Origin of the sequence: Streptomyces sp. NPDC017095, from assembly GCF_044332325.1 — a bacterium.
In the GTDB taxonomy this organism is placed as follows: domain Bacteria; phylum Actinomycetota; class Actinomycetes; order Streptomycetales; family Streptomycetaceae; genus Streptomyces.
Window position 1 is genome coordinate 21,319 of the sequence record NZ_JBIROU010000021.1, and the last position, 56,237, is coordinate 77,555.

Below are 56,237 nucleotides of genomic sequence, written 5' to 3' on the forward strand. Positions count from 1 at the left end.
GTGCCCCGGGGGGGGGGGGGGGGGGGGGGGCCCCCCCCCCCCCCCGCCCGCCGTCGTTCCCGCGGATGCTCACAGTGCCGTGAGGTGGCCCGGCTGATCCGGCTGCCGGGGCACCAGCGCCGGTTCCGCCGTGGCCGTCCCCGGCTCCAGCGCCAGGACGGCCGCCACCGGATGCTCGTCGTCCTCCTGCGGGGCAGCGGCCCCGGGCGCGGCCCGGGTGAGCAGCAGCACGCCCCATGCGGCCAGCGCCGCGCCGGCCAGGGCCAGCAGCATCCCGCCGGCCCCGCCGTGCAGGCCCTGCCCCAGCAAGGACAGGCCGATCACCGCGGCGGCCACCGGATTGGCCAGGGTGACCACGGCCAGCGGGGCGCCCAGGCCGCCGCGGTAGGCCGTCTGGGACAGCAGCAGCCCGCCGACGGCGAACGCGGCGACGAGCACGGCCACCACGACCACCTCGGTGCTCAGCACCGGTCCGGAGCGGTCCGTGGCCGCCACCGTCACCGTCTGGGTGAGCGCCGAGGCGACACCGGAGGCCACGCCGGACGCGGTCGCGTGCCGCAGGCCCGGCCGCGCGCCGGGCCAGGACAGCAGGCCGATCGCGGCGGCCGTCGTCCCCGCGACCACCAGCGACTCGGTCAGCGACAGCACGCGGTCCGGCGCCGGACCGGAGGCGGCGGCCAGCAGCGCGGCCAGCCCCAGCAGCGTGAGCGCCGTACCGCGCCACTCCACCGCGCTGACCCGCCGCCCGGCCGCCCGCGCGCCCAGCGGCACGGCCGCGACCAGGGTGAGCGCGCCCAGCGGCTGGACGACCGTCAGGGGGCCGTACTTCAGGGCGACGACGTGCAGCAGCGCGGCGGCGGCGTTCAGCCCGACCGCCGACCACCAGGCGCCGGTCGCCAGCAGCCGCAGCAGACCGGTGCCGGAGCTGCGCGCGGCGAGGCGTTCCTGGGCGACGGCGGCCAGCGCGTAGGCGACGGCCGACACCAGCGACAGGCCGAGGGCGGCCAGGGCGGCGGCGCTCATCGGCCCGCTCCCGCCAGGACGGGTTCCCGGGTGACCGGGCGGCCGGTGCCGGTGCCGGTGCCGGTGCCGCGTCCGGCCGTGGTGAGCGTGCGCCGCGGTGGATGGAGGGCGGCGAGGGCGCACCCGAGCATGGCCGTCGCCACCACCGAGTCCAGCCAGTAGTGGTTGGCCGTGCCCACGATCACCAGCAGGGTGACCAGCGGATGCAGCAGCCACAGCCAGCGCCACCGGGACCGGGTGGCCGCGATCAGGCCGATCGCCACCATCAGCGCCCAGCCGAAGTGCAGCGAGGGCATCGCCGCGAACTGGTTGGAGAGGTGGTCGCTGGCGGGCGGGCCGTACACGGACGGGCCGTAGAGCCGGCCGGTGTCCAGCAGGCCCGTCCCGGTCAGCATGCGCGGCGGGGCCAGCGGGAAGGTGAACGGCAGCACCAGGGCGGCGGTGGTGACCACCGCGAGCACCCGGCGGGCCCACACGTAGTGCGCGGGCCGGCGCAGGTACAGCCAGACCAGGAAGGCGAGCGTGGCCGGGAAGTGCACCGTCGCGTAGTAGGTGTTCGCCAGGTGGACGAGGGTGTCGCCGTGCAGCAGCGCGGACTGCACGGCGTTCTCGTGGGGCAGGTGCGCGGTCCGCTCCAGGTCCCACACGCGGCGGGCGTTGTGGAAGGCGTTCCCGGTGTGCCCGACGGCCAGCCGGCGGCCGAGTTTGTAGACCAGGAAGAGCCCGGCGACCAGCACGAACTCACGGATCAGAGGCGGACGTGCCGAGGTCTTCGGCACTGGTTCCGCCTCCGCAGGCTCGGTTCGGGCGTTCATCCCCCGGCCCCTTCGCTGACAGTGGTGATACATCGATACGCTTCCGTACCGATACGTAAGTGTACCGATACGACTGAGTACCGGTACACTGACGTATCGATTGATGTGCGCCACACTGGAGACAGCACGAGTGAGGGGAAGCACCGCCATGACGTCGCAGGCCGCGGACGGACCGGACACGGTCGTCGCCTCGCGCCGCTCCAAGATCACGCCGGAGCGTGAGCGGGAGTTCTTCGACGCCGTGCTGGAACAGATCCGGGAGTGCGGCTACGACTCCGTCACCATGGAGGGCGTCGCCGCCACCACCCGGTGCAGCAAGTCCACGCTCTACCGGCAGTGGAAGACCAAGCCGCAGTTCGTCGCCGCGGCGCTGCGCGCCAGCCGGCGGGTGCGGTTCGCCGGCATCGACACCGGATCGCTCGCCGAGGACCTGCGCCAGGCCGCGCGGGCCGCGGGCGACTGGTCCGGCAAGGACACCCGGCTGCTCCAGGCGCTGGGGCACGCGGTGACCTCGGACCAGGAGCTGGCCCAGGCGCTGCGCGAGGCGCTGGTCCACCCGGAGATCGCCGCGCTGGAGGAGATGCTGGGCCGGGGCGTGGCGCGCGGCGAGGTCCGCGCCGACCACCCCGCCCTGGAGTACGTCCCCGCCATGATGTTCGGCGTCCTGCGTGTACGGCCCGTGCTCAACGGGCAGTACGCCGACGCCGGCTACCTGGTCCGCTTCGTGGAGGCCGTCGTGCTGCCCGCGCTCGGACTGGGAGGAGAACCAGGCCGCCGTTCACGGGATGACTGAACGGTGACCTGCTCGCGCCGCACCGTGGGGACGGGGGCGGCGCGCACCCCCCGGCCGGGTGGGATTTCCCTTGAGCGGAGGGGAATCCCGCCCGGCCGATCCGTGTCCCGGCCGCTGCCCGGAGACCTTCCTCAGACGTCCTGGCCGTTCCCGCCGCCGGGCGAGACCTTGATGCCCTTCAGGATGTCGTCGATCACGGACACCTCCTGCCCCACGTCCACGCCGAACCGGATCACCACGAGCCGGCGCGGGTCGTCGGGCGAGGGGAAGGCGACGGACTCGACATAGCCGTCGGCGCCCTTGCTGGTGACCGCCTTCCAGCGCACCAGATAGCCCTTCTGGCCGGCCACCGTCACCGCCTGCGAGGCCAGCACCACGTGCGAGGTGATGCTGCCGTAACTCGCGCCGCCGTAGGACTCCTTGGCGTTGCCCGCGATGTCCGCCTTCGCGACCTTCTCGGCGGTGTCCTGGGCGAGGCCCAGCACCGCGGCGGGAGCCGTGTAGGCGCCGCCCGCGGTGCACGTCTGGGCCGTGTCGCCCGGGCACGGGTAGGAGTGGGCGGAGGTCACCCGCGCCCCGGCGCTGATCGTCTGCCCGGTCCAGCCCTGCGGCACCGGCAGGCTGATCCCGTTCACCGGGTCCGGCACCGTGCCGCCGCCCTGGACCTCCGGCGCCTCGGACGGCCCCGGCGACGGCGAGGACCCACCGGACCCGCCCGGGCCCTCGGACCCACCGGAGCCGCCGGTCCCGCCCGGGCCGCCGCCGGTCCCGCCAAACGCACCGCCCCGGCCGCCGTCACCGCCCGGACCCTGCCGGGAACCCGCGCGGTCACCGCCGCCGCCGTCGTCCTTGGAGAGGGCGTACACACCTACCCCGATGCTCGCCAGGACCGCGGCCGTCACCGCGACGGCTATGCCCGTGCGCAGCCCCCGCCGCGGCCGGGCCGGCGGCTGGGCCGGATACGCCGGATATCCCGGGTGGCCGCCGAACCCCGCGGGCGGCACGGCCGCCGGGCCGGCCGCCGGGGGACCCCACGGGGCGGCCTGGCCGGCGGGCCGGGTCCGGTCCGTCCAGGCACCGCCGTCCCACCAGCGCTCGGTGGGCGGAGCGTCATTCGTCTGCCCGGGGTCGGGATACCACCCGGGAGGAGTCACCTGCGTCATGCCCCCACCGTATGAGGCGACGGTGAAAGCGCGATGAGAGGATCCGCCGGCCGATGCCACCGCCCGGCGGGCGCACCAGGACATACCGCCCGACAGTGCCCGGGCCCGCCCGCCCGGACCGCCGGCCGCCTGCCCGGACGGACTCCGGCGCGGCCTGGACCTCGCCGTCGCCTGGGCGCCGAGGGGCCGGCCGCCCGGGCGTGGGAGGCACTCGGGACGGCACGGCAGCCGCGCTGACCCGGGCCCGGGTGCGCGGTCAGTCCGTCTCCTCCTCGGCGAGCACCCGCTGGGCCGTGGCGAACGCCGAGTTGGCGGCCGGCACCCCGCAGTACACGGCGGTCTGGAGCAGCACCGCGCCGATCTCCTCGGGCGTCAGCCCGTTCCGCCGCGCCGCCCGCACATGCATCGCCAGCTCGTCGTAGTGGCCGTGCGCGACCAGCGCCGTCAGCGTGATCATGCTCCGTTCGCGGCGCGACAGCGTCGGATCGGTCCAGATCTCACCCCAGGCGTAACGGGAGATGAAGTCCTGGAACCGCGCGGTGAACGGGGTCTGCCGGGCCTGCGCGCGGTCCACGTGGGCGTCGCCCAGCACCTCCCGGCGCACCGCCAGCCCGCTCGCCGGCGGCCCGTCGAAGTGGGCGGCGAGCGCCCCGAGCACGGCCCGCGGAACCTGCGCCGGCGCCAGATGCGAGGCGCCCGGCAGCTCCACCAGCGTCGCCCCCGGCACCGCGTCCGCGATCTCCCGCAGATGTGCCGGCGGTGTCGCGGGATCCTCCCGGCCGGCCACCAGGAGCGTCGGTACGGTGATCTCGGCGAGCCGGTCGTGCAGGTCGAACGCGGCGAGCGCGTCGCAGCAGGCGGCGTACGCCTCCGGGTCGGCCGTCCGGTGGTCCCGCACGAGCTCCGGCACGCTGAACCCGGGCGTGAACCAGCGCGCGTCGGCGGTCTCGGCCAGCCACCCGAGGCCCTCCCGGCGCACCCGCTCCGCCCGCTCCCGCCAGGGCGCCGCACCGCCGAAGTGGGCGGAGGAGCACAGCACGGCCAGCGAGGACAGCCGCTCGGGGTGGTGCACCGCCAGGTGCAGGCCGACCGCGCCGCCCAGGGACACACCCGCGTAGGCGAACCGGTCGGCGCCGAGCGCGTCGGCGAGCGCCAGCACCAGCCCGGCCAGGTCGCCGACGGTCGCGCCCGCCGCGATCAGATCCGCCGCCGAACCGCCGTGCCCGGGCAGATCCCAGCGGATCACCCGGTGGCCGGCGGACAGCTCGGGCGCGACCCCGTCCCACAGGGCGAGCGAGGTGCCGAGCGACGGCCCGAGCAGCAGCGGCGGCGCGGAAGCCGGGCCTTCCGCAAGGTGGTTGAGGAGGGTCACGGTCAACGTCGCTCCAGAGCACGGTCGGTGAGATCGCCGGCGAAGCCGGTGTAGTGGGCGGGGTCGGTCAGGTCGTCCAGGTCGACGTCCCGCAACTCCTGCCGCTCGGCGAGGAGTTCGCGCAGCGGACGGTCCTCGGCGTGGGCGCGGCGGGCCAGTTCGGTCAGCAGCTCCTTGGCGCGGGCCCGGCCGAGGACGGGCGCGAGGGCGGCGGACAGCCGCTCGGAGACGATCAGTCCCCGGGTCAGGCCGAGATTGCGGCGCATCGCGTCCGGGTGCACCCGCAGACCCTCGGCCAGCCCGGCCGCGTGCCAGGCGGCGCCGCCCGTCAGCCGCAGCAGGTCCCGCAGCGGCTCCCACTCGGCGTGCCAGGCACCGGCCGGCCGCTCGTCCTCGGCGGCGAGCGCGCCGTACAGCGTGGCCGCGAGCTGGGGAGCCCGCCGCGCGGCGGAGGCGAGGAGGGTGGCGCGCACCGGGTTCGCCTTGTGCGGCATCGCGGACGAGCCGCCGCCGCTGCCCTCGCCCACCTCGCCGATCTCGGTGCGCGACAACGTCAGCACGTCCACGGCGAGTTTGCCCAGCGCGCCCGCCGTGAACGCCAGGCACCCGGCGAGGTCCGCGACCGGTGTGCGCAGCGTGTGCCAGGGCAGCTCCGGTGCGGCGAGCCCGGTTTCGCGGGCGTACGCCCGCAGCAGGGCGGCCGCGTCCGTGGCGCCGTACTCCCGGAACGCCGCCAGGGTGCCGGCTGCCCCGCCGAGCTGGACGGGCAGCGTCTTGCGCACCCGGGCGACCCGGTCGCGGGCGTCCAGCACCAGCGCCCGCCAGCCGGCCGCCTTCAGCCCGAACGTGGTCGGTACGGCGTGCTGGGTGAGCGTCCGGCCCGGCAGCACCGTGTCCCGGTGCCCGGCGGCGAGATCCGCCAGCGCCCGCTCGGTACGGCCGAGGTCGGCCAGGACCGGCCCGAGGGCGCGCACGGCGACCAGCATCGTCGCCGTGTCCATGATGTCCTGGCTGGTGGCGCCCCGGTGCACGTACGGGCCGTACTCCGGGCCGGCCGCCGTGGTCAGGTCGGCGACCAGCGGGATGACCGGGTTGCCGCCGTCCGCGGTCCGGGCCGCCAGGGAGCGGATGGCGAACCGGGCCGGGTCGGCCGCCTCGGTCACCGCCGCCGCGGCCGCCGCCGGAGCGAGCCCCAGCGCGGCCTGCGCCCGGGTCAGCGCGGCCTCCGCGTCGAGCAGTGCCCGCAGATAGGCGTGGTCGCCGGTCTCGGCCGCGGCGGGCGACGGCCCCCACTCGGGGGAGAGCAGACCGGTGTCGGCGTACGGCGGGGATGCGAACGTCACTGGTACTCCAGGAAGACCGTCTCGCCTTCGCCCTGAAGGCGGATGTCGAAACGGTAGGTGCCGCCGCCCTCGTCGCCAGCGATCAGCGTGCCGCGCCGGTCGCCCACCCGGGCGAGCAGCGGGTCGGCGGCCAGCGCGGCCGCGTTCCCCGGCAGGTAGATACGGGTGAACAGATGGACGAGCAGACCGCGCGCGAAGACGCACACACTGAGGTACGGCGCGCTCTGCCCGCGCGCGCCGGGGCGCAGGGTGCGCGCGTACCAGTGGCCGTTCGCGTCGGTCTGGATCCGCCCCCAGCCGGTGAACTCCACGCCGTTGCGGCCCAGGAAGCCGCCCGTGGCCGGGTCGCGGCGCAGGGAGCCGTCCACCCGGGGCACCGTGCCGTCGGGACCCGGACCCCACACCTCGACCAGCGCGTCGGGCAGCGGGTCACCGTGGCCGTCGAGGACGTACCCGTGCACGGTGACCGTGTCCGGGTGGCCGAGCGGGGCGATCTCCTCGCCGCCGGGGAACGGCAGCGCGTAGCCGTAGAACGGGCCCACCGTGTGGGACGGGGTGGGCAGCACCTGCTCCGGGCTGCCCGGGTCGATGATCGTCATGGTGCTCAGCGTCCTTCTTCCGTCCAGGTGGCGGCCGGGCCGTCCAGCACGATGTCCCAGCGGTAGCCGAGGGAGAACTCCGGCACCGACAGACCGTGGTCGTAGGTGGCCACCAGCCGCTGCCGGGCGGCGTCGTCCGTCACCGACTGCAGGATCGGGTCGTACGGGAAGAGCGGGTCGTTCGGGAAGTACATCTGGGTCACCAGCCGCTGGGTGAACGCCGTGCCGAACACCGAGAAGTGGATGTGGGCCGGGCGCCAGGCGTTGACGTGGTTGCGCCACGGGTAGGGGCCCGGCTGGATGGTGGTGAAGTGGTAGCGGCCGTCGGCGTCGGTGAGGGTGCGGCCGAAGCCGGTGAAGTTCGCGTCCAGCGGCGCGTCGTGCTGCTCGCGCTGGTGGGCGTAGCGGCCGGCCGAGTTGGCCTGCCAGATCTCGATCAACTGACCGCGGACCGGGCGCCCGTCGCGGTCCAGCAGCCGCCCGGAGACCGTGATGCGCTCGCCGATCGGCTCCCCGGCGTGCTGCCGGGTCAGGTCGTTGTCGATGCCGGTGAGGTCGCGCTCGCCGAAGGCGGGGGAGCGCAGCTCCACCAGTTCCGGGTCCCGGTGCGTGTCGATCGGGACCAGGGGCTGCTTCGGGTGGCGCAGCACGGAGGACCGGTACGGCGCGTAGTCGCGGCGCGGGTGGTGCTCGGCCGGGGCGCCGTCGGCGACGCGCTTGCCGTACGCGGCGTGCGCGGCGGCCATCTCCTGGTCGATGTCGTACTGGGTGAGGGTCATGGCAGTACCTGACGTTTCCTTAGCGTTCGAGGACGAGGGCGAGGCCCTGGCCCACGCCGATGCAGAGGGTCGCCACGCCGGTCCCGGAACCCCGGCGGGCGAGCTGGTGGGCGACGGTTCCGGCGAGCCGGGCACCGGAGGCGCCGAGCGGGTGGCCGAGCGCGAGGGCGCCGCCCTGCGGATTGAGGACCGCCGGGTCGAACCGCGGCCACTCCGCGAGACAGCCGAGCACCTGCGCGGCGAACGCCTCGTTCAGCTCCAGCACCGACAGGTCGGCGAAGTCCCTGCCCGCCTTGGCCAGGGCCCGGCCGACCGCCTCCACGGGGGCCAGACCGAAGTACCGCGGGTCGGTCGCGGAGACACCGGTCGCGCTGATCCGGGCCAGCGGCTCCCGGCCGGTGGCCCTCAGCCCCTCCTCGTCGGTGAGCAGCAGGGCCGCCGCGCCGTCGTTGAGCGGCGAGGAGTTGCCCGCGGTGACCGTGCCGCCCTCGGCGCGGAAGGCGGGCCGCAGCTTCGCCATCGCGGCGAGGGAGGCGTCCGGCCGCACGCACTCGTCGGCGGCGAAACCGACCGGCTCGCCCTTGCGCCGCGGCACCGGAACGGACGTCAGCTCGGCGTCGAAGAGGCCCTGTTCCTGCGCGGCGGCGGCCTTGCGGTGGGAGTCCAGGGCGAAGGCGTCCTGCTGCTCGCGGGTGATCTGGTGCTTGTCGGCGATCAGCTCGGCGCTCTCGCCCAGCGGGATGGTCCACTGCGGGTCCATGCGCGGGTTGACCATGCGCCAGCCGAGCGTGGTCGAGTACAGCTCGGTGTGCGCGGCCGGGAACGGCTGGTCCGCCTTGGGCAGGACGTACGGCGCGCGCGTCATGGACTCCACCCCGCCCGCCACGGCGATGGAGGCGTCGCCCGTCGCGATGGCGCGGGCGGCCTGGATCACCGCTTCCAGACCGGAGGCGCACAGCCGGTTCACGGTCACGCCGGGCACGGAGGTGGGCAGTCCGGCGAGCAGGGCGGCCATGCGGGCGACGTTGCGGTTCTCCTCGCCGGCGCCGTTGGCGTTGCCGAAGTACACGTCCTCGATGCGGGCCGGGTCCAGGTCCGGGGTGCGGGCGAGGAGGGCGCGCAGGGTGTGGGCGGCCAGGTCGTCGGGGCGGACGGCGGCCAGGCCGCCGTTGTAACGGCCGAACGGCGTGCGGACGGCGTCCACGATGTACACGGGCTTGCCGGCGTACAGGGGCTTGCCAGGGTTCACAGGCTTGCTCCGGTTCACAGGCTTGCTCGGGTTCACCGGGCTGCCGGGGTTCACAGGCTTGCTCGGGTGCACAGGCTCGCCGGGGTTCACAGCCTTGTCGGCGTGCGCGGGCTCGTTGGTGTGAGCGGGGTTCACAGCAGATCCTCCGCAACGGTGAGTTCCGCGTCGGTCCGGGCGACGACCTCGTCCACGCTCACACCCGGCGCGGTCTCCGTCAGCCGGAGTCCACCGTCCGTGACGTCCAGCACCGCCAGATCGGTGATGACCCGGTTCACACACGCCTTGCCCGTGAGCGGCAGCGTGCACTCCTTGAGGATCTTCGCCGAACCGTCCTTGGCGGTGTGCGTCATCACCACGATCACCTGACGGGCACCGTGCACCAGATCCATCGCGCCGCCGATCCCGGTGACCAGCTTCCCGGGCACCGCCCAGTTGGCCAGGTCACCGCCGGCGGACACCTGCATCGCGCCCAGCACGGCCACATCGATGTGCCCGCCCCGGATCATCGCGAAGGACAGCGCCGAGTCGAAGAAGGACGCGCCCGGCAGGACCGTCACCGTCTCCTTGCCCGCGTTGATCAGATCCGGGTCGACCCGGTCCTCGGCGGGGTACGGGCCCGTGCCCAGGATGCCGTTCTCCGACTCCAGCACCACCTCGACGCCCTCGGGCAGGTGGTTCGGGATCAGGGTCGGCAGTCCGATCCCGAGGTTCACGTACTGGCCGTCCCGCAGTTCGCGGGCCGCGCGGGCCGCCATCTGCTCACGTGTCCAGGCCATCAGCCGCTCACCGTCCGGAACTCGATCCGCTTGTCCGCCGCCTGCTCCGGGGTGAGCGGCACCACCCGCTGCACGAAGACGCCCGGCACGTGCACCGCGTCCGGATCGATCGCGCCGGGCTCGACCAGCTCCTCCACCTCGGCGATCGTGATCCGCCCGGCCATCGCGGCCAGCGGGTTGAAGTTCCGGGCCGACCTGCGGAACACCAGATTGCCGTGCCGGTCCCCGCGCGCGGCCCTGACCAGCGCGAAGTCGGTGCGGATCCCGCGCTCCAGCACGTACTCCACGCCGTCGAACTCCCGCACCTCCTTCGGCGGCGAGGCCAGCGCGACCCCGCCCGAGCCGTCGTAGCGCCAGGGCAGCCCGCCCTCGGCGACCTGGGTGCCGACGCCGGCCGGAGTGTAGAAGGCCGGGATGCCGGCGCCGCCCGCGCGCAGCCGCTCGGCGAGCGTGCCCTGTGGGATCAGCTCCAGCTCCAGTTCACCGCCCAGGTACTGGCGGGCGAACTCCTTGTTGCCGCCGATGTACGAGCCGGTCACCCGGGTGATCCGGCCCGCGGCCAGCAGCACCGCGAGCCCGGAGTCCAGCGCGCCGCAGTTGTTCGACACCACGCTCAGCCCGCCGACGCCGCGCTCGTACAGCGCCTGGATCAGCACGTTCGGCACACCGCTGAGCCCGAACCCGCCGACGGCGAGGGACGCGCCGTCCGGCACATCGGCCACCGCCGCGTCAGCCGTGGCCACCACCTTGTCCATCCCGAAAGCTCCGTCTCTCCGTCCGTCAGCGCGTCGATAGTCAGCGCACTGAGTATTTCGCCGAGGTGCCGCTCACGCTGCCACCGCGGGCGAGGACCGTCAAGACCTGGATCTCCCCCGGCCACGTGGTGAGGCGGCCGGTTCCGGAGCCGGGTATCGTTCAGTGCACCTACGAACCGATCAGGGAGCGCACATGGCCGCGGTGGACCTCGCCACCCATCCCGGGCACCTGGCCCGGCGGCTCCAGCAGGCGCACCACCTGCTGTGGAACACGATGGTCTCGGAGGAGATCACCTCACCGCAGTTCGCCGTCCTGAACACGCTCGTCGCCGAGCCGGGACTCGACCAGCGGACGGTGGGGGAGCGGGTCGGCCTGGACCGGTCGACGATCGCCGAGGTGATCAGCCGGCTCGACCGCCGCGCACTGCTGCACAAGGTCCGCGACCCGCAAGACGGCCGGCGCTTCCTGCTCCGCGTCACCGACGAGGGGCTGCGCACCCACCGGAGGCTGAGCGTGCGCACCGCCCGGATGAACCAGGTGTTCCTGGGCCCGCTCTCCGCCGCGGAGCAGACCGTCTTCTTCGACCTGATCCGCCGGGTCGCCGACGCGGCGGAGGAGCTGCGCAACCCGGCCGAACCGGCGGCCGCCCCGGGCTGACCGCGCCGCCCGGGTTCGGCGGCGGCGGGTCCGGGTACCCGGCCGCCCTCAGACACGGGACGCAGTCGTACGCGACCAAGGGAGCGCGGCTCATGAAGGCAGTCACCTGGCAGGGCAAGCGGGACGTCCGGGTCGAGGACGTGCCCGATCCGCGGATCGAGGAACCCACGGACGCCGTCATCCGTGTCACGTCCACCGGACTGTGCGGCTCCGACCTGCATCTGTACGAGGTGCTCACCCCGTTCATGACCCCCGGTGACATCCTCGGGCACGAACCCATGGGCATCGTGGAGGAGGTCGGCCCCGAGGTGCCGAACCTGCGTCCCGGCGACCGGGTCGTGGTGCCGTTCCAGATCGCCTGCGGGCACTGCTTCATGTGCGACACCGGACTGCCCACCCAGTGCGAGACCACGCAGGTCACCGGCGAGGGCATGGGCGCCCCGCTGTTCGGCTACACCCGGCTGTACGGCGCCGTGCCCGGCGGCCAGGCCGAGTACCTGCGCGTCCCGCAGGCGCAGTTCGGGCCGGTCAAGGTGCCCGAGGGCCCGGCGGACGACCGGTTCGTCTACCTCTCGGATGTGCTGCCCACCGCCTGGCAGGCCGTCGAGTACGCCGCCGTCCCGCCCGGCGGCACCCTCGCGGTCCTCGGCCTCGGCCCGATCGGTGACATGGCCTGCCGGATCGCCCGGGCCCGCGGCGCCGAACGGGTCATCGGCGTCGACCTGGTGCCCGAGCGGCTGGCCCGGGCGCAGCGGCGCGGGATCGAGACGTACGACCTGCGGGCCTTCGACGACGAGAAGGCGCTGGTGCACGCGATCCGGGACGTGACCGGCGGCCGGGGCCCGGACGCGGTGATCGACGCCGTCGGCACCGAGGCGCACGGCAGCGCCGCCGCCAAGCTGGCCCAGACCGCCACCTCGCTGATGCCCCGCAAGCTCAGCGCGCCCCTGGCCGAACGCTTCAGCATCGACCGGCTCGGCGCCCTGTACATGGCGATCGACCTGGTCCGCCGGGGCGGCACGATCTCGCTCAGCGGTGTCTACGGCGGTATGGCCGACCCGATGCCGATGCTGACCCTCTTCGACAAGCAGATCCAGCTCCGCATGGGCCAGGCCAACGTCCGCCGCTGGACCGACCAGATCATCCCCTACCTCACGGACGAGGACCCGCTCGGCGTCGACGACTTCGCCACACACCGGCTGCCGCTGGCGGAGGCGCCGCACGCGTACGAGATGTTCCAGCGCAAGCAGGACGGCGCCGTCAAGATCCTCATGCAGCCGTAGCCGTAGCCGTAGCCGTGGCCGCGCGTGCCGGAGTTATTTCTCGCCCAGGATCTCCGTCAGGTCGTAGCGCACCGGCTCCTCCAGCTGGGCGTAGGTGCAGCTGTCCGGTGTGCGGTCCGGGCGCCAGCGGCGGAAGCGGGCGGTGTGCCGGAACCGCTGCCCGTTCTCCATGTGGTCGTAGGCCACCTCGGCCACCCGCTCCGGCCGCAGCGGCACCCAGGACAGGTCCTTCTTGCCGGACCAGCGGCTCGGCGCGCCCGGCAGCCGGGCCGTCTCGTGCGCGGCCTCGTCGGTCCAGGCGGCCCACGGGTGCCCGGCGGCGTCGTCCATGCGCAGCGGCGCCAGCTCCTCGACCAGTTCGGCGCGCTTCTTCATGGAGAACGCGGCCGACACGCCCACGTGCTGGAGCCGGCCCTGCTCGTCGTACAGGCCCAGCAGCAGCGAGCCCACCACCGGGCCGCTCTTGTGGAGGCGGTACCCGGCGACGACGACGTCCGCCGTCCGCTCGTGCTTGATCTTGAACATGGCCCGTTCGTCCTGGAGGTAGCGCAGGCCGGGCGGTTTGGCCACGACCCCGTCCAGACCGGCGCCCTCGAACTGCTCGAACCACCGCCGGGCCACCTCGATGTCGGCCGTGGAGGGCGCCAGGTGCACCGGCGGGGCCGCCCCGGCGAGGGCCCGGTCCAGCAGGGCGTGCCGGTCGGTCAGGGGCACGTCGAGCAGGGCGTGGTCGTCCAGCGCCAGCAGGTCGAAGGCGACGAAGGAGGCCGGCGTCTTCTCGGCCAGCATCCGCACCCGGGAGGCCGCCGGGTGGATCCGCTCGGTCAGCGCGTCGAAGTCCAGCCGGCCGTCGCGCGCGATCACGATCTCCCCGTCCAGCACGCACCGCTCGGGCACCCGCTCCCGCAGCGCCGCGACCAGCTCGGGGAAGTACCTGGTCAGCGGCTTGCCGGTGCGGCTGCCCAGCTCGACCTCGGCTCCGTCGCGGAACACGATCGACCGGAAGCCGTCCCACTTCGCCTCGTAGTGCATCCCCGGCGGGATCGTCGCCACCGACTTGGCGAGCATCGGCTTCACGGGCGGCATGACGGGCAGATCCATGGCACCGATTCTGCTCGCATACGTACGGCTCCGCCCGGTATGCGAGGTGTGCGGGGTGCGCCTACCGTGGCCGCATGGGTGACGCGGTGGAACTGGAGGTGGGCGGCCGGACGGTACGGCTGTCCAGCCCGGACAAGGTGTTCTTTCCCGAGCGCGGTTTCACCAAGCTGGACCTCGCCCGGTACTACGCCTCCGTCGCGCCCGGCATCCTGCGCGCCCTGCGCGACCGCCCCACCACCCTGGAGCGCTACCCGGACGGGGTCGGCGGCGAGTGGTTCTACCAGAAGCGGGCCCCCAAGGGCATGCCCGACTGGATCCCGACCGCCCACATCACCTTCCCCAGCGGACGCAGCGCCGACGAGATGTGCCCCACCGAGGAGGCCGCCGTGGTGTGGGCCGCCCAGTACGGCACCCTCACCTTCCACCCCTGGCCGGTCCGCGCCACGGACGTCGACCACCCCGACGAACTCCGCATCGACCTCGACCCGCAGCCCGGCACCGACTACGCGGACGCGGCCCGCGCCGCCGGTGAACTGCGCGCCGTGCTGGACGAGTTCGGCGGGCTGCGCGGCTGGCCGAAGACCTCCGGCGGCCGGGGCCTGCACGTGTTCGTGCCCATCGCGCCGCGCTGGACCTTCACCCAGGTGCGCCGCGCGGCGATCGCGGTCGGCCGGGAGATGGAACGCCGGATGCCCGGGGAGGTGACCATCAAGTGGTGGAAGGAGGAACGCGGGCGCCGTATCTTCCTCGACTACAACCAGACGGCGCGGGACCGCACCATCGCCTCCGCCTACTCCGTCCGTCCCCGCCCGCACGCCCCCGTCTCGGCGCCCCTGCGCTGGGAGGAGGTCGGTGTCGCCGAGCCGCGCGACTTCGACCTCGCCACCATGCCGGCCCGGTTCGCCGAACTCGGCGACGTGCACGCCGACATGGACGACCACGCCTACTCCCTGGACGTGCTCCTGGAGCTGGCCCGCCGGGACGAACACGACCACGGCCTGGGCGACCTGCCGTACCCGCCGGAGTACCCGAAGATGCCCGGCGAGCCGAAACGGGTCCAGCCGAGCCGCGCCCGCGACGACCCCTCGCCCTGAGGGGCCACCGCTGTCGTGCCCCTGCCGGCCACCCACTGCCCGCCGGGCCGCCCACGGACCCGCCTGTGCGCCCCCTCGTGATCGGTCCGGGCAGCGGACCGGCCGGTGTCGCGCGGCTATCCTGATCGTCAGCCGCCGATGAGGAGTGCCGAAGTGACCGACGCAGTGTCGCGCCCCACCCTGGAGGCCGTGGCCGCGCGGGCCGGCGTGTCGCGGGCCACCGTGTCCCGGGTGGTCAACGGCGGCGACGGAGTACGCGAGTCCCTGGCCGAGCGGGTCCGGCAGGCCGTGGAGGAGCTGGGCTACGTCCCCAACCAGGCGGCGCGCAGCCTCGTCACCCGGCGCCACGACGCCGTCGCGGTCGTCATCGCCGAGCCCGAGGCGCGGGTCTTCGCCGACCCCTTCTTCGCCCACCAACTGCGCGGCATCAGCAAGGAGCTGACCGCGCACGACAACCAGCTGGTGCTGCTGCTCACCGAGGGCCGGGCCGACCACGCGCGTGTGGCCCGGTACCTCGCCGGCGGCCACGTCGACGGCGCGCTCGTCTTCTCCCTGCACCTGGACGACCCGCTGCCCGGCCTCATCCGGGACGCCGGCGTGCCCACCGTGTTCGGCGGCCGTCCGCACTGGGACACCGGCGGCGCGGCCGAGGACCCCGGGGTGGTGTACGTCGACTGCGACAACCGGGGCGGGGCGCGCGCCGCGGTACGGCATCTGCTGGACCTCGGCCGCCGGCGCGTCGCGCACCTCACCGGCGCGCTGGACCAGACGTCGGCCGCGGACCGGCTCGACGGCTACCGGGACGCCGTCACCGAGGCCCTGGGCGCCTGCGACCCCCGGCTGGTCGCGGAGAGCGACTTCACCCCGGCCGGCGGCGAACGCGCCATGCGTGAACTGCTCGGCCGCTGCCCGGACGTCGACGCCGTCTTCGCCGCCAGCGACCTCACCGCGCTCGGTGCGCTGCGGGTGCTGCGCGAGCACGGCCGGCGCGTGCCCGAGGACGTGGCCGTGGTCGGCTTCGACGACATGCTGCCGGTCGCCGAGCAGACCGATCCGCCGCTGACGACGGTCCGGCAGGACATCGAGGAGATGGGCCGGCTCATGGCCCGGCTGCTGCTGCGCGGCCTGTCCGGCGACCGGGACCGGCGGCTCGCGCCGGCCGGCACCCCGGACACCCCGGCGGCGGGCGTGATCCTGCCGACCACCCTCATACGCCGCGTCTCCGCCTGAGTTCCGTCCGGCCGCTGCCGGAGGGCTCAGCCCTGCGGCGGCTCGGCCGTGAGCACCGCGAAGCGGGCCCCGTACGGGTCGGCGAGGTGGGCCATGCGGCCCACGCCCGCCACGGTCGTCGGGGGCAGGCGCACCCTCCCGCCGAGGTCCCGCGCCCGAGCCGCCACGGCGTCGGTGTCGGCCACGTCGAAGTACGGAAGCCAGTACGGCCCGTCCGCCGCCTCGGCGGGCACGTCCGCCAGCGGCACCATGCCGCCGAACATCGCATCGTCCTCGCCGCCCTCGGGGCCGACACACGTGTACGTCCCGCCCGGGAAGGGCACTCCGGCCGTCTCCAGGCCGAGCACCCGGCGGTAGAACGCGGCGGCCGCCGCGATGTCGGGTGTGCGCAGTTCCACCCAGCTCAGCGCGCCGGGCTCGCCCGTCGTGTCCACGCCCTCGGTCCGGCCCGGCTGCCAGATCCCGAACGCCACGCCCGCCGGGTCGGCGAGGACCGCCAGGCGGCCGTGGTCCGGCACGTCCGCCGGGCGGACCAGCACCGTGCCGTGGGCGCGTTCCGCCGCCTCGGCGGTGGCCTCGGCGTCCTCGCTGCGGAAGTACACCGTCCAGGCCGCCGGCTCCTGTCCGGGCCCGGCCCGTCGCCCGCCGCCCGCCACGGTCCTGCCGTCCAGCTCGAAGAAGCCGTAACCGCCGGTATCAGGCGCCGCCGGCCGGTACCGCCAGCCGAACAGGGCGCCGTAGAAACCGGTGGCGGCGTCGGGGTCGGGGCCGCCGACGTCGATCCAGCAGGGCGCGCCGGTGACGAAACGGGTGGTGAGCATCTCGGCCCTCCTCGCCAGGGTGCCGTCCGCGTGCACTGCCGAGTCTGGCACCGCCCGCCGGTGCCCGCCGCCGGGAGCGGCGACGGGCCGGGCCGCCCGGCACTCACCCGGCGTGAGCGCGCGGGTTCTCCCGGTTTCCGCGATGCTCCGCGCGCCGCCGTGCGCCTGCCGGGCCGAGGGGAGCATGATCGGGGCGGCCGGCGGCCTCGGGCCCGTCGTTGAGCGGGCGTTGATCGAACGTTTTTCGGCCTCGGGCAGGCTCCTGCCCATGCACATCGAAACCATCACCCCGGCCGACGACACCTGGCGGGCACAGGCCCTGTGCGCGCAGACCGGTCCGGACTTCTTCTTCCCGGAGCCCGGCAGCTCGGTGCGCGACGCGAAGCGCATCTGTGCCATGTGCGAGCTGCGCCCGGCCTGTCTGGAGTACGCGCTCACCCACGACGAGCGGTTCGGCGTCTGGGGCGGCCTGTCGGAGAAGGAGCGCCTGGCGCTGCGCCGCACCGCCCGCTGAGCACACCGGCGCACCGCTCCCCGGGAACGCACCGCACCGCCCGCTGAGAACGCCGGCCCACCGCCCCCTGGGATCGCGGGGAGCCTCAGCTCGCGGCGCGTGCCGCCATCCGGGCCTTGCGTGCGGCCAGCTTCTCGTCGAAGCGCGCGGCCTCCGCGTCCAGCCCGCCCAGGAACAGGCCGAGCTCCTCCTGCGCCTTGAGCCCCTCGGGCCCGAGGCCGTCGATCTCCATGACCCTCAGGAAGCGGAGCACCGGCTGGAGCACGTCGTCGTGGTGGATGCGCAGGTTGTAGACCTCGCCGATCGCCATCTGCGCGGCGGCCCGCTCGAAGCCGGGGAGGCTGTGTCCGGGCATGCGGAAGTTCACCACGACGTCCCGGACCGCCTGCATGGTCAGGTCGGGGGCCAGCTCGAAGGCGGACTTGAGCAGGTTGCGGTAGAAGACCATGTGCAGGTTCTCGTCGGTCGCGATCCGGGCCAGCATGCGGTCGCAGACCGGGTCGCCGGACTGGTGGCCGGTGTTGCGGTGCGAGATCCGCGTGGCCAGTTCCTGGAAGGCGACGTAGGCGATCGAGTGCAGCATCGAGTGGCTGTTGTCGGACTCGAAGCCCTCGCTCATGTGCGCCATGCGGAACCGCTCCAGCTGGTCCGGGTCCACCGCGCGCGAGGCCAGCAGATAGTCGCGCATCACGATGCCGTGCCGGCCCTCCTCGGCCGTCCAGCGGTGCACCCAGGTGCCCCAGGCGCCGTTGCGGCCGAAGAGCGTGGCGATCTCGTGGTGGTAGCTCGGCAGGTTGTCCTCGGTCAGCAGGTTGACCACGAGGGCGATCCGGCCGATCTCCGTCACCTTCGACTGGTCCTTGGCCCAGGCTTCGCCGTCCTCGAACAGACCGGGGAAGTTGCGGCCGTCGCTCCACGGCACGTACTCGTGCGGCATCCAGTCCTTGGCGACCTTCAGATGCCGGTTCAGTTCCTTCTCGACCACTTCCTCCAGGGCATACAGCAGCCGCTCGTCGGTCCAGACGGACGGGGCGGCGAGGCGAGGGGAAGTGATCGTCACGGAGAACTCCAGGGGGACGGCGACAGGGGGAGGGTGGGTGACCCGGCGAGCGGCGCACGGGTCCCTACGTGATCGTAGGCTACGAACCCGTAGGTTACGTAACCGTAGGTTAAGAAGGCCGTAAAGAACCGCTGATCAGCTACCCCGACACGCCGCCCCCAGACCTGCCAGTGGTCCCGGACCCGCAGGTCCCGGTGCCGTCGGCGGGAACGATCACCCGGTCAGGCGTACAGCTCCCGCAGCCGTACCGAGAGACAGGTCACACAGCCTTCCAGCTTCTCGAACTCGCTGATGTCGACCGTCACCACCTCGTGTCCGAGGTCCGTCAGCAGTTCCGCCGTGCGCGGGGCGCTCGCCGCCATCAGCAGTGTGCCGCCGCCGAGCACCACCACGTGCGCGCCGGACTCCTCCGGCACCGACAGGAAACCCGGGAACAGCGACGGCCGGTCCACCTTCGGGATGTGCCCGATCACCGTGCCGTCCGGCAGCGCGGTGACCGCCGACTTCAGGTGCAGCACCTTGCTCACCGGCACGGCCACCACACGGGCGCCCAGCGGCTCGAAGGCCGCCCGGACCTGCCGCACGCCGGCCGCGTTGGTGCGCCCGCCCCGGCCGACGTACACGGTGTCGCCGACCTTGAGGACGTCACCGCCGTCCAGCGTGCCCGGCTCCCAGATCCAGTTCACCGAGCAGCCGAGGCTCGCCACGGCCTCCTCGACGCCGGCGGTCTCCGCGCGCCGGGACTCGGCGCCCGGCCGGGTGATCAGCGCCACGTTCCGGAACATGACGACGGTGTCCTCGACGAACACCGCGTCCGGGCAGTCGTCGGCCGGTTCGACCTCGATCGTCTCCCAGCCGTGCGCGCGCAGGGCCGCCACATAGGCCTCCCACTGCTCGCCGGCCAGCTCGGTGTCGACCTTCTCCCGCGCGATGTGCGTGACCAGGCCGTCGGCGAGGCGGGGACCGGGACGGCGGACGAGGGCCTTCTTGCTGGGCACGAGGGACCTTTCGAATCGATCGGTGCGGTGGTGCGGCTGCCGGCGCCCCGGAGGGAACGCCGGTCCGTCATCATGCAGGGCACCCGGGCCGGGGCCAAACCCCGGCCCGGTGCCGCGCCCCGCCGGACCCGTCACACCGGTCCGGCCAGCGCCTCGGGAGTCGTCTCCGTCAGTCCGCCCTCCTCCATCAGCAGCCAGCGCGTGATCCCGACCGACTCCAGGAACCGCAGATCGTGACTGGCCACGATCAGCGCGCCCTCGTACGACTCCAGCGCCGTGGTCAGCTGCCGGACGCTGGCCATGTCCAGGTTGTTGGTCGGCTCGTCCAGCAGCAGCAGCCGGGGCGCGGGCTCGGCCAGCATCAGCGCGGCCAGGGCCGCCCGGAAACGCTCGCCGCCCGACAGGGTGGCCGCCTTCTGGTCGGCCCGCGCGCCCCGGAACAGGAAGCGGGCGAGCCGGGCCCGGACCCGGTTGTTGGTGGCGCCCGGCGCGAACCGGGCCACGTTCTCGGCCACCGACAGGTCGTCGTCCAGCACGTCCAGCCGCTGCGGCAGGAACCGCAGCGGAACGTGCGCCGTCACCGTGCCGGCCAGCGGCTGAAGCTCGCCGGCGATGGTCCGCAGCAGCGTCGTCTTGCCGGCGCCGTTGCGCCCGACGAGTGCGATCCGCTCCGGTCCGCGCAGATCGAGGACGCCGTCCACGCGCGCCTGGTACGCCGTGCGCAGGTCCTCCAGGGTGAGCACCTGAAGGCCGGGCGGCACGGCGGTGTACGGCAGCTCGATGCGGATCTCGTCGTCGTCCCGTACGGCCTCCACCGCCTCGTCCAGCCGTTCCCGGGCCTCGGCGAGCCGTTCCTGGTGCACGGCCCGGTGCTTGCCCGCGGACTCCTGGGCGGCGCGCTTGCGAGCGCCCATGACGATCTTCGGTTCCCGCTTGGAGTCCCACATCTTCTGCCCGTACCGCTTGCGGCGGGCCAGTTTGAGCTGGGCGTCGGCCAGTTCGCGCTGCTGCTTGCGCACGTCCGCCTCGGCGGCGCGCACCGTCCGCTCGGCCGCCTTCTGCTCGACGGCCAGCGCCTCCTCGTAGGCCGAGTAGTTGCCGCCGTACCAGGTGACCTCGCCGGAGTGCAGCTCCGCGATCTGGTCGGCCAGGTCCAGCAGTTCCCGGTCGTGGCTGACCATGACCAGGATGCCGGGATAGGAGGCGACGGCCTGGCAGAGGCGCCGGCGCGCGTACAGGTCGAGGTTGTTGGTGGGTTCGTCGAGCAGCAGGATGCCCGGGCGGCGCAGCAGCAGCGCGGCGAGCCGCAGCAGCACCGACTCGCCGCCGGACAGCTCGCCGACGGTCCGGTCCAGGCCGATGTGGCCGAGCCCGAGTTCGCCGAGCGTGACCAGGGCGCGTTCCTCCACGTCCCAGTCGTCGCCGACGGCCTCGAAGTGCTCCTCGGCCGCGTCGCCCGCCTCGATGGCGTGCAGGGCGGCCCGCCGCTCGGCGATGCCGAGGGCCTCGTCGACACGGAGGGCGGTGTCGAGCGTGATGTTCTGCGGGAGGTGGCCGATCTCGCCGACGGCCTTCACGCTGCCGTCGGCCGGGACGAGGTCCCCGGCGAGCAGCTTGAGCAGGGTGGACTTGCCCGATCCGTTGACGCCGACGAGCCCGGTGCGGCCCGGGCCGAAGGCGATGTCCAGACCGCCGAAGACGACGGCGCCGTCAGGCCAGGCGAAGGACAGGGAGTGACAGGTGAGGGAAGCAGACATGGGCGCCTCGCGAAAGGTGTGAGCATGCGGGTGGACGCGTGTCGAGACACCGCGAGGCGGAAACCTTCGATACCGGGCACACCGGCCCTGAAGCGGACCCGTGCCGGGGGACGGCTCTACGCCGAGGTCGTACGCCACGCACACCTCACCGGTGTGACGCGGTGTCTCATGACCTCAGAAGAGCAACGTCCTTCTCCGATCGACGGCAACAGAACCGCTGTAGACCGTAGGAGAGGCGGTCCGGGGTGTCAACGCGTTTTACGGGCGCCCACCCGCGCGCGCCGCGGTCAGCAGGCGTCCCGCATCAGCTCCGCGAGACCGTGGTCCAGGTCGAGCTGGAGGTGCTCCATGCCGGCGGGGACCAGTGCGTCGGCCGCCGCCAGGAACCGCCGTATCTCACCCGAGCGCACATGCACGATCGCGGTGCCCTCCGGGGCGTGGAACTCCAGCACCGTGCGGTCGTACCCGTACGGCCGCACCCGGACGTCGCCCTGGCCCTCGGGGCCCCGCAACCCGGCCGTCAGCAGCTCGCGGGAGAAGGTCCAGCACACGTCGACACCCTCCAGGGTGGCCGGTGCCGGGAACGTCATGCACACCGCGAACGGGTCCCGCCGGTCGTAGCGCAGCGTGGCGGGAATGTTCGGCATGCGCGGTGCGGCGGCGACGAGACGGGCCTCGACGGGCTGCTCGATGACGGTGGACAACACCTTGCTCCCTCGTGACGGCTGGACTGCGCCCGGACGTGCGGCACCCGGCACTGGAAGAGACGAAGGAAACGGCCGATGCGTGCACACCCCGACCTAGTGACCTCGGTCACCGCGTTCATGCGCGGGAGGCTCCGGGCCGTTCGTGCGGGTTCTGTGACCATCCACGGCCACCCGCGACCGGCGCGACGACTATCCGCGACCCCGCGACGACCATTCGCGACCCTTCGCGGACCTCCGCGCGGAGCGGCCCTCTGGACGGGGCCGGGCGTCTGGACTAGCTTCGCCCGCCATGAGGCGCACGGGGAGTACGCGACGCGGGGGACGGACGGGCCGGCTAGTGCCGCATCAGGCAACGTTCGCCCTGTCGATTACTTCACGTAGCCGTTCGTCGGCGGCGTGCTTGTTCCGCCAGATGATGTAGCGGCGGATCATGCTGCCCTGCTCCTTGTGGCTGGCATGGTCGGTCCCGTCCAGTGCGAAGTAGCGCAGGGCGGTGAACTGGGCCTCGATGCGGTTGAGCCAGGAGCTGTTTGTCGGTGTGTAGGCAAACTCGACGTTGTTGGCCGCCGCCCAGTCGCCGACCCGGGTGTCCTTCTTCGTGGTCAGATGCGGGGAGAAGTTGTCGAGCACGATCGCGATCCGGATGTCGGCCGGGTAGAGGCTGCGCAGGTACCGACAGAACTCCAGGAACCTTGTGCGGTTCTTCTTGGGCTTGATGTGTCCGTAGAGCTTGTCCCGGGCCAGATCGTAGGCGGCGAACAGGTGCCGGACCCCGTGCGGGCGGGTGTAGGTCGCCCGCCGGCGAGGTCTCGGCTCCCGGTCGGGGTCCTTGTGCCGTCCTCCGCGCTCTGCCCACTGCCGGCCAGGGTGGGGCTGGAGGTTGAGCGGACCGAACTCGTCCAGGCAGAACACGACTTCGGGCTCACCGTCCTCGGGTATGACCTCATCGTCAGCGACCGCGTAGAGGTGCTCGACACGGGCCTTCTTGGCGGCGTAGTCGGTATCGCGGGAGGTCTTCCACGTCTTTATGCGTTGAAAGGACACGCCCTCCTCACGGAGCAGGACCCGAAGGCCCTCGTGGCTGATGTCGTCGACCACCCCCTCGGCGACCAGGAAGTCGGCCAGCTTGGCCAGACTCCAGGTCGAGAACGGCAGGCCGTGTTCGGACGGCTTGGACTTGGCGATCTTCTTGATCTCGCGCCGCTCGGGCAGGGTGAATGTCCTGGGCCGGCCGCCCTTGTACTTCGGGTAGAGCGCCTCGAAGCCGTCGGCATTGAAGTCGTGGATCACGTCCCGGACCCGGTCCGCGCTGGTGAACGTCACCTCGGCGATCTTCCCAACCGGCATGCCCTGCGCGGACAGCAGCACCATCTGCGCGCGCCGCCAGGTCACCACTGAGCCGGAGCCGCGGCGAATGATCCTCAGCAGCCGCCGGCCCTCGTCGTCATCGATCTCGCGTAAGCACACCCGTTCTGCCACGCACAGACGTTAGCGGCTGCACGCGTGTCCACTCCCTCATGCCGGGCGGGTGCCCTGCTCTCGCAGGGCCGCTTCCAGCCGGGTGATGTCCTCGGTGTCTTTCCTGCGGCGGGGCCGACCCGGAACCCAGACCGGCATCATCTGCTTGATCTCGATCTGGGCGCGCGGACTGATGATCCGGCACCGCAGCACCCCGATACAGCCAACAGAAGCATCGAGCATGCCCTCCGGCCACACCTCCCCAGCCCAGGGACCGCCAGCGACCACAACGCGTCCGAACCGGTCCTTGCTCAAGAGAGCGAAGCTGCTCTCCACGCCCTGCTTGCAGAAATCGAGCTGCTGATCGGCAGGCGGCCCGGACAGAGGCGCATAGCCGGAACGCAGCAGGCCCTCGGTCAGAGCAGGAGCATCCTCCGCCCAGGCGAACCAGTCGATGTCCACATGGTCACGGGTGACCTCGCCGATGAAGAAGTCCATGGCCCAACCCCCGCGGAGCCACACCTCCACACCGAGGGCTTTCGAGATCTCCACCGTCTCGCCGATCAGCCGAAGCTGCCGAGCACTGCGCTCACTGTCCACAGCCGAGCAGGCTATGCGGCAATCCCGGCCGCAGCAGCTCAATTCCCGGCTGCAAGAACGGGCGAACGTTGCCTGATGCGGCACTAGTGACGGCGGCGCTGGCGGCGGCGGTCGTGTGCGGGGCGGTGCTCACGGCCCCGGCGGCCGAGGCCCGGCCCGCCGGAGAGGCGGGCGCCGACCGGACCGGCACGGTCGACCGCGCGGCTGCCGGCCGGGCGGGCGAGAACCGGACGGAGCCGGGCCGGGCCGGTGCCCGGCGGGCGGGTCCCGGCCGCGGGGAGCCGCGCTGGGCCGTGCGGGACACCGGTGCCCCGCGGGTCCGCTTCCGCGGCCTGGCCGCCGTGGACGGGCGCACCGCCTGGCTGGCCGGCACCGGCGGCACGGTGCTGCGCACCACGGACGGCGGGGCGAGCTGGCGGAACGTCTCGCCGCCGGGCGCGGCCGGTCTGGAGTTCCGGGACGTCTCGGCGTCCGGCGCGCGGCGCGCGGTGGTGCTGGCCGTCGGGGAGGGCGAGGCGTCCCGCGTCTACCGCACCGACGACGGCGGCACGACCTGGACGGAGTCCTTCCGCAACACCGACCCGGCGGCGTTCTACGACTGCCTCGCCTTCTTCGACCACCGCCACGGCCTCGCCGTGAGCGACCCGGTGGACGGCAGGTTCCGCCTGCTGTCCACCGCCGACGGCGGACGCTCCTGGCGCGTGCTGCCCGCCGCCGGCATGCCGCCCGCGCTGGACGGCGAGGCCGCCTTCGCCGCGAGCGGCGGGTGTCTGGTCACCGCCGGCCCGCGCGACGTGTGGCTGGCCACGGGCGGCGGCGCCCGCGCGCGCGTGCTGCACTCCGCCGACCGCGGGCTGACCTGGACGGCCGCCGACACGCCGGTACCGGCGGGCGATCCGGCGCGGGGCGTCTTCGCGCTCGCCTTCCGCGACCGCGCGCACGGCCTCGCGGTCGGCGGCGACTACCGCGCCGGCCGCCCCTCGCCGCAGGCCGCCGCGGTCACCGCGGACGGCGGCCGCACCTGGCGGCCCGCCGCCGCTTCGCCGCCCGCGTACCGCTCCGGTGCCGCCTGGCTCCCGCACAGCCGCACCACCGCCCTGGCCGTCGGCCCGACCGGCACCGACCTGACGACCGACGGCGGCCGCACCTGGCGCACGGTCGACACCGGCTCCTACGACACCGTGGCCTGCGCCCCGGACCTGAGCTGCTGGGCGGCCGGCGAACAGGGCCGGGCGGCATCGCTGGAACGCTGAGGCGATGACGGCGATGACGGCGATGACGGCGACGACGGCGACGACGGCGACGACGGCGACGACGGGGACCGCGAGCCCGCGGCGGTGACCGGGACGGTGAGCCGGCGGTGGGAAGGCGCGGCGGTGACCGGAACGGTGCGGTGAGTCCGCGCGAGGCGGGTACCCGCTCCCTACCGCCAAGGAAAGGAGCGATCATGCCAGCCGGTTCCAGCCCCAAGCGCGAGCGGCAGTACGAGCACATCAAGAAGAGCGCGCAGGACCGGGGCGAGAGCGCCGGACGCGCCGAGGAGATCGCCGCGCGGACGGTGAACAAGGAACGCGCCCGCTCCGGCGAGTCCAAGACCGCCAGCCGCAGCTCGACGCAGGACATGTCGTCGGCCAAGCGCGGCGGTCAGCGGTCGGGCAATCGGACCGGTTCGCACGGCCCGACCCGCGACCAGCTGTACAACGAGGCCCGTCAGCGTGGCATCGAGGGCCGTTCGCACATGAACAAGGAGCAGTTGCAGCGCGCGCTGGACGACAAGAAGGGCTGAGCAGGCGGCTCAGCCGAGCGTCTGCCGGTGCCGCGCCAGTTCGGGCGCCGTCTTGGTGGCCAGGAACTCGGTGACGCGGTAGGAGCACACGCCGGCGGTGACGAACGGGTCGGTCGCCACGGTCTCCTCGATCCGCGCGCGGTCCTCGGCGACGGCGAGGATCACACCGCCGTCGCGGGGGTTCTTGCGCCCGGAGGCCAGGAACAGGCCCTCCTCGTACCGCCGTTCCAGCCAGGCCACATGGTCGGGCAGCACCGCGTCCACGGCGTCCAGGGGAGCGGTGTAGGTCAGCTCGAGAACGAACATGATCATGAGCCTACCCCGCCCGGCGGACAGTGTCCGGGGAACCCGTACAGTCACCCGGCATGACGATCGTCGGCATCCCCGCGGGCTGGCCCGCGACCGAGGAAGAGGCCCGCGCCGTACAGGACGGGCTGCGCGGCCGTGTGGTGCTCGACGACCCCGGACCGCCGCCCGGCACGGGCCGGGTCACGGGCGTCGACGTCGCCTACGACGACGGTCTTGACCTGGTCGCGGCGGCGGCCGTCGTCCTGGACGCCGCCACGCTGGAGGTCGTCGCGGAGGCCACGGCCGTCGGCCGGGTCTCCTTCCCCTACGTGCCCGGGCTGCTCGCCTTCCGGGAGATCCCGACCGTGCGGGCCGCCCTGGAGCGGCTGCCCGGCCCGCCCGGCCTGGTCGTGTGCGACGGCTACGGCGTCGCCCACCCGCGCCGGTTCGGCCTGGCGAGCCACCTGGGCGTGCTCACCGGCCTGCCGGTCATCGGCGTCGCCAAGAACCCGTTCGCCTTCCGCTACGACGAGCCCGGCCCGGCGCGGGGCAGCTCGGCCCCGCTGCTCGCCGGGGACGAGGAGGTCGGCCGCGCCCTGCGTACCCGGGACGGCGTCAAGCCGGTCTTCGTCTCCGTGGGCCACCGGGTCGGCCTGGCCGGCGCCCTGGCGCACACCCTGGCGCTGACCCCGCGGTTCCGGCTCCCGGAGACCACGCGCCGGGCGGACGCGCTGTGCCGTCGGGCCCTGCGCGAGGCGGTCCGGGACCTGGCCGACAGCGGTCAGGAGCCGACGAGGCGCCGGCCGCCGGCCTCCCGGCACGCAGAGTCGTAGACGCCAGACCGACGCCGGGGTCCCAAGGAGGTTCCACAACACCCGGAGGTCGTACGGATCCGCCCTACTGACCGGCTGAATCTCCTGTGTTTCCCGGGGCCTGTGGTCGCTAAGGTGTTCGGACATTCCTGCGGGCGGGGGAGGCTCGGGTTGGACGAGACAGCGGCGGGTGGGGTTCCCCTCGCGCCCGATGGAGTGCCGTTCGTGGGGCATTCGCTCAGGCTGGCGCGGGGGCGGGCGATGTACCTGCAGGGGCTGCGCGGGCGCGGTGACGTGGTGGAGATGCGGCTGGGACGGCGTGCGTTCTACGTGCTCAATTCCCCTGAGGCCATTCACGACGTGCTGGTGACGCAGAGCGGGAAGTTCAGCAAGGGCATGCTGTTCGACCGGGTCCGGCCGTACATAGGCAACGGCCTGGCGTCGTCCGACGGGCCGTTCCACCTGCGGCAGCGGCGCATTGTGCAGCCGGCGTTCCACCGGGAGCGGGTCGCGCGGTACTCGGAGATGTTCGTGGAGGTCGCCGGGGCGCGGGTGGGTGGCTGGCCGGCAGGGCGGGACATGGACATGGGGCGGGAGATGCGCGAGCTGGCCGTCGCGATGCTGGTGCCGGCGCTCTTCCCGTTCACCGAGGGTTCGGAAACCGGGCGGGCCATCGGGGATCTGGGGGCGCGCGTCAGCCGTGACCTCGGCGTTCTGGTGCGCGGCGTGCTCCGGGCCACCATCCTGCCGCCGGCGCTGGCCGTCGTACCGACTCCGGGGCGGCGGAGGTTCCTGGCCTCGGCGGCGGCCCTGCGCCGGCTCGCCGAGTCGGCCGTACGGCAGGCCCGCAGCAGCCCGGAGAGCCACGGCGTCCTCGCGCTCCTGCTCGCTCACGAAGGCGGCATGTCGGACGAGGAGGCGTGCGACGAGATGCTCACCTTCCTCGTCGCCGGTGTCGAGACCACGTCCACCACCCTGTCGTGGGCCCTGCACGTGCTCGCCGGCAACCCGGGGATGGCCGACCGGATGAGCGCGGAGGCGCGGGCGGCCGAGCCGGGCGTGGTCACCCCCGCCGCCCTGCCGTACACCGCCCGGTTCGTCCACGAGGTGCTGCGCCTGTACCAGCCCCTGTGGTTCATGGGGCGGCGTGCCCTGGAGACCGTGCGCGTCGGGCGGTACGAGATCCCGCGCGGGGCCGAGGCGGTCTACAGCGCCGCGACGCTGCACCGCGACCCCGCCTGCTTCCCGGACCCACTGCGCTTCGACCCCGACCGGTGGCTCACCAGGCCGGAGAAGAGCCTGCCCCGGGCCGCCTACCTGCCCTTCGGCGCCGGCAACAGGAAGTGCATCGGCGACGGTTTCGCGTGGGCCGAGATGCTCGCCGTGCTCTCCGCCGTCACCACGCGCTGGCACCTGCGCCCTGTGCCGGGCCACAGGGTCCGGGCGGTGGCGGACGCGCAGATCCACCCCGACGCCCTGCCGATGTCCGTCACTCCGCGCGCCACAGGCTGACCAGGAGAGCCGATGCTGGAGTTCCACCTGAGCGAGATCGGCCTGTTCGACACCGCGCGGGCGCTGGACCCCCAGGTGCGGGGGCTGACCCGGTTCCTGCCGGACACCGAGCCCGAGCCGCTGGACAAGGCGGAGCTGCTGGCGATCGAGGCCGAGTGCCGCCGGGACCGGCTCGCGCTGCTCGACGCCACCGACGAGGCCTACCGGAGCAGCGCGCGGGGGCGTGCCTTCGCCGCGTGGCTGGCCGGGGCCGCACCGGCCGAGCTGATCTGCACGCGCAAGGGCGACACGTCACTGGAGGACGTGCACCGGTATGTCGTCCGGGACGCCGTGCAGTGGCTCACCCTGTGGCTGGCCGGTTATCGCCGGGACCCGCTGTGGCACGCGCTCGCCAAGGCCGTGGCGTTGCTGGCGGTCCTGGACGACATCGTCGTCCCGCCGCAGGACGTGGCCGGCGGCGTGCACCGGATCGGGGACGAGAGCCTGGGTGAGGTGCTGGACCGGGTGAAGGCCCTGGGCGGCGACCGGGACGCGCGGTGGCTCGCCCACGCCTATCAGGAAACGCTGTTCAGCGCGCGGATCCAGTTCCACGAGAAGTGGTCCGCCGCCGGACCGGACCTGGCACCGCCTGCCCACCTCGACGCCATCCAGGCGTACGTCCGTGAGCCGGACACGCTGCGCGCGAGCATCGTGCGGACCTACGCGGCCGAGACCCTGCCCGTCATGCACCTGATCGCCTACTACTTCCGCCTCCCCTTCGACGCCTGCGACTGGGCGGCCTTCGTCTCGGCCGGCGTGGCCCAGACCCTCGGCATGGACATCTCCAAGGACCAGTACGGCGTCGGCGTGAAGGAACCGACCAACTTCGGCGTCCGGGCCGACCGCCGCGAACGGGACAACGTACGGCAGCGCACCGGACTCCACCGCACGTTCCTGCGTCTGACCGCCTACTTCGAAGACGTCGGCGACTTCCCCACCGCCGTCTACGACCGCTACTCCCGCGTCTCCCTCTCCTACGCCCGACTCGTGGACCGCTACATCGAACGCCGTGACATGACCCGCCTCCCCATGAACGGCACCCTGTCCGCCGTCGTGGACGACGTCCTCACCGGCCGCTAGCGGCAGGCCCCACCGCCACGGTGCCGGGAGGCTGCGCGAGCGGGCCGGCCGGTCCCGTCAGCGTGCGGCCACCACCCGGAAGGTGATCCCGGCCGCGCGCAGCCGTCCGGTCAGCGCGTCGCCCATCGCCTCGGCCGTCGTGACCTGGCCGGCCGTCGGCGGCAGGGCGTCGAAGGCCAGGCAGAGGGCGGCCTCGGCGAACATCTTCGCCGTCTCGTCGTACCCCGGGTCGCCGCCCGCGACCTCGGTGAACACACGCCGGCCGCCGCCCTCGCCGACGAACCGCACCCGGAACCAGCTCCTCGCCCGCTTCTCGGCGTCCGGTCCCTCGCCGGGCCTGAGCCGGTCCGACAGCCGGCGCCGGACGGGCGGGACCTGGGCCGCCAGCGCGAGCGCGGCCACGGCGGCGCTCCCGCCGAGGGCGACCGGCAGGTGCCGTACGGCGGCGTAGTGGCGGTAGCGGAAGTCCGGGCCGTAGCGCTCCAGCGCCCGCGCCGACCGCCGTACGATCCGCGGGTCGAGGGTGGGCAGCGGCAGCGCCCACACGCCGGCCTCCGGGGCGAACCGCGGCGCGCCGGCCGACGCCGCCACCCGGCGGCCCGGCAGCCGCGGCTCGTGCCGGGCCCGGTCGCGCGCGGCGGCCAGCATCCCCCGGCCGCGTGCGGCCTGGTTCAGCGCGGAGGCGAAGGTGCCGCCGGAGAAGGCCGCGTCCACGCTGACGTAGCCGTCCACGGTCAGCGGCACGCCCTCGGGAAGCTGCCGGACGGTGAAGTACACGCCCAGGTCGTGCGGTACCGAGTCGAAGCCGCAGGCGTGCACCAGGCGGGCGCCGGTCTCGCGCGCGCGTGCGTCGTGCCGGACGTACATCAGGTCCACGAACTCCGGCTCGCCGGTGAGGTCCAGATAGTCGGCGCCGGTGTCGGCGCAGGCGGCGACGAGCGCCTCGCCGTACCGCACGTACGGCCCCACGGTCGTGGCGACCACGCGGGCCTGCTCGGCGAGCGTCCGCAGCGTGGCGGGTTCGCCCACGTCGGCCCGCAGCACTCCGACGCCGTCGCCGCCGGGCAGGCTCTCGCACAGCCGTGCCAGCCGCCGTTCGTCCCGGCCGGCGACCGCCCAGCGCAGGTCCCGCGGCGCGTGCGCGGCGAGATAGCGGGCCGTCAGCATGCCGACGAAGCCGGTGGCCCCGAACAGCACCAGGTCGTAGGGACGGTCGGTTCTGCTCATCCTGCTCATGGACACCCCTTGGCCGTGCTCCCGCCGCGCAGCCCGCGCCGCTGCCGGTGGCCGAGGCTAGCGTGAGGAGTGCGCGGTCCGGGATGCGGGCCGTTCACTCGTCCGGGTGAGGACCGGCGTGTCGGGCACTTGGCTAAGCGCTTGCTCGTTCAGGTCTTGTGTCCAGTGGAACACGTTCTTAGCATCACCGGTGTTACATCAGTTGTGTCACACGCTTGGGGGCTGGTCGCATGACAACGGCAGGGACGCCGCCGGCGCCGGGCACCGGCCCGCTCGCCGGTGTCCGGGTGGTGGAGCTGGCCGGCATCGGCCCGGGCCCGTTCGCCGCCATGCTGCTGGCCGACCTCGGCGCCGACGTGGTCCGGGTGGACCGCCCGGGCGGCGCGGGCCTCGCCGTCGACCCGGCGTACGACCTCACCAACCGCAACAAGCGCTCGGTCGTGGTCGACCTGAAGGCACCGGACGGCCCCGCGCGCGTCCTGGACCTCGCCGAGCGGGCCGACATCCTCGTCGAGGGCTACCGCCCGGGGGTCGCCGAGCGGCTCGGCATCGGCCCCGGGGACTGCCACGCCCGCAACCCCCGCCTGGTCTACGGCCGGATGACCGGCTGGGGCCAGGACGGCCCGCTCGCCCACCGCGCCGGCCACGACGTCGCCTACATCGCGCTCACCGGCGCACTCGGCATGATCGGCCGCCCGGACGAACCCCCGGCCGTGCCCGCCAACCTCCTCGGGGACTACGCGGGCGGCTCCCTCTACCTGGTCGTCGGCGTCCTCGCCGCCCTGCACCACGCGCGCGCCACCGGCACCGGCCAGGTGGTCGACGCGGCCATCGTCGACGGCACCGCCCACCTGTCCACGATGATCCACGCCCTGCTCGCCGCCGGCGCCTGGCAGGACCGGCGCGCCGCCAACCTCCTGGACGGCGGCTGCCCCTACTACGGCACCTACGAGACCGCCGACGGCCGGTACATGGCGGTCGGCGCCCTGGAGGAGAAGTTCTACGCGGAGTTCCTGCGCCTGCTCGGCCTGACCGGACCGGCCGCCGCCCACCGGGACGTGAGCCGCTGGGAGGAGCTGCGCGAACGCGTCGCCGCCGCCTTCAAGTCCCGCACCCGCGCCGAGTGGACCGCCGTCTTCGCCGACTCCGACGCCTGTGTGGCGCCCGTGCTCGGCCTGCGCGAGGCCCCGGTCCACCCGCACCTCGCCGCCCGCGGCACCTTCACCGAGCACGACGGTGTCACCCAGCCCGCCCCCGCGCCCCGGTTCTCCGCCACGCCCACCGCCGTCCGCACCGGCCCCGCCCGGCCCGGCGCGGACGCCGCCGCGGTCGCCCGGGACTGGGGCCTACCGGCCCGCCCGGCCGGCGGCCCCGGCGCCCCGGCCGCCGACGGCCGCTGACCCGCCCACCCCGCCCGGCCCACCCTCCGAAAGGCACCCCAGTGAGCACCGAAGCGTACGTGTACGACGCGATCCGCACCCCGCGCGGCCGCGGCAAGGCGAACGGCGCCCTGCACGGCACCAAGCCGGTCGATCTGGTCGTCGGCCTCATCCACGCGCTCCGCGACCGCTTCCCCGGCCTGGACCCGGCCGGCATCGACGACATCGTGCTCGGCGTCGTCAGCCCCGTCGGCGACCAGGGCTCCGACATCGCGCGGATCGCCGCGCTGGCCGCCGGGCTGCCGGACACGGTCGCGGGCGTGCAGGAGAACCGCTTCTGTGCCTCCGGTCTGGAGGCCGTCAACCTCGCCGCCGCCAAGGTCCGGGCCGGCTGGGAGGACCTCGTCCTCGCCGGCGGGGTCGAGTCCATGTCCCGCGTCCCGATGGCCTCGGACGGCGGTGCCTGGTTCAACGACCCGATGACCAACCTCGCCGTCAACTTCGTGCCCCAGGGCATCGGCGCCGACCTCATCGCCACCATCGAGGGCTTCTCCCGCCGGGACGTGGACGAGTACGCGGCCCTGTCCCAGGAACGCGCCGCCGCCGCCTGGAAGGACGGCCGCTTCGAGCGCTCGGTCGTCCCGGTCCGCGACCGCAACGGCCTCGTCGTCCTCGACCACGACGAACACCCGCGCCCCGGCACCACCGCCGACTCCCTGGCCAAGCTGAAGCCGTCGTTCGCCGACATCGGCGACCTGGGCGGCTTCGACGCGGTCGCCCTGCAGAAGTACCACTGGGTGGAGAAGATCGACCACGTCCACCACGCGGGCAACTCCTCCGGCATCGTGGACGGCGCCGCGCTCGTCGCGGTCGGCTCCCGCGAGGCCGGCGAGCGCCACGGCCTCACGCCCCGCGCGCGGATCGTCTCCGCGGCCGTCTCCGGCTCCGAGCCGACCATCATGCTCACCGGCCCCGCCCCCGCCAGCCGCAAGGCCCTGGCCAAGGCCGGGCTCACCATCGACGACATCGACCTGGTCGAGATCAACGAGGCGTTCGCCGCCGTCGTGCTGCGCTTCGCCCGGGACATGGGCCTCGGCCTGGACAAGATCAACGTCAACGGCGGCGCCATCGCCCTCGGCCACCCGCTCGGCGCCACCGGCGCCATGATCCTCGGCACCCTCGTCGACGAACTGGAGCGCCAGGACAAGCGCTACGGCCTCGCCACGCTCTGCGTCGGCGGCGGCATGGGCATCGCCACCGTCGTCGAGCGCGTCTGACCTCCCCGCGGACCTAGCGACCTCAACGAAAGACGACTGCCATGACCGAGAGCACCACCATCCGCTGGGAGCAGGACGACACGGGGATCGTCACCCTCGTCCTGGACGACCCGGACCAGTCCGCGAACACCATGAACCAGGCGTTCCGCGACTCCCTCGCCGCCGTCACCGACCGGCTGGAGGCCGAGCGGGACTCCCTGCGCGGCGTCATCCTCACCTCCGCGAAGAAGACCTTCTTCGCCGGCGGCGACCTGCGCGACCTCATCCGGGTCACGCCCGACACCGCGCGGGAGCTGTTCGAGGGCGGTCTCGCCATCAAGCGGAACCTGCGCCGCATCGAGACCCTCGGCAAGCCGGTCGTCGCCGCGATCAACGGCGCGGCCCTCGGCGGCGGCTTCGAACTGGCCCTCGCCTGCCACCACCGCGTCGCCCTGGACACGCCCGGCACCAGGATCGGCTGCCCCGAGGTCACCCTCGGCCTGCTCCCCGGCGGCGGCGGAGTCGTCCGCACCGTACGGCTGCTGGGCATCGCGGACGCCCTGCTGAAGGTGCTCCTCCAGGGCACCCGGTACAACGCGCGCCGCGCCCGGGACAACGGCCTGGTCCACGAGGTGGCCGCGACCCCGCAGGAGCTCCTCGCCAAGGCCCGCGCCTTCATCGACGCCCACCCCGAGTCCCGGCAGCCCTGGGACACCCCGGGCTACAAGATCCCCGGCGGCACCCCGGCCCACCCGAAGTTCGCCGCCAACCTGCCCGCCTTCCCGGCCGGCCTGCGCAAGCAGACGGGCGGCGCCCCCTACCCGGCCCCGCGCAGCATCCTCGCCGCGGCCGTCGAGGGCGCCCAGGTCGACTTCGAGACCGCCCAGGTCATCGAGGCCCGCTACTTCGTGGAACTGGCCGCCGGGCAGACCTCGAAAAACATGATCCAGGCGTTCTTCTTCGACCTCCAGGCGGTCAACTCCGGAGCCAGCCGGCCGCGGGGCGCCGAGCGCCGCGAGGTCCGCAGGGCCGCCGTCCTCGGCGCCGGCATGATGGGCGCCGGCATCGCCTACGCATGCGCCCGCGCGGGCATCGACGTCGTCCTCAAGGACGTCTCCCTGGAGGCGGCCGTCAAGGGCAAGGGCTACGCGGAGAAGCTGTGCGCCAAGGCCGTCGCCCAGGGCCGCGTCGGCCAGGAGAAGGCCGACGCCCTGCTCGCCCGGATCACGCCCACCGCCGAGGCCGCCGACCTCGCGGGCTGTGACGCCGTCATCGAGGCCGTCTTCGAGGACACGGCCCTCAAGCACAAGGTGTTCCAGGAGATCGAGTCGGTGGTGGCCCCGGACGCGCTGCTGTGCTCCAACACCTCCACACTGCCGATCACCACCCTCGCCGAGGGCGTGCAGCGCCAGCGCGACTTCATCGGGCTGCACTTCTTCTCGCCGGTCGACAAGATGCCGCTGGTCGAGATCATCAAGGGCGAGCGCACCGGCGAGGAGGCGCTCGCGCGCGCCTTCGACCTGGTCCGGCAGATCGACAAGACGCCGATCGTCGTCAACGACTCGCGGGGCTTCTTCACCTCCCGGGTGATCGGCCACTTCATCAACGAGGGCGTCGCCATGGTCGGCGAGGGCGTCGAGCCCGCCTCCGTGGAGCAGGCCGCCGCCCAGGCCGGCTACCCGGCCAAGGTGCTGTCCCTGATGGACGAGCTGACCCTCACGCTGCCGCGCAAGATCCGGACCGAGACCAGGCGGGCCGTGGAGGAGGCCGGCGGCACCTGGACCCCGCACCCCGCGGAGGCGGTCATCGACCGCATGGTGGACGAGTTCGGCCGCACCGGCCGCGGCGGCGGCGCCGGTTTCTACGACTACACCGAGGACGGCGGGCGGGCCGGACTCTGGCCGGGGCTGCGCGAACACTTCACCAAGCCCGGGTACGAGATCCCGTTCCGGGACATGCAGGAGCGCATGCTCTTCGCCGAGGCGCTCGACACCGTGCGCCTGCTGGAGGAGGGCGTCCTCACCTCGGTCGCCGACGCCAACATCGGCTCGCTCCTCGGCATCGGCTTCCCCGGCTGGACCGGCGGTGTGCTCCAGTACATCAACGGCTACGAGGGCGGCCTGCCCGGGTTCGTCGCCCGCGCGCGCGAGCTGGCCGAGCGCTACGGCGAGCGGTTCACCCCGTCCGCGCTGCTGGTGGCGAAGGCCGAGAGCGGCGAGGTCTTCACCGACGCCCACTGACCCGCGGCATAGAGCCAACGGCCCCGGGACCCGGCCCCGGGGCCACGGCCCGCCGCTGCCGAGACCCGGCGGGCCCGTCAGCCGTGTCAGCGCCCTCGGCGCCCGCCGGTTGTCAGTGCCCTCAGCGCCGTCAGCCGTCCGCGCCGTCCGTGTGCCGGCTCGTGTCCTCCGCGTTCTCTGCGTCCTCTGCGTTCTCTGCGTTCTCCGCGTCGCCCGTGCCGTTCGTGCGGGCCGGGGTCTCCGTGCCGTCCAGCCACTGGTGCAGTTCCTCCCTCAGCGACCGCTGGAAGGTGGTGAGCAGCGCCTGCACCACCAGGGGGTGCATATGGGCCGACAGGGACTTCACGTCCCGCGTGTCCCGTTCGGCCACGGCCTCGCGCAGCAGGTCCGACAGCTCGTGCGCCGCCGCGCGCGCGTGCCCGGTCAGCGCGGTCCGCGCGGCCAGGATCGTCTCCTGTGCCAGCGGTACGTCGAGGAGCTGCACCGCGAGCCGCAGCAGACCGCAGTCCACGCGGAAGGACTCCCCGTCCCGCGTCAGCACGTCCATCGCAGCAAGCCGGTCCACGTCCTCCCCGGCCAGCCGCCGCCCCGCCCGCCGCTCCAGCTCCGCACGGGTCACGGTCTCCACGGTGTCCGGCGCCCAGGAGGCGACCACCGCCCGGTGGATCGCCAGCCCCTGCGGGCCCAGATCGGCCGGGAGCTGCCGCAGGTGCCGCTCGATCGCGGCCAGGGTCATGCCCTGGTGCCGCATCTCCTCGATCAGCGCCAGCCGGGCCAGGTGCTCCCGGCCGTAGTGCCCCACCCGGCGCGGACCGATCACCGGCGGCGGCAGCAGCCCCTTGGTGCCGTAGAAGCGGACCGTGCGGACCGTGACGCCCGCCCGCGCGGCCAGCTCGTCGATGGTCAGGGTCGGCTCCCCGGTGTCGGTCGTCATGCGCAGCAGTATCGCTGTCACACCCGGGGTGTGAAACCCGGGGAGAGCCCGTGACGGGCGTGTGAGAAGTACCGCTCTGTGACGTGGGCCACCGCATACCCGCCGCCTCCTCTGGGAAGCTGCTGCCTTGGTCTGTGCCCCGACACCAGGGTGGTGCGGGCCAACACCTGCACGACCCCCGGGCCCATGAGGCCCGGGCGCACCCAGGAAGAGAAACCACCCGTGAGCAAGGAAGCCGTGGAACCGGTACAGGCCACCACCCGGCCCGAGGCGCCCCAGACGTCCGCGGACGCGGGCGACGCCGGTTACAGCAAGGACCTCAAGGCCCGCCACGTCAACATGATCGCCATCGGCGGCGCCATCGGCACCGGCCTCTTCCTCGGCGCCGGCGGACGCCTGCACAACGCGGGCCCCGCGCTCGCCCTGGCCTATCTGGTCTGCGGTGTCTTCGCGTTCTTCGTCGTGCGGGCGCTGGGCGAGCTGGTCCTGTACCGCCCGTCCTCCGGGTCCTTCGTGTCGTACGCGCGCGAGTTCCTCGGGGAGAAGGGCGCCTACGTCGCCGGCTGGATGTACTTCCTGAACTGGTCGACGACGGGCATCGCCGACATCACCGCGATCGCGCTCTACACGCACTACTGGAGCATGTTCACCGCCATCCCGCAGTGGGTGCTGGCCCTGGTCGCGCTCGCGGTCGTCCTCACCGTGAACCTCATCTCGGTGAAGATCTTCGGCGAGATGGAGTTCTGGTTCGCGATCATCAAGGTCGCCACCCTGGTCGGCTTCATGCTGATCGGCATCTTCCTGCTGGCGACCCAGCACGACGTCGGCGGCAGCAAGCCGGGCCTGAGCGTCATCTCCGACCACGGCGGCGTCTTCCCGCACGGTCTGATGCCGGTGGTCCTGGTCATGCAGGGCGTGATCTTCGCCTACGCCGCCCTGGAGCTGGTCGGCGTGGCCGCCGGCGAGACCGCCGAACCGGAGAAGATCGTCCCGCGCGCGGTGAACTCGATCATGTGGCGGGTGGCCCTGTTCTACGTCGGCTCGGTCGTGCTGCTCGCCCTGCTGCTGCCCGGTTCGGTGTACTCCGCCGACCAGAGCCCGTTCGTGACCGTGCTGTCCAAGATCGGCGTGCCGGCGGCCGGTGACGTGATGAACCTGGTCGTGCTGACCGCGGCCATGTCCTCGCTCAACTCCGGCCTGTACTCCACCGGCCGCATCCTGCGCTCGATGGCCGTGGCCGGCTCGGCGCCGAAGTTCACCCGGGTGATGAGCCGCAGCCAGGTGCCCTACGGCGGCATCCTGCTGACCTGCGCGGTCTGTGTGCTCGGCGTCGGCCTGAACTACCTGGTGCCCAGCCAGGCCTTCGAGATCGTGCTGAACGTCGCCTCGCTCGGCATCATCAGCACCTGGGTCATCATCATGATCTGCCACATGGTCTTCGTCCGCCGCGCCCGCGCGGGCCTGGTCACCCGGCCGCACTTCCAGCTGAAGTTCAGCCCGGCCGCCGAGATCGCCACGATCGTGTTCCTGCTGGTCTGCCTCGGCATGATGTGGAACGACACCGAGGTCGGCCGCAAGACCCTGTTCCTGATCCCGGTGGTCGCCGTCATGCTGGTCGCCGGCTGGTTCGGCGTCCGCCGCCGGGTGTCCGACAACACCGGCCGGACCCCGTCCCGGCTCCCGGAGTAACGGCCCGCGGCCCCTGCCGGCGGTATCGCCCACGGTGGCGTCACACCGGAGAGCACACAGTGCCCCGGGTGACGCCACCGTGCCGTTTCCCACGACGCCGGCCGGCCGCGGCACCGGGACACCGGGGTGTCCGGGTCCCGGTGCCGCGGCCGGCGTCCGGATCAGCGCCCGCTGTGCCCGTTCCCGTGCACGTCGTTCGTCGCCTCGATCTTCTTCCACGACTTCGGCTGCGCCACCGCCGTACGCGACCCCACCAGGGCGCGGGCCGACGGCGCGGCCGGCTTCGTCGGCTGGAACAGCCAGGTGTCGAACAGCGCGGCCAGCGGCTTGCCGGACACCCGCTCCGCGTACCGCTGGAAGTCGGCCACCGAGGCGTTGCCGTAGGCGTGCTCCTTCGGCCAGCCCTTCAGGATCGCGAAGAACGCCTCGTCGCCGACCGCGTTGCGCAGCGCCTGGATGGCGACGGCTCCCCGGTCGTAGACGGCGCCGTCGAACTGGTTGTCGGGACCGGGGTCACCGGGCGCGACCGTCCAGAACGCGTCGTCGGCCGGGTGCGAGGCGTACACGTAGTCGGCGAGTTCCTGCGCGGTGCCCTCGCCCTCGTGCTCGGACCACAGCCACTGCGCGTACCGGGCGAAGCCCTCGTTGATCCAGATGTCCTTCCAGCCCTTGACCGACACGTCGTCGCCGTACCACTGGTGGGCCAGCTCGTGCACGACCAGGGACGTGTTGGAGCCGTTCGCGAACTGCTTCGGGCTGTAGTAGACGCGGGTCTGCGTCTCCAGCGCGTACCCGGTCGTGGTGTTCGGCACGTACCCGCCCGCCGAGGTGAACGGATACGGCCCGAAGTAGCCGCTCAGCCAGTCCACGATCTCCCCGGTGCGCTCCACGCTGGCGCGCGCGGCGCCGTCGTTGTCGCCGAGGTCCTTGCTGTAGGCGTTGATGACGGGCACGCCGCCGTCGGAGGTTCCGGTGGTGATGTCGAACCGGCCGAGCGCGAGGGTGGCCAGGTAGGTCGCCTGCGGTTTGGTCTGCCGCCAGTTGTAGCGGGTCCAGCCCAGCTTCGAACTGCTCGACTGGAGCAGGCCGTTGGAGATGGCCTGGGTGCCGTCCGGGACGGACACCGACACGTCGTAGGTGGCCTTGTCGGTCGGGTGGTCGTTGCTGGGGAACCACCACCAGGCGGCCTCGGGCTCGTTGGCGGCCACGCCGCCGTCGGGCGTGCGGTGCCAGGAGGTGAAGCCGTAGGCGCTCTTCGTCGACGGCACCCCGCTGTAGCGGACCACGATGGTGACGGTCGAGCCCTTGGCCAGCGGGGTCTTCGGCGTGACGACCAGTTCGTGCTCGCCGGACGTCGTGAAGGCCGCCTTGGCGCCGTTGACCCGCACCTCGCCGACGTCCAGCAGGAAGTCGAGGTCGAAGCGGGACAGATCCTGGGTGGTCTTCGCCAGGATCGTCGCCGTGCCCTCCAGCTCGTCCGTCTTCGGCTGGTACTGCAGCCTCAGGTCGTAGTGCGAGACGTCGTAGCCGCCGTTGCCGTAGTACGGGTAGTAGGGGTCGCCGATGCCCGGCGCGCCGGGGGAGTAACTCGCGGCCGATGCCGGGATCGCCAGCAGGAGGGAGGACGCCGCGAGAGCGCCCGGTGCGATGATTCTGCGGTGCACGTCAGCTCCAAGTCTTCAGGACTGCACGTCCGTTCAAGGAAGTCTGTTCGAAGCCTATTCAGTCCCTGTGGTCTCCGGCCTGTCCATGGCCCCTGCTGTCACACGATCGCCATTCGGCCGTCACGTCCGCGGAGTGCCCTCTTCTGCGGGCGAGTTGACGGGGGTACCGTCCGCGCATGCCGACACGCACGCGCTCCAGGGTCCGCAGACCGCTCGTCCTCATCGCCGTCGCCGCGCTGGCGGCCGTCTTCCCCGCCCCGGCCGCCCACGCCGCGCCCCGGGAGAGCCGGCCCGTCTACTCCTACGCCGGCGCCGTCCGGGAGTCCGTGTGGGTGGACACGGGCCTCGACGGGGACGACGACGGGAAGGGCGACCGCGTCGCCGCCGACATCGTCCGGCCCGCCGAACCCGCCCGGCAGGGCCGCAAGGTGCCGGTCATCATGGACGCCAGCCCCTACTACTCCTGCTGCGGGCGCGGCAACGAGAGCCAGCGCAAGACGTACGACACGCACGGTCACGTCGTCCGGATGCCGCTCTACTACGACAACTACTTCGTGCCCCGCGGCTACGCCTTCGTCGGCGTCGACCTGGCCGGCACCAACCGCTCCGACGGCTGCGTCGACATCGGCGGCCCGTCCGACATCCGGTCCGCGAAGGCCGTGATCGACTGGCTGAACGGCCGCGGCAGGGCGTACACCAGCCGTACCGGCGCCACCCTGGTACGGGCCGGCTGGACCAACGGCCGCACCGGCATGATCGGCAAGAGCTGGGACGGCACCATCGCCAACGGCGTCGCCGCGACGGGCGTGGGGGGCCTGAAGACCATCGTCCCGATCAGCGCCATCTCCTCCTGGTACGACTACTACTTCGCCCAGGGCGCCCCGCTCTACGACGGCGGGCCCGACGAACTCGCCGACGCCGTCGAGAGCGACGGCGCGCGGGCGCACTGCGCGGCCGTACAGCGCCGTCTCGCCGAGGGCAGCCCGCGCAGCGGCGACCGGACCCCGCTGTGGACCGAGCGGGACTACGTCAAGGACGCGGCCAAGGTGCGGGCCAGCGTCTTCGCGGTGCACGGCATGCAGGACCTCAACGTGCGCACCCAGCACCTCGGCCCGTGGTGGGACGCCCTCGCCCGGCACGGTGTGCGGCGCAAGATCTGGCTGTCCCAGACCGGGCACGTCGACCCCTTCGACTACCGGCGCGGCGCCTGGGTCGACACCCTGCACCGCTGGTTCGACCACGAACTCCTCGGCTACGACAACGGCATCGACCGCGAGCCGGCCGCCGACGTCGAACGCCACCCCGACCAGTGGGTCACCAGCACCTCCTGGCCCCCGGCCGGCACGCGCGCGACCGTGCTGCGGCCGGCCCCCGGCGACCGGGCCGGCGTCGGCACGCTCGGCCTGCGCCGGTCCGCCGGCACCGAGACCTTCACGGACGACCCGGCGCTGAGCGAGACCGACTGGGCCGCGCGCATCACCACGGGCACGCCCGAGAAGGCCGGCTTCCTCACCGCGCCCCTCACCCGTCCCCTGCGGCTGGCCGGCTCCTCCGCGGTGACGGTCACCGCCACCCCGACCACCGCCACCACCCACCTGTCCGCCGTCCTGGTGGACGTCGGTCCCGACACCATCCGCGACTACGCCGACGCCGCCGAGGGCATCACCACCCTCACCGACCGCACCTGCTGGGGCGCGAGCACCGCCGGGGACAGCGCCTGCTACAAGGAGACCCGGGCCAAGACCGCCGCCGTCGGCTCCACCGTGGTCAGCCGGGGCTGGGCCGACCTCGGGCACTACGCCTCGGCGACCAGGGGCGTCCCGCTCACGCCGGGCCGGCCGTACACGATGACGCTCCGCCTCGGCGCCACCGACCACGTCGTGCCAGCCGGACACCGGCTGGCCCTGGTCGTCGCCGGCACGGACAAGGACCTCATCGACCCGCCGTCCACCCGGCCGACGCTCACGGTCGACCTGTCCCGCACGAGCGCGAAGCTGCCGCTGGTGGGCGGCGCGGCGGCGTTCACCAGGGCGACGCAGGGCACCACGGCCACCAGGGCGCCGGCGCCGGCGATCCTGGACGGCGTCCGCACACCCGGCCCCGTCCGCCACCTCCCGACCGACTGACGGACAGGACGAAGCGGGGCGGCCGCGCGGCACGGCCGGCCGCGGACCGTCGTACGCCGGAAGTCGCCGGGCACGGATCGTCCTGCGCCGGACGCGTCGGTCCCCGCGTCTCTGGGGCGTGTCGGTCGCCTTGGCGGGCGCGTGCGCGTGCCGCTGTGCTCCGGAAGCGGCCGGGTGCGGGCCGTCGTGTGCGGGGAGTGGCCGGGTTCGGGCCGTCGTGGGCCGGTCGTGTGGTTCGCCGCGGCTCTGGGGCGTGCTGGTCGCCTTGGCGTGCGCGTGCCGCCGTGCTCCGGAAGCGGCCGGGTGCGGACCGTCGTGTGCGGGGAGTGGCCGGGGACGGGCCGTCCTGGGCCGGACGCGTCGGTCCCCGCGCCTCTGAGGCGTGCTGGTCGCCTCAACGGGCGCGGCGCGCGGGCCGCGTGCGCCGGAGGCGGCCGGGTACGGGCTGCCGTGCGCCGGAAGTCGCCGGGTACGGGCCGTCCTGGGCCGGTCGTGCGGTTCCCCGCGCCTCTGCGGCGTGCTGGTCGCCTCGGCGGGCGGGGAGCGGCCGGGCGCGCGCCGCCCGGGGCGGGCCCGCAGCCGCCCAGGGCCGGGCGCGCGGTTGCCGCGCCCCTGGAGTGTGCCCGTCGTGCCGGGGGAGGCGTCAGGGGGCCGGGAAGGCCAGGTCCCGGGTTTCGCGGGCGCAGCCCCAGGCCACTGTGACGCCCCCGCCGCCGTGGCCGTAGTTGTGGATCAGGGCGCGCCCGCCGGGGAGGGAGCGGCGCTCCAGCCGTACCGCCGCGCGGGCCGGGCGCAGGCCCACCCGGTGGGCGAGGATCCGGGCCCCGGCGATCTCCGGCCGGACGGCCGCGCAGCGGGCGACGATCGCCGCGGCGGTCGCCGGGTCCGGCTCCAGGGACCAGTCGTCCTCCTCGGCCGTGCCGCCCAGGAGCAGCCGGCCCGGCTGCGGAATGAAGTACGTGGACGCGCCCGGGGAGTGGTCGACGGAGGTGAACCAGCTCGTCACGCCCGGGTTCTCCACCACGACCAGTTGCCCGCGCACGGGCCGCACCGCCGGGTCCGGCACCAGGGAACGGGCCCCGAGACCCGTGCAGTTGACCACCACCGTGGCGGGCACGGCGGCCAGGTCGGTCACCTCCCGCACCTCCACCGCGCCCCCGGCCCGCTCCAGCCGCCGCCGCAGCCATGCCAGGTGCACCGGCATGTCGACCACCGGCAGCCGCGCCGCCAGCCCGCCGGCCACCGCCCGCAGCCCCGGCACCCGGCCCGCCCACGCGCCCAGCTCCGCCGGCCGGACCCCGTCGTGAACGCCCTCGACCAGCCGCACCCCGGTCTCCCCGGGCCGCGCGGCCAGCTCCTCGTACACGCCGAGGGATTCCAGCGCCCACGCGCCGGCCAGCGGCCCGGGTTCGATGCGGTACGGCCACCACAGGCCGCCGGCGACCGCCGACGTCGTCCCCTCGGCCGGCTCCCGGGCCCACACCCGCACCCGCCGCCCGGACTCGGCCAGCAGCACGGCCGTCGTCAGCCCGGCGACACCGCCTCCGACCACGATCACTTCATCACTCGGCGCACTGTCCACACCAGGACGATAGGCCCCGCGCGGCCGGCCGGGGCAGGGCGGTCGCCCGGATCCGGAGCGGCGGGAAACCCGGCGGAGGCGTGTACCCGCCGCCGTTAGGATCGGCGTTCTGATGACTGCCACCCTCGTTGCCAAGAACCTCGCCGCCGGGCACGGCGACCGCCCCCTGTTCTCCGCGCTCGACCTCGTCGTCGCGCCCGGAGACGTGATCGGGCTGGTCGGCGCCAACGGCGCGGGAAAGTCGACCCTGCTGCGGATGCTCGCCGGACTCACCCCGCCCGACGAGGGCGAGCTGCGGCTGTCCCCGCCCGCCGCGACCGTCGGCCATCTGCCGCAGGAGCCGGAGCGCCGGCCCGGCGAGACCGTCCGTGATTTCCTGGCCCGCCGCACCGGTGTCGCCGCCGCGCAGCGGGCCATGGACGAGGCCACCCAGGCGCTGGTCGACGGCGCGCCCGGTGCCGACGACGCCTACGCGACCGCCCTGGAGCGCTGGCTCGGCCTCGGCGGCGCCGACCTGGAGGAGCGCGCGGAGGAGGTCACCGACTCCCTCGGCCTGACGGTGGACCTGGACCAGCCGATGACCGCCCTCTCCGGCGGCCAGGCGGCCCGCGCCGGCCTCGCCTCCCTGCTGCTGTCCCGCTACGACGTCTTCCTCCTGGACGAGCCCACCAACGACCTCGACCTGGACGGCCTGGAGCGTCTGGAGCGGTTCGTCACCGGTCTGCGCGCGGGCACGGTCGTCGTCAGCCACGACCGCGAGTTCCTCACCCGCACCGTCACCCGGGTCCTGGAACTCGACGCCGCCCAGGGACAGGTCAACGTCTACGGCGGTGGCTACGCGGCCTATCTGGAGGAGCGGGAGGTGGCCCGCCGGCACGCCCGCGAGGAGTTCGAGGAGTACGCCGACAAGAAGACCGCCCTCCAGGAGCGGGCCCAGACGCAGCGGGCCTGGATGGACAAGGGCGTGAAGAACGCCCGCCGCAAGGCGGGCAGCGACAACGACAAGATCGGCCGCAAGTTCCGCAGCGAGGCCAGCGAGAAGCAGGCCGCCAAGGCCCGCCAGACCCAGCGCCTGATCGAGCGCCTGGAGACGGTGGAGGAGCCGCGCAAGGAGTGGGAGCTGCGCATGGAGATCGCCTCGGCCCCGCGGTCGGGCGCGGTCGTGGCGACCCTGCGGGACGCCGAAGTGCGGCGCGGCGGCTTCACCCTCGGACCGGTGTCGCTCCAGGTCGACTGGGCGGACCGGATCGCGGTGACCGGTGCCAACGGCTCCGGGAAGTCCACCCTGCTCGGCGCGCTGCTCGGCCGTATCCCGCTCGACCGCGGCCACGCGGCCCTCGGCTCCGGTGTCCTGGTCGGCGAGGTCGACCAGGCCCGGCAACTGTTCCACGGCCCCGAGTCCCTGCTCGACGCCTTCCGCGCGGCCGTCCCGGACACCGAACCGGCGGAGGTGCGCACCCTGCTCGCCAAGTTCGGCCTGAAGTCCGACCACGTGCTGCGCCCCGCCGAGACCCTGTCCCCGGGCGAACGCACCCGTGCCGCGCTCGCCCTGCTCCAGGGCCGGGGCGTCAACCTGCTGGTGCTGGACGAGCCGACGAACCACCTGGACCTGCCCGCCATCGAGCAGCTGGAGTCGGCCCTCGACGCCTACGAGGGCACCCTGCTGCTGGTCACCCACGACCGGCGGATGCTGGACGCGGTCCGGGTGACCCGACGCCTGGAGGTCGCGGACGGCAAGGTGACGGAGCGCTGACCCACGCGTGGTCGGGGGCCGGACGGTGGCGCCGCCCGGCCCCGGACCCGTGCCGTCAGCTCTTCTTCGGGTTCAGCAGACCCGCGCGGCGCAGCGCGTCCGCCATCGCGCTGTTGGCCGGCGCCGGGGCCTGCCGCCCGCCCCGGTCACCGCCGCCCCGGCCCTGCCGCTGCCCTTGGCCCTGGCCCTGGCTTTGTCCGTGACCCTGGGTCTGGCGCTGGCCGCCCTGCCGCTGCCCCTGGCCGCCGTCGCCCCGGCCCTGCCGCTGACCCTGCCCCTGGCCGCCGCCCTGCCGCTGCTGGGGCGGACGGGCACCGCCCCGCTGCGGCCGGCCGCCGCCCTGGCCCTGCGGGGCCGCCTCGTCGTCCAGCCGCAGGGTCAGCGCGATCCGCTTGCGCGGGATGTCCACGTCCAGGACCTTCACCTTGACGATGTCACCGGGCTTGACCACATCGCGCGGGTCCTTGACGAACGACTTCGACATCGCCGACACGTGCACCAGACCGTCCTGGTGGACACCGACGTCCACGAACGCGCCGAACGCGGCCACGTTCGTCACCACGCCCTCCAGCACCATCCCGGCGGCCAGGTCGGAGATCTTCTCCACGCCCTCCTTGAAGGTGGCCGTCTTGAACGCCGGACGCGGGTCGCGGCCCGGCTTCTCCAGCTCCTTGAGGATGTCGGTGACGGTCGGCAGACCGAAGGTGTCGTCCACGAAGTCGGCCGGCCGCAGCGAACGCAGCACGCCGGTGTTCCCGACCAGGGACGCCACCTCCTGGCCCGTGGTCTTCACCATGCGGCGCACCACCGGATACGCCTCGGGGTGCACGCTGGAGGCGTCCAGCGGGTCCACGCCGTCGCGGATGCGCAGGAAGCCCGCGCACTGCTCGTACGCCTTCGGGCCGAGCCGCGCGACCTTCTTCAGCTCCGCGCGGGAGGTGAAGGGGCCGTGGGCGTCCCGGTGCGCCACGATGTTCTCGGCGAGCCCGGCGGAGACGCCCGACACCCGGGACAGCAGCGGCACGGACGCGGTGTTGACGTCCACGCCGACGCCGTTCACACAGTCCTCGACGACCGCGTCCAGCGAGCGGGACAGCTTCACCTCGGACAGGTCGTGCTGGTACTGCCCGACGCCGATGGACTTCGGGTCGATCTTCACCAGCTCCGCCAGCGGGTCCTGCAGCCGCCGGGCGATGGACACCGCGCCGCGCAGCGACACGTCCAGGTCCGGCAGCTCGCGCGAGGCGTACGCCGACGCCGAGTACACCGACGCGCCCGCCTCGGACACCATCACCTTGGTGAGCTTCAGCTCCGGGTGCCGCGCCAGGAGGTCGGCGGCCAGCTTGTCGGTCTCCCGGGACGCCGTGCCGTTGCCGATCGCGATCAGCTCGACCGCGTGCTCCTTCGCCAGCCGCGCCAGCGTGGCGATCGCCTGGTCCCACTTGTTGGCCGGCACATGCGGATGGATGACGTCGGTGGCGACGACCTTGCCGGTGGCGTCGACCACGGCGACCTTCACCCCCGTCCGGAACCCCGGGTCCAGGCCGAGCGTCGCGCGGGTGCCGGCCGGGGCGGCCAGCAGCAGGTCCCGCAGGTTCGCCGCGAACACGTTCACCGCCTCGTCCTCGGCGGCCGTGCGCAGCCGCAGCCGCAGGTCGATGCCGAGGTGCACCAGGATGCGGGTGCGCCAGGCCCAGCGGACCGTGTCCGCCAGCCACTTGTCGGCCGGCCGGCCCCGGCCGGCGATCCCGAACCGCGAGGCGATCACGCCCTCGTACGACGAGGGACCCTCGGTGGGCTCCTCCGGCTCCAGGACGAGGTCCAGGACCTCTTCCTTCTCCCCGCGCAGCAGCGCCAGGATCCGGTGCGAGGGCAGGTCCGTGAACGGCTCGGCGAAGTCGAAGTAGTCGGCGAACTTCGCGCCCGCCTCCTCCTTGCCCTCCCGCACCGTCGCGGCGAGCCGCCCGCGCACCCACATGCGCTCGCGCAGCTCGCCGATCAGGTCGGCGTCCTCGGAGAACCGCTCGGTGAGGATGGCCCGCGCGCCCTCCAGCGCGGCCTGCGGATCGGCCACGCCCCGGTCCGGGGCCACGAACGCGGCGGCGGCCGCGAGCGGGTCGACCGCCGGATCGCCCAGCAGCCCGTCCGCCAGCGGCTCCAGACCCGCCTCGCGCGCGATCTGCGCCTTGGTGCGCCGCTTGGGCTTGTAGGGGAGGTAGACGTCCTCCAGCCGCGCCTTGGTCTCGGCGCCCCGGATCCGCGCCTCCAGCTCCTCGGTGAGCTTGCCCTGCTCCCGCACCGACTCCAGGATCGCGCTGCGGCGCTCCTCCAGTTCCCGCAGGTACCGCAGCCTCTCCTCGAGCGTGCGCAGTTGCGCGTCGTCGAGCATCTCGGTCGCTTCCTTGCGGTAGCGAGCGATGAAGGGCACGGTGGAGCCGCTGTCGAGCAGTTCCACGGCGGCCTTCACCTGCCGCTCCCGTACGCCTAGCTCCTCGGCGATCCTGCCTTCGATGGACCCTGTTCCGAGGGACCCGGGTGTCGTCACGATCCCGTACCGCCTTCTCCACTAAAGGTTGCGCGGCAATTGTGGCAGGTGACACCGACAACCGGGATCAGGGCGCCGCCCGGCGGGGCGCCGGACCCGGTGGCCGGGCCGGGCGCCCGCGCGGCGGCGCGGCCACCGCGCGGCGCGGACGGCGGGGCCCGGACGCCTCAGTCGGGCGCGGTCACGCTCCAGGTGAACTGCGGCCGGCGGCGCTCCAGGAACGCGGCGACCCCTTCCGCCGTGTCGCCGCCGCCGCGGGCCCGCGCGGTCCAGTGGGCGTCCCGGTCGGTCCGGCCGGCCGCGAACTCCTTCGCGGCGGCCTGGGTGAGCTGCGAGCGGGACACCAGCACCCGGGTCAGCTCCGCGACCCGCCCGTCCAGCGCGTCCGCCGGCAGCACCTCGTCCACCAGACCGGTCCGCAGCGCCCGCCCGGCATCGATCAACTCCGCCGTGAACAGCAGGAACTTGGCGGTGGCCGGGCCGACCAGGGACACCAGCCGGCGGGTCGAGGAGGCCGGGTAGACGATGCCGAGCCGCGCCGGGGTCACTCCGAACAGCGCGCCCTCCTCCGCCAGCCGCAGATCGCAGGCCGCCGCGAGCTGCGCCCCGCCGCCCACACAGTGCCCGCGCACCACGGCGACGGCCGGCTTGGGGAACGCGGCCAGCGCCTCCTCGGCCGCCACCGCGAGGCCCTGCGCCTCCTCGGGCGAGCCCTGGAGCGTGGCGATGTCGGCGCCCGCGCAGAAGGTGCCGCCCGCGCCGGTCAGGACCAGCGCCCGTACCTCCGGATCGCGCGCCAGGGTGTCCAGCAGCGGAGGCAGGGCCCGCCACATCGGCGCCGTCATGGCGTTGCGCTTGGCGGGGTTGCGGATCACCACGGTGGCGACGGAGTCGGCGATCCGGTGCGACAGCTGGGGCTCCATGCGGCGGATCGTAGCCGAGGCGGTCCGCGCCGCCGCGGGCGGAGCACACCGCGCGGCCGGGCAAACCCGTACAACCCGACTAGTTCGCGAACCGGCGTGGGGGGAACAGGAACAGTCCCGTCGGCGACCAGGTCAAGCGCACCCGGTCAGAAACCGTTCGATACCCGCTGACTTCTGTTCAGGTGACCGGGCGGGAGCACACCGTTGCCAACACTCGGCGTGTGGTGACAATCGAGCGCGAGGACGGCGACCGGACGAGGGACAACCACGGGTACGGGGAGGGCCCGTGCCCGGCGGGGCGCGGCGAACGGCCGCCGGACCCGCTGCCGTACGAGGGCGTCTGGCGGTTCACCGCGGCGGCGGTGGACGCCTCGGTCCCGCAGGCCCGGCACGCGGTGAAGGACCTGCTGCTGCGCCAGGGCGTGCCGGTCTCCGACGACCTGGTGCACGGGCTGCTGCTGATCGTCTCCGAACTGGTCACCAACGCGGTACGGCACGCGGCGCTGCTGTCGCCGGTGCTGGCCGTGGAGGTGGCCGTCGGGGCCGACTGGGTGCGGGTGTCGGTGGAGGACGACCACCCCTACCGGCCGACCGCCCTGGAGGCCGACCACGGGCAGACCGGCGGCCGGGGGCTGCTCCTGGTCCGCGAGGTGGCCCGGGAGGCGGGCGGGGTGGTCGACATGGAGCACACCGCGAGCGGCGGCAAGGTGATCTGGGCCGCCCTGCCGCTCAAGCCCGCGGCGCTGCCGTGAGGCGACCGGGACGGATCACCAGCCGGCGGCCGGGCCCGTCAGTTCCCTGATCGCCGGCCGGGCCGCGTCCAGCACGGTCATGAACCAGGCCGAGAACGGGTCCCGGGCGTGCCGCTCCGCCAGCTCGGCCGCCGTCACGAAGCCGGTCGCGGCGACCTCCTGGTCGTCCGGCGCGAGCGGCGCCTGCACCAGGCCGACGAACAGGTGGTTGAACTCCTGCTCCACCAGGCCCGAGGCGGGGTCGGGATGGTTGTAGCGGACCGTGCCGGCCTCCGCCAGCAGCGACGGGGAGACGCCCAGTTCCTCGTGGGTGCGCCGGGCCGCCGCCGCGAACGGCGCCTCGCCCGGGTACGGGTGTCCGCAGCAGGTGTTGGACCACACACCGGGGGAGTGGTACTTGCCCAGTGCCCGCTGCTGGAGCAGCAGCCGGCCCCGCTCGTCGAAGAGGAACACCGAGAACGCCCGGTGCAGCCGGCCCGGCGGCTGGTGGGCGGAGAGCTTCTCCGCCGTACCGATCGTCACACCCTTCTCGTCGACCAGTTCCAGCAAAATCGCCTCTGCGGTGCCCTCCGACGGACTGTGCGTCGCGGTGGCAGGTGTGATCGGCATACGCATCCTTCGCTTCGGTCCTAGCACCCCAAGTCTGCCGTACGGGTCCGGCGCTCCGGGCACGTCCCGCGCGCGGCGCGGCACCGGGAGCCGGACCCGGTAGGTCATCGAGCCCGCCGCCCGCCGCAGGGAACCGCCCGGGGGCGGCCCGCACCGGCCCGGGCGCTCAGTGGCACAGCCGGGCCTCGTGCTCCGCGTGCCCGCCCGGCTCCAGCTGGAAGGTGCAGTGCTCCACGTCGAAGTGGTCGCCCAGGCAGCCCTGCAGCTCGTGCAGCATCTTCTCGTTCCCGATGGCGTTCAGCACCTCGGAGCTGACCACCACGTGCGCCGACAGCACCGGCATGCCCGAGGTGATCGTCCAGGCGTGCAGGTCGTGGACGTCCTCCACGCCGTCCAGCGCCAGGATGTGCGCCCGCACCTGCGCCATGTCGACGCCCTTGGGAGCCGCCTCCAGCAGCACGTCCAGCGTCTCGCGCAGCAGCTTCAGCGTCCGCGGCACGATCATCAGCCCGATGACCAGCGAGGCGATCGGGTCGGCCGGCTGCCAGCCGGTGGTCAGGAGCACCACCGCCGAGATCAGCACCGCCACCGAGCCGAGCGCGTCCGCGGCCACCTCCAGGAAGGCGCCGCGCACGTTCAGGCTCTCCTTCTGCCCGCGCATCAGCAGCGCCAGCGAGACGGAGTTCGCGACCAGGCCGACCAGACCGAACACGATCATCAGGCCGCCGCGGGTCTGCGCGGGCTCGACGAACCGCTGGACCGCCTCGTACAGGACGTAACCGCCGACGCCGAGCAGCAGCAGACAGTTGGCGAGGGCCGCGAGGATCTCGGCGCGGGCGTAGCCGAAGGTGCGGTTGGTGCTCGCCGGGCGGTTCGCGAAGTGGACCGCGAGCAGCGCCATGCCGAGGCCCACCGCGTCCGTCGCCATGTGCGCCGCGTCCGCGATCAGCGCGAGCGAGTCCGCCGCCAGACCGCCGGCGATCTCGACCACCATGACCATGAGCGTGATGCCCAGCGCCACACGCAGCCGGCCCCGGTACGCCGCCGTGGCCGTGCCCGGGGCGGGCGCGTGGGAGTGCCCGTGGTCGTGCCCTGCGCCCATGACATCCGCCTTCCGTGTGCCGCTCCGACAGGCCAGTGAACTACGGGCGGGGGGTATTGGCAACGCGGCACTGAACACCGTTGTCATATGCTGTGACCTGCGCAAACACTTCCCAGGTCAGGAGCTGGAGACCCGCTGTCCCTCCTGGTGCAGCAGCCAGCCGGCCCAGGCCGAACCGACCATCTCCCGCACCCCGCGCCGGGCCCGCCAGCCCAGCTCCGCGGCGGCCCGCTCGGCGGAGGCCACCGCGCGCGGCGCGTCCCCCGGCCTGCGGTCCTCCACCACGGGCGGCCGGCGGTCCCCGGTGACCTCCCCGACGACCGCGATCAGCTCGCGCACCGAGACGCCCTCGCCGCGGCCGACGTTCAGCGTCAGATCGCCGGTGACCTCCCCGGCGGCCAGCCGCCGCGCCGCCGCAAGGTGGGCCTCGGCCAGATCGGCGACATGGATGTAGTCGCGGACGCACGTGCCGTCCGGCGTCGGGTAGTCGGCACCGAAGATCCGCGGGGCCTCGCCGCGGGTGAGCCGGTCGAAGACCATCGGCACGATGTTGAACACACCGGTGTCCGCCAGCTCCGGCGCCGCCGCGCCCGCCACGTTGAAATAGCGCAGACAGACCGTGGAGATCCCGTGCGCCCGTCCGGCCGCCCGCACCAGCCACTCGCCGGCCAGCTTGGTCTCGCCGTACGGGTTCACCGGGGCGCACGGGGTGTCCTCGGTGATCAGGTCCACGTCCGGGTTGCCGTACACCGCCGCCGAGGAGGAGAACACCAGCCGGCCCACGCCCGCCTCCGCGACCGCCTCCAGCAGGGTGGCCAGGCCGCCCACGTTCTCCCGGTAGTAGCGGGTGGGCCGGGCCACCGACTCCGCGACCTGCTTGCGCGCCGCGAGATGGACGACGCCCGTCACGCCGTACTCCGCCAGGACCCGCTTCAGCAGCGGTCCGTCCAGGGTCGAGCCGCGCACGAGCGGCACCTCGGCCGGCAGCCGCTCCGGCACGGCGGCCGAGAGGTCGTCCAGCGCCACGACGCGCTCGCCCGCGTCCGCCATGGCCCGCGCCACGTGCGCCCCGATGTATCCGGCTCCGCCGGTGATCAGCCACGTCATGGTCGTCCACCCTATGCCGGGAGCGGCCCCGTGTCCCGGTTGCCCGGGTCTGCCCCCTTGGGTTTGTGGCCGGGCCCCGGATCGCCCATGATGATCGCGGCAAAGGCCGGGTCAGCCCTCGTGGGCCGCACCGTGAACGGCCGGTGAACACGGGCTCCGGACCATCCGATAGCCTCTGCCGACATGCCGCCCGGGTGCCGCAGGCCGGGGCGCCCCGCCACGCAGCAGACCGGCGCCCGCGCGCCGGCACCCAGGGAGTGAGTTCGGTTGTCGACCGCCATCGTCACCGGTCAGCCGGTCCCCGGATCGTCACTGGAGCACGATCTGCGGTCCCTCGGCTTCGATGTGCGCGTGGCCGCCGACGCCGGTGCGGCGGAGAGCCTGCTCGCGGCCGTGCCGGCCGACCGGCGCGTGGCCCTGGTCGACGCCCGGTTCGTCGGCCACCCGCACGCGCTGCGCCTGGGCCTGACCGACCCGCGCTTCCCGCTCGCCGCCGTACCCGGCGCCGTCACCGCCCAGCCCGCCGCCCGGCAGGCGCTCACCCGGGCCCTGGCCGCGGACGGCGGCCCGGCCGCCGCGCGCGGCGCAGGCGGCGCCCCCGCGCTGGCCGTGGACAGCCTCGCCGACCGCGTCGCCACCGCGCTGGACGCCGGCGGCGACGCGGTGCACCGGCCGGAGCTGGGCAGCCTGGTCGCCACCGTGCCCGCCGACCGGGCGGCCCTGGACGAGGCCCGGCGGGCCGTCGCCGCCGTCGACGACGAGGCCGTGCGCCTGCGGTCGGCCGTGAAGTCCCGCGACGGCTTCTTCACCACCTTCTTCATCAGCCCCTACTCGCGCTACCTCGCCCGCTGGTGCGCCCGCCGCGGCCTGACCCCGAACCAGGTCACCACGGCCTCGCTGCTCACCGCGCTCATCGCGGCCGGCTGCGCGGCGACCGGCACCCGCGCCGGGTTCGTCGCGGCCGGCGTGCTGCTGATCGCCTCCTTCGTGCTGGACTGCACCGACGGCCAGCTCGCCCGCTACGCGCTGAAGTACTCCACCCTCGGCGCCTGGCTCGACGCCACCTTCGACCGGGCCAAGGAGTACGCCTACTACGCGGGCCTCGCCCTCGGCGCGGCCCGCGGCGGCGACGACGTGTGGGCGCTGGCCCTCGGCGCGATGGTCCTGCAGACCTGCCGGCACGTGGTCGACTTCTCCTTCAACGAGGCCAACCACGACGCCACCGCCAACACCAGCCCCACCGCCGCCCTCTCCGACAAGCTGGACAGCGTCGGCTGGACGGTCTGGCTGCGCCGCATGATCGTGCTGCCGATCGGCGAGCGCTGGGCGATGATCGCGGTCCTCACCGCGGCCACCACCCCGCGGATCACCTTCTACGTCCTGCTGGTCGGCTGCGCCTTCGCCGCGGCCTACACCACCGCGGGCCGGGTGCTGCGCTCGGTGACCCGCCGGGCCCGGCGCACCGACCGGGCCGCGCGGGCGCTCGCCGACCTCGCCGACTCCGGGCCGCTGGCGCGGGCCGTCGGGCGGGTGTTCCGGCGCGGCCTGCCCGGCCTCGCCGTGCCCGCCGTGGCCCTGCTGGGCGGCGCCGCGGTCGTGGCCTGCTCGGCCCTCGCCGCCCCCGGCGGGCCGCTCCCGGTGGCCGGCGCCCTCGTCTACGTCCTGACCTCGGGCCTCGCCGTCGCCCGCCCGCTCAAGGGCGCCCTCGACTGGCTGGTCCCGCCCGTCCTGCGGGCCGCCGAGTACGGCACCGTCCTCGCCCTCGCGGCCCGAGCGGGGGTGAACGGAGCGCTGCCCGCGGCTTTCGGGCTGGTGGCGGCCGTCGCCTACCATCACTACGACACGGTGTACCGCATCCGCGGCGACGCCGGAGCGCCCCCGGCCTGGCTGGTGCGCGCCATCGGGGGGCAGGAGGGGCGGACGCTGCTCGTCACCGTCCTCGCCGCGGTGCTCACCGCCGCGCAGTTCAAGGCCGCGCTCACGGTCCTCGCCGTGGCCGTCGCCCTGGTGGTGCTCGTCGAGAGCATCCGCTTCTGGGTGTCCGCTGGGGCGCCCGCCGTACACGACGAAGGAGAACCCGCATGATCGGCCTCGTGCTGGCGGCCGGCGCCGGACGGCGTCTGCGCCCCTACACCGACACCCTGCCCAAGGCGCTGGTGCCGGTGGGGCCCGCGGGCATAGAGGGCGAACCCACGGTCCTGGACCTGACCCTCGGCAACTTCGCCGAGATCGGGCTGACCGAGGCCGCGGTCATCGTCGGCTACCGCAAGGAGGCCGTGTACGAGCGCAAGGCGGCCCTGGAGCGGACGTACGGCCTGAAGCTCACCCTGATCGACAACGACAAGGCCGAGGAGTGGAACAACGCCTACTCCCTGTGGTGCGGCCGTGACGCCCTCAAGGACGGCGTGATCCTCGCCAACGGCGACACCGTGCACCCGGTCTCCGTCGAGAAGACCCTGCTCGCCGCCCGCGGCGACGGGAAGAAGATCATCCTCGCGCTGGACACGGTGAAGAGCCTGGCCGACGAGGAGATGAAGGTCGTCGTCGACCCCGGCAAGGGCATGACGCGGATCACCAAGCTGATGGACCCGGCCGAGGCCACCGGCGAGTACATCGGCGTCACCCTGATCGAGGGCGACGCCGCGCCGGCCCTGGCCGACGCGCTGAAGACGGTCTGGCAGAGCGACCCGCAGCAGTTCTACGAGCACGGCTACCAGGAACTGGTGAACCGGGGCTTCCGCATCGACGTGGCGCCGATCGGCGAGGTCGAGTGGGTCGAGATCGACAACCACGACGATCTCGCCCGTGGACGGGAGATCGCGTGCCAGTACTGACCCGGCTGATCCCCTCGCCGGTCGTCGTGGACATCCGCCCGGGTGCCCTGGACGACCTGGCCTGCGTCCTCGCCGACGAGCGCATCTCCCAGTCGGGACGGCTCGCCATCGCCGTCAGCGGCGGCTCCGGTGCCCGGCTGCGCGACCGGATCGCGCCCTCGCTGCCCGGCGCGAGCTGGTACGAGGTCGGCGGCGGCACCATCGACGACGCGGTGCGGCTGGCCGGCGACATCAAGGCCGGCCACTACGACGCGGTCGTCGGCCTCGGCGGCGGGAAGATCATCGACTGCGCCAAGTTCGCGGCGGCCCGGGTCGGCCTGCCGCTGGTCGCCGTCGCCACCAACCTCGCCCACGACGGCCTGTGCTCGCCGGTCGCCACCCTGGACAACGACGCGGGCCGCGGCTCGTACGGCGTGCCCAACCCGATCGCCGTCATCATCGACCTGGACGTGATCCGCGAGGCACCCGTCCGGTACGTCCGCTCCGGCATCGGCGACGCCATCTCCAACATCTCCGCCGTGGCGGACTGGGAGCTGGCGGCCCGGGTCAACGGCGAGAAGATCGACGGCCTGGCCGCCGCCATGGCCCGGCAGGCCGGCGAGGCGGTGCTGCGCCACCCCGGCGGAGTCGGCGACGACACCTTCCTCCAGGTCCTGGCCGAGGCGCTGGTCCTCACCGGCATCGCCATGTCCGTGTCGGGCGACTCCCGGCCGTCCTCCGGCGCCTGCCACGAGATCAACCACGCCTTCGACCTGCTCTACCCCCAGCGTGCCGCCGCCCACGGCGAGCAGTGCGGCCTCGGCGCCGCCTTCGCGATGTACCTGCGCGGCGCCCACGAGGAGTCGGCGTACATGGCCGGGGTGCTGCGCCGGCACGGGCTCCCGGTGCTCGCCGAGGAGATCGGCTTCACGGCGGACGAGTTCGTCCGCGCGGTGGAGTTCGCCCCGGAGACCCGGCCCGGCCGCTACACGATCCTCGAACACCTCGACCTCAAGACGAACCAGATCAAGGACAACTACGCCGACTATGTCAAGGCCATCG

The 56,237-nt window shown here is 73.7% G+C and carries 50 protein-coding genes (2 of these 50 only partly in view); 22 read left to right on the plus strand and 28 right to left on the minus strand.

Annotation, left to right across the window (positions count from 1 at the left end; genetic code table 11):
• Positions 1–69 precede the first annotated feature (69 nt).
• Entirely contained in the window at positions 70–1,023 is a 954-nt protein-coding gene (locus tag ACH4OA_RS30945) for a hypothetical protein (protein ID WP_397972609.1), read from the minus strand.
• On the minus strand, positions 1,020–1,838 hold the full coding sequence (locus tag ACH4OA_RS30950) for a phosphatase PAP2 family protein (protein WP_397972612.1): 819 nt from the start codon (positions 1,836–1,838) through the stop codon (positions 1,020–1,022). The genes ACH4OA_RS30945 and ACH4OA_RS30950 overlap by 4 nt, the downstream gene beginning before the upstream one ends.
• A gap of 148 nt (positions 1,839–1,986) precedes the next feature.
• On the opposite strand from ACH4OA_RS30950, the gene ACH4OA_RS30955 reads away from it, so the two are divergent.
• Entirely contained in the window at positions 1,987–2,631 is a 645-nt protein-coding gene (locus ACH4OA_RS30955; RefSeq protein ID WP_397935604.1) for a TetR/AcrR family transcriptional regulator C-terminal ligand-binding domain-containing protein, read from the plus strand.
• Positions 2,632–2,762: 131 nt separating this feature from the next.
• Here ACH4OA_RS30955 and ACH4OA_RS30960 read toward each other — a convergent pair whose 3' ends face one another.
• From ACH4OA_RS30960 to ACH4OA_RS30995, 8 genes are all read right to left on the minus strand, one after another.
• Positions 2,763–3,794 (minus strand): DUF2510 domain-containing protein, encoded by a 1,032-nt coding sequence (locus tag ACH4OA_RS30960; protein ID WP_397972615.1) that lies wholly within the window; start codon positions 3,792–3,794, stop codon positions 2,763–2,765.
• 256 nt (positions 3,795–4,050) lie between these two features.
• Positions 4,051–5,172 carry a 3-oxoadipate enol-lactonase gene (gene pcaD, locus ACH4OA_RS30965; protein ID WP_397948177.1) on the minus strand — a complete coding sequence of 374 codons (1,122 nt, stop codon included), beginning with the start codon at positions 5,170–5,172 and terminating at the stop codon, positions 4,051–4,053.
• On the minus strand, positions 5,169–6,509 hold the full coding sequence (gene pcaB / locus ACH4OA_RS30970) for a 3-carboxy-cis,cis-muconate cycloisomerase (RefSeq protein ID WP_397948175.1): 1,341 nt from the start codon (positions 6,507–6,509) through the stop codon (positions 5,169–5,171). The genes pcaD and pcaB overlap by 4 nt, the downstream gene beginning before the upstream one ends.
• A complete protein-coding gene (gene pcaG / locus ACH4OA_RS30975; protein WP_397935600.1) occupies positions 6,506–7,108 on the minus strand; it encodes a protocatechuate 3,4-dioxygenase subunit alpha in 603 nt (200 codons plus the stop codon). Before pcaG ends, pcaB begins: the two co-directional genes overlap by 4 nt.
• Positions 7,109–7,113: 5 nt before the next feature.
• On the minus strand, positions 7,114–7,887 hold the full coding sequence (pcaH, locus tag ACH4OA_RS30980; protein WP_397948174.1) for a protocatechuate 3,4-dioxygenase subunit beta: 774 nt from the start codon (positions 7,885–7,887) through the stop codon (positions 7,114–7,116).
• 19 nt (positions 7,888–7,906) lie between these two features.
• Positions 7,907–9,136 (minus strand): thiolase family protein, encoded by a 1,230-nt coding sequence (locus ACH4OA_RS30985; RefSeq protein ID WP_397935599.1) that lies wholly within the window; start codon positions 9,134–9,136, stop codon positions 7,907–7,909.
• 131 nt (positions 9,137–9,267) lie between these two features.
• Positions 9,268–9,912 carry a CoA transferase subunit B gene (locus tag ACH4OA_RS30990; protein ID WP_397935597.1) on the minus strand — a complete coding sequence of 215 codons (645 nt, stop codon included), beginning with the start codon at positions 9,910–9,912 and terminating at the stop codon, positions 9,268–9,270.
• Positions 9,912–10,667: a CoA transferase subunit A gene (locus tag ACH4OA_RS30995; RefSeq protein WP_365876472.1), complete on the minus strand. Its 756-nt coding sequence runs from the start codon at positions 10,665–10,667 to the stop codon at positions 9,912–9,914. The genes ACH4OA_RS30990 and ACH4OA_RS30995 overlap by 1 nt, the downstream gene beginning before the upstream one ends.
• 193 nt (positions 10,668–10,860) lie before the next feature.
• On the opposite strand from ACH4OA_RS30995, the gene ACH4OA_RS31000 reads away from it, so the two are divergent.
• Positions 10,861–11,325, plus strand: coding sequence for a MarR family winged helix-turn-helix transcriptional regulator (locus tag ACH4OA_RS31000; RefSeq protein ID WP_397935596.1), 465 nt, complete (start codon positions 10,861–10,863; stop codon positions 11,323–11,325).
• 92 nt (positions 11,326–11,417) lie between these two features.
• Entirely contained in the window at positions 11,418–12,608 is a 1,191-nt protein-coding gene (locus ACH4OA_RS31005; protein ID WP_397972617.1) for a zinc-dependent alcohol dehydrogenase, read from the plus strand.
• A 33-nt stretch (positions 12,609–12,641) separates the two neighbouring features.
• On the opposite strand, the gene ACH4OA_RS31010 is transcribed toward ACH4OA_RS31005, so the two are convergent.
• Positions 12,642–13,709, minus strand: a complete 1,068-nt coding sequence (locus tag ACH4OA_RS31010; protein WP_397972620.1) for an ATP-dependent DNA ligase — start codon at positions 13,707–13,709, stop codon at positions 12,642–12,644.
• A gap of 74 nt (positions 13,710–13,783) precedes the next feature.
• On the opposite strand from ACH4OA_RS31010, the gene ligD reads away from it, so the two are divergent.
• A complete protein-coding gene (gene ligD, locus ACH4OA_RS31015) occupies positions 13,784–14,803 on the plus strand; it encodes a non-homologous end-joining DNA ligase (RefSeq protein ID WP_397972623.1) in 1,020 nt (339 codons plus the stop codon).
• A gap of 153 nt (positions 14,804–14,956) precedes the next feature.
• A complete protein-coding gene (locus ACH4OA_RS31020) occupies positions 14,957–16,033 on the plus strand; it encodes a LacI family DNA-binding transcriptional regulator (RefSeq protein ID WP_397935591.1) in 1,077 nt (358 codons plus the stop codon).
• Positions 16,034–16,059: 26 nt separating this feature from the next.
• Here the strand turns inward: ACH4OA_RS31020 and ACH4OA_RS31025 are convergent, their stop codons facing one another.
• On the minus strand, positions 16,060–16,854 hold the full coding sequence (locus tag ACH4OA_RS31025) for a VOC family protein (RefSeq protein WP_397972626.1): 795 nt from the start codon (positions 16,852–16,854) through the stop codon (positions 16,060–16,062).
• A 268-nt stretch (positions 16,855–17,122) separates the two neighbouring features.
• Between ACH4OA_RS31025 and ACH4OA_RS31030 the strand changes: the two genes are divergently transcribed.
• A complete protein-coding gene (locus ACH4OA_RS31030) occupies positions 17,123–17,368 on the plus strand; it encodes a WhiB family transcriptional regulator (protein ID WP_365876486.1) in 246 nt (81 codons plus the stop codon).
• 85 nt (positions 17,369–17,453) lie between these two features.
• On the opposite strand, the gene ACH4OA_RS31035 is transcribed toward ACH4OA_RS31030, so the two are convergent.
• From ACH4OA_RS31035 to ACH4OA_RS31060, 6 genes are all read right to left on the minus strand, one after another.
• Positions 17,454–18,428 carry an acyl-ACP desaturase gene (locus ACH4OA_RS31035; RefSeq protein WP_365876488.1) on the minus strand — a complete coding sequence of 325 codons (975 nt, stop codon included), beginning with the start codon at positions 18,426–18,428 and terminating at the stop codon, positions 17,454–17,456.
• A gap of 221 nt (positions 18,429–18,649) precedes the next feature.
• The gene (gene ddaH, locus ACH4OA_RS31040) at positions 18,650–19,426 is read right to left on the minus strand and encodes a dimethylargininase (RefSeq protein ID WP_397935589.1); all 777 of its coding nucleotides are present in this window, start codon (positions 19,424–19,426) and stop codon (positions 18,650–18,652) included.
• Positions 19,427–19,557: 131 nt separating this feature from the next.
• Entirely contained in the window at positions 19,558–21,183 is a 1,626-nt protein-coding gene (locus ACH4OA_RS31045) for an ABC-F family ATP-binding cassette domain-containing protein (protein ID WP_397972629.1), read from the minus strand.
• A 287-nt stretch (positions 21,184–21,470) separates the two neighbouring features.
• On the minus strand, positions 21,471–21,887 hold the full coding sequence (locus tag ACH4OA_RS31050) for an SsgA family sporulation/cell division regulator (RefSeq protein WP_365876494.1): 417 nt from the start codon (positions 21,885–21,887) through the stop codon (positions 21,471–21,473).
• Positions 21,888–22,235: 348 nt separating this feature from the next.
• The gene (locus ACH4OA_RS31055) at positions 22,236–23,369 is read right to left on the minus strand and encodes an IS630 family transposase (RefSeq protein ID WP_397972632.1); all 1,134 of its coding nucleotides are present in this window, start codon (positions 23,367–23,369) and stop codon (positions 22,236–22,238) included.
• Positions 23,370–23,405: 36 nt separating this feature from the next.
• Entirely contained in the window at positions 23,406–23,948 is a 543-nt protein-coding gene (locus tag ACH4OA_RS31060) for a nucleotidyltransferase domain-containing protein (RefSeq protein ID WP_189995622.1), read from the minus strand.
• Between the two features lie 293 nt (positions 23,949–24,241).
• On the opposite strand from ACH4OA_RS31060, the gene ACH4OA_RS31065 reads away from it, so the two are divergent.
• Positions 24,242–25,201, plus strand: a complete 960-nt coding sequence (locus ACH4OA_RS31065) for a WD40/YVTN/BNR-like repeat-containing protein (protein ID WP_397972697.1) — start codon at positions 24,242–24,244, stop codon at positions 25,199–25,201.
• A 194-nt stretch (positions 25,202–25,395) separates the two neighbouring features.
• Entirely contained in the window at positions 25,396–25,734 is a 339-nt protein-coding gene (locus ACH4OA_RS31070) for a plasmid stabilization protein (RefSeq protein ID WP_397935584.1), read from the plus strand.
• Between the two features lie 9 nt (positions 25,735–25,743).
• On the opposite strand, the gene ACH4OA_RS31075 is transcribed toward ACH4OA_RS31070, so the two are convergent.
• Positions 25,744–26,040, minus strand: coding sequence for a YciI family protein (locus ACH4OA_RS31075; RefSeq protein ID WP_365884224.1), 297 nt, complete (start codon positions 26,038–26,040; stop codon positions 25,744–25,746).
• A gap of 59 nt (positions 26,041–26,099) precedes the next feature.
• Between ACH4OA_RS31075 and ACH4OA_RS31080 the strand changes: the two genes are divergently transcribed.
• The 3 genes from ACH4OA_RS31080 (at position 26,100) to ACH4OA_RS31090 (ending at position 29,465) form a co-directional block, all read left to right on the plus strand.
• On the plus strand, positions 26,100–26,855 hold the full coding sequence (locus ACH4OA_RS31080; RefSeq protein ID WP_397935583.1) for an endonuclease V: 756 nt from the start codon (positions 26,100–26,102) through the stop codon (positions 26,853–26,855).
• A 114-nt stretch (positions 26,856–26,969) separates the two neighbouring features.
• Positions 26,970–28,346 carry a cytochrome P450 gene (locus tag ACH4OA_RS31085; RefSeq protein WP_397972636.1) on the plus strand — a complete coding sequence of 459 codons (1,377 nt, stop codon included), beginning with the start codon at positions 26,970–26,972 and terminating at the stop codon, positions 28,344–28,346.
• Positions 28,347–28,358: 12 nt separating this feature from the next.
• Entirely contained in the window at positions 28,359–29,465 is a 1,107-nt protein-coding gene (locus ACH4OA_RS31090; RefSeq protein WP_397972639.1) for a hypothetical protein, read from the plus strand.
• A 57-nt stretch (positions 29,466–29,522) separates the two neighbouring features.
• Here the strand turns inward: ACH4OA_RS31090 and ACH4OA_RS31095 are convergent, their stop codons facing one another.
• Entirely contained in the window at positions 29,523–30,701 is a 1,179-nt protein-coding gene (locus ACH4OA_RS31095) for a saccharopine dehydrogenase family protein (RefSeq protein ID WP_397972641.1), read from the minus strand.
• Between the two features lie 230 nt (positions 30,702–30,931).
• Here ACH4OA_RS31095 and ACH4OA_RS31100 point away from each other — a divergent pair, with 230 nt between their 5' ends.
• From ACH4OA_RS31100 to ACH4OA_RS31110, 3 genes are read left to right on the plus strand one after another with little or no spacing between them, the layout of a single operon-like run.
• The gene (locus tag ACH4OA_RS31100) at positions 30,932–32,101 is read left to right on the plus strand and encodes a CaiB/BaiF CoA transferase family protein (protein WP_397972644.1); all 1,170 of its coding nucleotides are present in this window, start codon (positions 30,932–30,934) and stop codon (positions 32,099–32,101) included.
• Between the two features lie 41 nt (positions 32,102–32,142).
• Complete coding sequence (locus ACH4OA_RS31105) at positions 32,143–33,357, plus strand: acetyl-CoA C-acetyltransferase (RefSeq protein WP_397972647.1); 1,215 nt, start codon at positions 32,143–32,145, stop codon at positions 33,355–33,357.
• 41 nt (positions 33,358–33,398) lie between these two features.
• A complete protein-coding gene (locus ACH4OA_RS31110; RefSeq protein ID WP_397972650.1) occupies positions 33,399–35,576 on the plus strand; it encodes a 3-hydroxyacyl-CoA dehydrogenase NAD-binding domain-containing protein in 2,178 nt (725 codons plus the stop codon).
• 130 nt (positions 35,577–35,706) lie between these two features.
• Here the strand turns inward: ACH4OA_RS31110 and ACH4OA_RS31115 are convergent, their stop codons facing one another.
• Positions 35,707–36,510, minus strand: coding sequence for a MerR family transcriptional regulator (locus tag ACH4OA_RS31115; protein ID WP_397972653.1), 804 nt, complete (start codon positions 36,508–36,510; stop codon positions 35,707–35,709).
• Positions 36,511–36,732: 222 nt separating this feature from the next.
• Between ACH4OA_RS31115 and ACH4OA_RS31120 the strand changes: the two genes are divergently transcribed.
• A complete protein-coding gene (locus ACH4OA_RS31120; RefSeq protein ID WP_397935571.1) occupies positions 36,733–38,199 on the plus strand; it encodes an amino acid permease in 1,467 nt (488 codons plus the stop codon).
• 161 nt (positions 38,200–38,360) lie between these two features.
• On the opposite strand, the gene ACH4OA_RS31125 is transcribed toward ACH4OA_RS31120, so the two are convergent.
• Complete coding sequence (locus ACH4OA_RS31125; RefSeq protein ID WP_397935569.1) at positions 38,361–39,863, minus strand: M1 family metallopeptidase; 1,503 nt, start codon at positions 39,861–39,863, stop codon at positions 38,361–38,363.
• 176 nt (positions 39,864–40,039) lie between these two features.
• Here ACH4OA_RS31125 and ACH4OA_RS31130 point away from each other — a divergent pair, with 176 nt between their 5' ends.
• On the plus strand, positions 40,040–41,989 hold the full coding sequence (locus tag ACH4OA_RS31130; protein ID WP_397972656.1) for a Xaa-Pro dipeptidyl-peptidase: 1,950 nt from the start codon (positions 40,040–40,042) through the stop codon (positions 41,987–41,989).
• A gap of 643 nt (positions 41,990–42,632) precedes the next feature.
• On the opposite strand, the gene ACH4OA_RS31135 is transcribed toward ACH4OA_RS31130, so the two are convergent.
• Positions 42,633–43,547, minus strand: coding sequence for an FAD-dependent oxidoreductase (locus tag ACH4OA_RS31135; protein ID WP_397972700.1), 915 nt, complete (start codon positions 43,545–43,547; stop codon positions 42,633–42,635).
• Between the two features lie 136 nt (positions 43,548–43,683).
• Here ACH4OA_RS31135 and ACH4OA_RS31140 point away from each other — a divergent pair, with 136 nt between their 5' ends.
• Complete coding sequence (locus tag ACH4OA_RS31140) at positions 43,684–45,324, plus strand: ABC-F family ATP-binding cassette domain-containing protein (RefSeq protein ID WP_397972659.1); 1,641 nt, start codon at positions 43,684–43,686, stop codon at positions 45,322–45,324.
• Positions 45,325–45,379: 55 nt separating this feature from the next.
• Here the strand turns inward: ACH4OA_RS31140 and ACH4OA_RS31145 are convergent, their stop codons facing one another.
• Positions 45,380–47,869 carry a Tex family protein gene (locus ACH4OA_RS31145; RefSeq protein WP_397935565.1) on the minus strand — a complete coding sequence of 830 codons (2,490 nt, stop codon included), beginning with the start codon at positions 47,867–47,869 and terminating at the stop codon, positions 45,380–45,382.
• 167 nt (positions 47,870–48,036) lie between these two features.
• Positions 48,037–48,792: an enoyl-CoA hydratase/isomerase family protein gene (locus ACH4OA_RS31150; RefSeq protein WP_397935563.1), complete on the minus strand. Its 756-nt coding sequence runs from the start codon at positions 48,790–48,792 to the stop codon at positions 48,037–48,039.
• Between the two features lie 221 nt (positions 48,793–49,013).
• On the opposite strand from ACH4OA_RS31150, the gene ACH4OA_RS31155 reads away from it, so the two are divergent.
• Complete coding sequence (locus ACH4OA_RS31155) at positions 49,014–49,544, plus strand: ATP-binding protein (protein ID WP_397972661.1); 531 nt, start codon at positions 49,014–49,016, stop codon at positions 49,542–49,544.
• Positions 49,545–49,559: 15 nt separating this feature from the next.
• Here ACH4OA_RS31155 and idi read toward each other — a convergent pair whose 3' ends face one another.
• From idi to galE, 3 genes are all read right to left on the minus strand, one after another.
• Positions 49,560–50,153, minus strand: a complete 594-nt coding sequence (gene idi, locus ACH4OA_RS31160; RefSeq protein WP_365881414.1) for an isopentenyl-diphosphate Delta-isomerase — start codon at positions 50,151–50,153, stop codon at positions 49,560–49,562.
• A gap of 166 nt (positions 50,154–50,319) precedes the next feature.
• Positions 50,320–51,255 carry a cation diffusion facilitator family transporter gene (locus ACH4OA_RS31165; RefSeq protein WP_365881412.1) on the minus strand — a complete coding sequence of 312 codons (936 nt, stop codon included), beginning with the start codon at positions 51,253–51,255 and terminating at the stop codon, positions 50,320–50,322.
• A gap of 117 nt (positions 51,256–51,372) precedes the next feature.
• Complete coding sequence (gene galE, locus ACH4OA_RS31170; protein ID WP_365881410.1) at positions 51,373–52,362, minus strand: UDP-glucose 4-epimerase GalE; 990 nt, start codon at positions 52,360–52,362, stop codon at positions 51,373–51,375.
• Between the two features lie 267 nt (positions 52,363–52,629).
• Between galE and ACH4OA_RS31175 the strand changes: the two genes are divergently transcribed.
• Positions 52,630–54,447 carry a DUF5941 domain-containing protein gene (locus tag ACH4OA_RS31175; RefSeq protein WP_397935558.1) on the plus strand — a complete coding sequence of 606 codons (1,818 nt, stop codon included), beginning with the start codon at positions 52,630–52,632 and terminating at the stop codon, positions 54,445–54,447.
• Complete coding sequence (locus ACH4OA_RS31180; protein ID WP_397935557.1) at positions 54,444–55,196, plus strand: sugar phosphate nucleotidyltransferase; 753 nt, start codon at positions 54,444–54,446, stop codon at positions 55,194–55,196. The genes ACH4OA_RS31175 and ACH4OA_RS31180 overlap by 4 nt, the downstream gene beginning before the upstream one ends.
• Positions 55,184–56,237, plus strand: partial view of an iron-containing alcohol dehydrogenase family protein gene (locus ACH4OA_RS31185; protein WP_397935556.1) — the 5' portion only. It continues 8 nt past the right edge of the window; only the first 1,054 of its 1,062 coding nucleotides appear in the window; it begins with the start codon at positions 55,184–55,186; its stop codon lies beyond the right edge, outside the window. The genes ACH4OA_RS31180 and ACH4OA_RS31185 overlap by 13 nt, the downstream gene beginning before the upstream one ends.
• Positions 56,223–56,237, plus strand: the start of a protein-coding gene (locus ACH4OA_RS31190; protein WP_365882837.1) for a CDP-alcohol phosphatidyltransferase family protein. The gene runs 765 nt beyond the window's last position; only the first 15 of its 780 coding nucleotides appear in the window; the start codon lies at positions 56,223–56,225; its stop codon lies beyond the right edge, outside the window. The genes ACH4OA_RS31185 and ACH4OA_RS31190 overlap by 23 nt, the downstream gene beginning before the upstream one ends.

What these genes read in the sequence shown, in the direction of transcription:
- ACH4OA_RS30945 (WP_397972609.1), bottom strand. Translation starts at nt 1,023, where the DNA reads ATGAGCGCCGCCGCCCTGGCCGCCCTCGGCCTGTCGCTGGTGTCGGCC.
- ACH4OA_RS30950 (WP_397972612.1), bottom strand. Translation starts at nt 1,838, where the DNA reads ATGAACGCCCGAACCGAGCCTGCGGAGGCGGAACCAGTGCCGAAGACC.
- ACH4OA_RS30955 (WP_397935604.1), top strand. Translation starts at nt 1,987, where the DNA reads ATGACGTCGCAGGCCGCGGACGGACCGGACACGGTCGTCGCCTCGCGC.
- ACH4OA_RS30960 (WP_397972615.1), bottom strand. Translation starts at nt 3,794, where the DNA reads ATGACGCAGGTGACTCCTCCCGGGTGGTATCCCGACCCCGGGCAGACG.
- pcaG (WP_397935600.1), bottom strand. Translation starts at nt 7,108, where the DNA reads ATGACGATCATCGACCCGGGCAGCCCGGAGCAGGTGCTGCCCACCCCG.
- pcaH (WP_397948174.1), bottom strand. Translation starts at nt 7,887, where the DNA reads ATGACCCTCACCCAGTACGACATCGACCAGGAGATGGCCGCCGCGCAC.
- ACH4OA_RS30990 (WP_397935597.1), bottom strand. Translation starts at nt 9,912, where the DNA reads ATGGCCTGGACACGTGAGCAGATGGCGGCCCGCGCGGCCCGCGAACTG.
- ACH4OA_RS30995 (WP_365876472.1), bottom strand. Translation starts at nt 10,667, where the DNA reads ATGGACAAGGTGGTGGCCACGGCTGACGCGGCGGTGGCCGATGTGCCG.
- ACH4OA_RS31000 (WP_397935596.1), top strand. Translation starts at nt 10,861, where the DNA reads ATGGCCGCGGTGGACCTCGCCACCCATCCCGGGCACCTGGCCCGGCGG.
- ACH4OA_RS31005 (WP_397972617.1), top strand. Translation starts at nt 11,418, where the DNA reads ATGAAGGCAGTCACCTGGCAGGGCAAGCGGGACGTCCGGGTCGAGGAC.
- ACH4OA_RS31010 (WP_397972620.1), bottom strand. Translation starts at nt 13,709, where the DNA reads ATGGATCTGCCCGTCATGCCGCCCGTGAAGCCGATGCTCGCCAAGTCG.
- ligD (WP_397972623.1), top strand. Translation starts at nt 13,784, where the DNA reads ATGGGTGACGCGGTGGAACTGGAGGTGGGCGGCCGGACGGTACGGCTG.
- ACH4OA_RS31025 (WP_397972626.1), bottom strand. Translation starts at nt 16,854, where the DNA reads ATGCTCACCACCCGTTTCGTCACCGGCGCGCCCTGCTGGATCGACGTC.
- ACH4OA_RS31030 (WP_365876486.1), top strand. Translation starts at nt 17,123, where the DNA reads ATGCACATCGAAACCATCACCCCGGCCGACGACACCTGGCGGGCACAG.
- ACH4OA_RS31045 (WP_397972629.1), bottom strand. Translation starts at nt 21,183, where the DNA reads ATGTCTGCTTCCCTCACCTGTCACTCCCTGTCCTTCGCCTGGCCTGAC.
- ACH4OA_RS31070 (WP_397935584.1), top strand. Translation starts at nt 25,396, where the DNA reads ATGCCAGCCGGTTCCAGCCCCAAGCGCGAGCGGCAGTACGAGCACATC.
- ACH4OA_RS31075 (WP_365884224.1), bottom strand. Translation starts at nt 26,040, where the DNA reads ATGTTCGTTCTCGAGCTGACCTACACCGCTCCCCTGGACGCCGTGGAC.
- ACH4OA_RS31080 (WP_397935583.1), top strand. Translation starts at nt 26,100, where the DNA reads ATGACGATCGTCGGCATCCCCGCGGGCTGGCCCGCGACCGAGGAAGAG.
- ACH4OA_RS31090 (WP_397972639.1), top strand. Translation starts at nt 28,359, where the DNA reads ATGCTGGAGTTCCACCTGAGCGAGATCGGCCTGTTCGACACCGCGCGG.
- ACH4OA_RS31095 (WP_397972641.1), bottom strand. Translation starts at nt 30,701, where the DNA reads ATGAGCAGGATGAGCAGAACCGACCGTCCCTACGACCTGGTGCTGTTC.
- ACH4OA_RS31100 (WP_397972644.1), top strand. Translation starts at nt 30,932, where the DNA reads ATGACAACGGCAGGGACGCCGCCGGCGCCGGGCACCGGCCCGCTCGCC.
- ACH4OA_RS31110 (WP_397972650.1), top strand. Translation starts at nt 33,399, where the DNA reads ATGACCGAGAGCACCACCATCCGCTGGGAGCAGGACGACACGGGGATC.
- ACH4OA_RS31115 (WP_397972653.1), bottom strand. Translation starts at nt 36,510, where the DNA reads ATGACGACCGACACCGGGGAGCCGACCCTGACCATCGACGAGCTGGCC.
- ACH4OA_RS31130 (WP_397972656.1), top strand. Translation starts at nt 40,040, where the DNA reads ATGCCGACACGCACGCGCTCCAGGGTCCGCAGACCGCTCGTCCTCATC.
- ACH4OA_RS31140 (WP_397972659.1), top strand. Translation starts at nt 43,684, where the DNA reads ATGACTGCCACCCTCGTTGCCAAGAACCTCGCCGCCGGGCACGGCGAC.
- ACH4OA_RS31150 (WP_397935563.1), bottom strand. Translation starts at nt 48,792, where the DNA reads ATGGAGCCCCAGCTGTCGCACCGGATCGCCGACTCCGTCGCCACCGTG.
- idi (WP_365881414.1), bottom strand. Translation starts at nt 50,153, where the DNA reads ATGCCGATCACACCTGCCACCGCGACGCACAGTCCGTCGGAGGGCACC.
- ACH4OA_RS31165 (WP_365881412.1), bottom strand. Translation starts at nt 51,255, where the DNA reads ATGGGCGCAGGGCACGACCACGGGCACTCCCACGCGCCCGCCCCGGGC.
- galE (WP_365881410.1), bottom strand. Translation starts at nt 52,362, where the DNA reads ATGACGTGGCTGATCACCGGCGGAGCCGGATACATCGGGGCGCACGTG.
- ACH4OA_RS31180 (WP_397935557.1), top strand. Translation starts at nt 54,444, where the DNA reads ATGATCGGCCTCGTGCTGGCGGCCGGCGCCGGACGGCGTCTGCGCCCC.